The 57087-nt window shown below is 71.8% G+C and carries 51 protein-coding genes; 34 read left to right on the forward strand and 17 right to left on the reverse strand.

Annotated elements, in window-relative coordinates; all coding sequences use genetic code 11:
• The first annotated feature begins 250 nt into the window (after positions 1 to 250).
• From ABEA43_RS47515 to ABEA43_RS47545, 7 genes are all read left to right on the forward strand, one after another.
• Entirely contained in the window at positions 251 to 1450 is a 1200-nt protein-coding gene (locus ABEA43_RS47515; protein WP_345572691.1) for an ABC transporter substrate-binding protein, read from the forward strand.
• Positions 1450 to 2322, forward strand: coding sequence for a branched-chain amino acid ABC transporter permease (locus tag ABEA43_RS47520; protein ID WP_345572692.1), 873 nt, complete (start codon positions 1450 to 1452; stop codon positions 2320 to 2322). The genes ABEA43_RS47515 and ABEA43_RS47520 overlap by 1 nt, the downstream gene beginning before the upstream one ends.
• A 17-nt stretch (positions 2323 to 2339) precedes the next feature.
• Positions 2340 to 3329 carry a branched-chain amino acid ABC transporter permease gene (locus ABEA43_RS47525; RefSeq protein ID WP_345572693.1) on the forward strand — a complete coding sequence of 330 codons (990 nt, stop codon included), beginning with the start codon at positions 2340 to 2342 and terminating at the stop codon, positions 3327 to 3329.
• On the forward strand, positions 3326 to 4102 hold the full coding sequence (locus ABEA43_RS47530) for an ABC transporter ATP-binding protein (protein ID WP_345572694.1): 777 nt from the start codon (positions 3326 to 3328) through the stop codon (positions 4100 to 4102). The genes ABEA43_RS47525 and ABEA43_RS47530 overlap by 4 nt, the downstream gene beginning before the upstream one ends.
• Positions 4099 to 4809: an ABC transporter ATP-binding protein gene (locus ABEA43_RS47535; RefSeq protein WP_345572695.1), complete on the forward strand. Its 711-nt coding sequence runs from the start codon at positions 4099 to 4101 to the stop codon at positions 4807 to 4809. Before ABEA43_RS47530 ends, ABEA43_RS47535 begins: the two co-directional genes overlap by 4 nt.
• Before the next feature lie 32 nt (positions 4810 to 4841).
• Entirely contained in the window at positions 4842 to 5312 is a 471-nt protein-coding gene (locus tag ABEA43_RS47540; protein WP_345572696.1) for an NUDIX hydrolase, read from the forward strand.
• A 113-nt stretch (positions 5313 to 5425) separates the two neighbouring features.
• Positions 5426 to 6223: a peptidylprolyl isomerase gene (locus ABEA43_RS47545; RefSeq protein WP_345572697.1), complete on the forward strand. Its 798-nt coding sequence runs from the start codon at positions 5426 to 5428 to the stop codon at positions 6221 to 6223.
• 74 nt (positions 6224 to 6297) lie between these two features.
• On the opposite strand, the gene ABEA43_RS47550 is transcribed toward ABEA43_RS47545, so the two are convergent.
• Complete coding sequence (locus ABEA43_RS47550) at positions 6298 to 7497, reverse strand: PucR family transcriptional regulator (protein WP_345572698.1); 1200 nt, start codon at positions 7495 to 7497, stop codon at positions 6298 to 6300.
• 188 nt (positions 7498 to 7685) lie between these two features.
• Between ABEA43_RS47550 and ABEA43_RS47555 the strand changes: the two genes are divergently transcribed.
• From ABEA43_RS47555 to ABEA43_RS47600, 10 genes are read left to right on the forward strand one after another with little or no spacing between them, the layout of a single operon-like run.
• Positions 7686 to 8462: an ABC transporter ATP-binding protein gene (locus tag ABEA43_RS47555; RefSeq protein ID WP_345572699.1), complete on the forward strand. Its 777-nt coding sequence runs from the start codon at positions 7686 to 7688 to the stop codon at positions 8460 to 8462.
• Positions 8459 to 9256 (forward strand): ABC transporter ATP-binding protein, encoded by a 798-nt coding sequence (locus ABEA43_RS47560; protein ID WP_345572700.1) that lies wholly within the window; start codon positions 8459 to 8461, stop codon positions 9254 to 9256. Before ABEA43_RS47555 ends, ABEA43_RS47560 begins: the two co-directional genes overlap by 4 nt.
• Positions 9253 to 10143 carry a branched-chain amino acid ABC transporter permease gene (locus ABEA43_RS47565; RefSeq protein ID WP_345572701.1) on the forward strand — a complete coding sequence of 297 codons (891 nt, stop codon included), beginning with the start codon at positions 9253 to 9255 and terminating at the stop codon, positions 10141 to 10143. The genes ABEA43_RS47560 and ABEA43_RS47565 overlap by 4 nt, the downstream gene beginning before the upstream one ends.
• The gene (locus ABEA43_RS47570) at positions 10136 to 11245 is read left to right on the forward strand and encodes a branched-chain amino acid ABC transporter permease (protein WP_345572702.1); all 1110 of its coding nucleotides are present in this window, start codon (positions 10136 to 10138) and stop codon (positions 11243 to 11245) included. The genes ABEA43_RS47565 and ABEA43_RS47570 overlap by 8 nt, the downstream gene beginning before the upstream one ends.
• Positions 11235 to 12509: an ABC transporter substrate-binding protein gene (locus ABEA43_RS47575; protein ID WP_345572703.1), complete on the forward strand. Its 1275-nt coding sequence runs from the start codon at positions 11235 to 11237 to the stop codon at positions 12507 to 12509. Before ABEA43_RS47570 ends, ABEA43_RS47575 begins: the two co-directional genes overlap by 11 nt.
• Positions 12510 to 12511: 2 nt before the next feature.
• The gene (locus ABEA43_RS47580) at positions 12512 to 13273 is read left to right on the forward strand and encodes an ABC transporter ATP-binding protein (protein ID WP_345572704.1); all 762 of its coding nucleotides are present in this window, start codon (positions 12512 to 12514) and stop codon (positions 13271 to 13273) included.
• Positions 13270 to 13944 (forward strand): ABC transporter ATP-binding protein, encoded by a 675-nt coding sequence (locus tag ABEA43_RS47585; protein ID WP_345572705.1) that lies wholly within the window; start codon positions 13270 to 13272, stop codon positions 13942 to 13944. Before ABEA43_RS47580 ends, ABEA43_RS47585 begins: the two co-directional genes overlap by 4 nt.
• Positions 13945 to 13948: 4 nt before the next feature.
• A complete protein-coding gene (locus tag ABEA43_RS47590; RefSeq protein WP_345572706.1) occupies positions 13949 to 14806 on the forward strand; it encodes a branched-chain amino acid ABC transporter permease in 858 nt (285 codons plus the stop codon).
• Complete coding sequence (locus ABEA43_RS47595; RefSeq protein ID WP_345572707.1) at positions 14803 to 15816, forward strand: branched-chain amino acid ABC transporter permease; 1014 nt, start codon at positions 14803 to 14805, stop codon at positions 15814 to 15816. The genes ABEA43_RS47590 and ABEA43_RS47595 overlap by 4 nt, the downstream gene beginning before the upstream one ends.
• Positions 15813 to 17078, forward strand: coding sequence for an ABC transporter substrate-binding protein (locus ABEA43_RS47600; RefSeq protein ID WP_345572708.1), 1266 nt, complete (start codon positions 15813 to 15815; stop codon positions 17076 to 17078). The genes ABEA43_RS47595 and ABEA43_RS47600 overlap by 4 nt, the downstream gene beginning before the upstream one ends.
• A gap of 11 nt (positions 17079 to 17089) precedes the next feature.
• Here the strand turns inward: ABEA43_RS47600 and manD are convergent, their stop codons facing one another.
• From manD to ABEA43_RS47625, 5 genes are read right to left on the reverse strand one after another with little or no spacing between them, the layout of a single operon-like run.
• Entirely contained in the window at positions 17090 to 18319 is a 1230-nt protein-coding gene (gene manD, locus ABEA43_RS47605) for a D-mannonate dehydratase ManD (RefSeq protein ID WP_345572709.1), read from the reverse strand.
• A 43-nt stretch (positions 18320 to 18362) separates the two neighbouring features.
• Entirely contained in the window at positions 18363 to 19511 is a 1149-nt protein-coding gene (gene dgoD, locus ABEA43_RS47610) for a galactonate dehydratase (protein ID WP_345572710.1), read from the reverse strand.
• 5 nt (positions 19512 to 19516) lie between these two features.
• Positions 19517 to 20332, reverse strand: coding sequence for a carbohydrate ABC transporter permease (locus ABEA43_RS47615; RefSeq protein WP_345572711.1), 816 nt, complete (start codon positions 20330 to 20332; stop codon positions 19517 to 19519).
• Positions 20329 to 21273, reverse strand: coding sequence for a carbohydrate ABC transporter permease (locus tag ABEA43_RS47620; protein WP_345572712.1), 945 nt, complete (start codon positions 21271 to 21273; stop codon positions 20329 to 20331). The genes ABEA43_RS47615 and ABEA43_RS47620 overlap by 4 nt, the downstream gene beginning before the upstream one ends.
• 59 nt (positions 21274 to 21332) lie before the next feature.
• The gene (locus ABEA43_RS47625; protein WP_345572713.1) at positions 21333 to 22583 is read right to left on the reverse strand and encodes an ABC transporter substrate-binding protein; all 1251 of its coding nucleotides are present in this window, start codon (positions 22581 to 22583) and stop codon (positions 21333 to 21335) included.
• A gap of 173 nt (positions 22584 to 22756) precedes the next feature.
• On the opposite strand from ABEA43_RS47625, the gene ABEA43_RS47630 reads away from it, so the two are divergent.
• Both ABEA43_RS47630 and ABEA43_RS47635 read left to right on the forward strand, forming a co-directional pair.
• The gene (locus ABEA43_RS47630) at positions 22757 to 23518 is read left to right on the forward strand and encodes a FadR/GntR family transcriptional regulator (protein WP_345572714.1); all 762 of its coding nucleotides are present in this window, start codon (positions 22757 to 22759) and stop codon (positions 23516 to 23518) included.
• Positions 23519 to 23618: 100 nt separating this feature from the next.
• Positions 23619 to 23840 carry a hypothetical protein gene (locus ABEA43_RS47635; protein WP_345572715.1) on the forward strand — a complete coding sequence of 74 codons (222 nt, stop codon included), beginning with the start codon at positions 23619 to 23621 and terminating at the stop codon, positions 23838 to 23840.
• Here ABEA43_RS47635 and ABEA43_RS47640 read toward each other — a convergent pair.
• The gene (locus ABEA43_RS47640; RefSeq protein WP_345572716.1) at positions 23833 to 24453 is read right to left on the reverse strand and encodes a TetR/AcrR family transcriptional regulator; all 621 of its coding nucleotides are present in this window, start codon (positions 24451 to 24453) and stop codon (positions 23833 to 23835) included. The two genes, ABEA43_RS47635 and ABEA43_RS47640, sit on opposite strands and share 8 nt — an antisense overlap.
• Before the next feature lie 83 nt (positions 24454 to 24536).
• Between ABEA43_RS47640 and ABEA43_RS47645 the strand changes: the two genes are divergently transcribed.
• Entirely contained in the window at positions 24537 to 26069 is a 1533-nt protein-coding gene (locus tag ABEA43_RS47645) for an FAD-dependent monooxygenase (protein ID WP_345572717.1), read from the forward strand.
• Between the two features lies 1 nt (position 26070).
• On the opposite strand, the gene ABEA43_RS47650 is transcribed toward ABEA43_RS47645, so the two are convergent.
• Entirely contained in the window at positions 26071 to 26718 is a 648-nt protein-coding gene (locus tag ABEA43_RS47650; protein ID WP_345572718.1) for a response regulator transcription factor, read from the reverse strand.
• Positions 26703 to 27971: a sensor histidine kinase gene (locus ABEA43_RS47655; RefSeq protein ID WP_345572719.1), complete on the reverse strand. Its 1269-nt coding sequence runs from the start codon at positions 27969 to 27971 to the stop codon at positions 26703 to 26705. Before ABEA43_RS47655 ends, ABEA43_RS47650 begins: the two co-directional genes overlap by 16 nt.
• Before the next feature lie 205 nt (positions 27972 to 28176).
• On the opposite strand from ABEA43_RS47655, the gene ABEA43_RS47660 reads away from it, so the two are divergent.
• The 3 genes from ABEA43_RS47660 to ABEA43_RS47670 all read left to right on the forward strand — a co-directional run bounded on the left by ABEA43_RS47660 (position 28177) and on the right by ABEA43_RS47670 (position 29687).
• Positions 28177 to 28617 carry a hypothetical protein gene (locus ABEA43_RS47660; RefSeq protein ID WP_345572720.1) on the forward strand — a complete coding sequence of 147 codons (441 nt, stop codon included), beginning with the start codon at positions 28177 to 28179 and terminating at the stop codon, positions 28615 to 28617.
• Positions 28618 to 28691: 74 nt separating this feature from the next.
• Positions 28692 to 29204 carry a signal peptidase II gene (locus tag ABEA43_RS47665; protein ID WP_345572721.1) on the forward strand — a complete coding sequence of 171 codons (513 nt, stop codon included), beginning with the start codon at positions 28692 to 28694 and terminating at the stop codon, positions 29202 to 29204.
• Positions 29205 to 29366: 162 nt separating this feature from the next.
• Positions 29367 to 29687 (forward strand): hypothetical protein, encoded by a 321-nt coding sequence (locus tag ABEA43_RS47670; RefSeq protein ID WP_345572722.1) that lies wholly within the window; start codon positions 29367 to 29369, stop codon positions 29685 to 29687.
• Positions 29688 to 29871: 184 nt separating this feature from the next.
• Here the strand turns inward: ABEA43_RS47670 and ABEA43_RS47675 are convergent, their stop codons facing one another.
• Complete coding sequence (locus tag ABEA43_RS47675; protein WP_345572723.1) at positions 29872 to 31104, reverse strand: DUF418 domain-containing protein; 1233 nt, start codon at positions 31102 to 31104, stop codon at positions 29872 to 29874.
• Between the two features lie 139 nt (positions 31105 to 31243).
• Between ABEA43_RS47675 and ABEA43_RS47680 the strand changes: the two genes are divergently transcribed.
• The 5 genes from ABEA43_RS47680 to ABEA43_RS47700 all read left to right on the forward strand — a co-directional run bounded on the left by ABEA43_RS47680 (position 31244) and on the right by ABEA43_RS47700 (position 36118).
• Positions 31244 to 31900: a response regulator gene (locus ABEA43_RS47680; protein WP_345572724.1), complete on the forward strand. Its 657-nt coding sequence runs from the start codon at positions 31244 to 31246 to the stop codon at positions 31898 to 31900.
• Positions 31901 to 32078: 178 nt separating this feature from the next.
• Positions 32079 to 33245: an acyl-CoA dehydrogenase family protein gene (locus ABEA43_RS47685; RefSeq protein ID WP_345572725.1), complete on the forward strand. Its 1167-nt coding sequence runs from the start codon at positions 32079 to 32081 to the stop codon at positions 33243 to 33245.
• Positions 33246 to 33247: 2 nt separating this feature from the next.
• A complete protein-coding gene (locus tag ABEA43_RS47690) occupies positions 33248 to 34465 on the forward strand; it encodes a CoA transferase (protein WP_345572726.1) in 1218 nt (405 codons plus the stop codon).
• A 37-nt stretch (positions 34466 to 34502) separates the two neighbouring features.
• Positions 34503 to 35234: a 3-oxoacyl-ACP reductase FabG gene (gene fabG / locus ABEA43_RS47695; protein ID WP_345572727.1), complete on the forward strand. Its 732-nt coding sequence runs from the start codon at positions 34503 to 34505 to the stop codon at positions 35232 to 35234.
• Positions 35235 to 35239: 5 nt separating this feature from the next.
• Positions 35240 to 36118 carry an HTD2 family dehydratase gene (locus ABEA43_RS47700; protein WP_345572728.1) on the forward strand — a complete coding sequence of 293 codons (879 nt, stop codon included), beginning with the start codon at positions 35240 to 35242 and terminating at the stop codon, positions 36116 to 36118.
• 3 nt (positions 36119 to 36121) lie between these two features.
• On the opposite strand, the gene ABEA43_RS47705 is transcribed toward ABEA43_RS47700, so the two are convergent.
• Positions 36122 to 37012, reverse strand: a complete 891-nt coding sequence (locus tag ABEA43_RS47705) for a hypothetical protein (RefSeq protein ID WP_345572729.1) — start codon at positions 37010 to 37012, stop codon at positions 36122 to 36124.
• Between the two features lie 467 nt (positions 37013 to 37479).
• Between ABEA43_RS47705 and ABEA43_RS47710 the strand changes: the two genes are divergently transcribed.
• Complete coding sequence (locus ABEA43_RS47710) at positions 37480 to 43326, forward strand: VWD domain-containing protein (protein ID WP_345572730.1); 5847 nt, start codon at positions 37480 to 37482, stop codon at positions 43324 to 43326.
• A 36-nt stretch (positions 43327 to 43362) separates the two neighbouring features.
• On the opposite strand, the gene ABEA43_RS47715 is transcribed toward ABEA43_RS47710, so the two are convergent.
• Positions 43363 to 44310 (reverse strand): aldo/keto reductase, encoded by a 948-nt coding sequence (locus ABEA43_RS47715; RefSeq protein WP_345572731.1) that lies wholly within the window; start codon positions 44308 to 44310, stop codon positions 43363 to 43365.
• An 83-nt stretch (positions 44311 to 44393) separates the two neighbouring features.
• The gene (locus ABEA43_RS47720) at positions 44394 to 45785 is read right to left on the reverse strand and encodes a flavin monoamine oxidase family protein (protein WP_345572732.1); all 1392 of its coding nucleotides are present in this window, start codon (positions 45783 to 45785) and stop codon (positions 44394 to 44396) included.
• Positions 45786 to 46101: 316 nt separating this feature from the next.
• Between ABEA43_RS47720 and ABEA43_RS47725 the strand changes: the two genes are divergently transcribed.
• Positions 46102 to 46326 (forward strand): hypothetical protein, encoded by a 225-nt coding sequence (locus tag ABEA43_RS47725; protein WP_345572733.1) that lies wholly within the window; start codon positions 46102 to 46104, stop codon positions 46324 to 46326.
• A gap of 467 nt (positions 46327 to 46793) precedes the next feature.
• On the opposite strand, the gene ABEA43_RS47730 is transcribed toward ABEA43_RS47725, so the two are convergent.
• Complete coding sequence (locus tag ABEA43_RS47730) at positions 46794 to 47114, reverse strand: helix-turn-helix transcriptional regulator (RefSeq protein WP_345572734.1); 321 nt, start codon at positions 47112 to 47114, stop codon at positions 46794 to 46796.
• Between the two features lie 217 nt (positions 47115 to 47331).
• Between ABEA43_RS47730 and ABEA43_RS47735 the strand changes: the two genes are divergently transcribed.
• Complete coding sequence (locus ABEA43_RS47735; RefSeq protein ID WP_345572735.1) at positions 47332 to 47676, forward strand: STAS domain-containing protein; 345 nt, start codon at positions 47332 to 47334, stop codon at positions 47674 to 47676.
• 67 nt (positions 47677 to 47743) lie between these two features.
• Here ABEA43_RS47735 and ABEA43_RS47740 read toward each other — a convergent pair whose 3' ends face one another.
• Complete coding sequence (locus ABEA43_RS47740; RefSeq protein ID WP_345572736.1) at positions 47744 to 48691, reverse strand: nitroreductase/quinone reductase family protein; 948 nt, start codon at positions 48689 to 48691, stop codon at positions 47744 to 47746.
• A gap of 76 nt (positions 48692 to 48767) precedes the next feature.
• Here ABEA43_RS47740 and ABEA43_RS47745 point away from each other — a divergent pair, with 76 nt between their 5' ends.
• Positions 48768 to 49886 (forward strand): MFS transporter, encoded by a 1119-nt coding sequence (locus tag ABEA43_RS47745; RefSeq protein ID WP_345572737.1) that lies wholly within the window; start codon positions 48768 to 48770, stop codon positions 49884 to 49886.
• Here ABEA43_RS47745 and ABEA43_RS47750 read toward each other — a convergent pair.
• Positions 49822 to 50079 carry a hypothetical protein gene (locus ABEA43_RS47750; RefSeq protein WP_345572738.1) on the reverse strand — a complete coding sequence of 86 codons (258 nt, stop codon included), beginning with the start codon at positions 50077 to 50079 and terminating at the stop codon, positions 49822 to 49824. The genes ABEA43_RS47745 and ABEA43_RS47750 overlap by 65 nt on opposite strands.
• A gap of 179 nt (positions 50080 to 50258) precedes the next feature.
• Between ABEA43_RS47750 and ABEA43_RS47755 the strand changes: the two genes are divergently transcribed.
• Complete coding sequence (locus tag ABEA43_RS47755) at positions 50259 to 55028, forward strand: GH92 family glycosyl hydrolase (RefSeq protein ID WP_345572739.1); 4770 nt, start codon at positions 50259 to 50261, stop codon at positions 55026 to 55028.
• Between the two features lie 95 nt (positions 55029 to 55123).
• On the opposite strand, the gene ABEA43_RS47760 is transcribed toward ABEA43_RS47755, so the two are convergent.
• Entirely contained in the window at positions 55124 to 55789 is a 666-nt protein-coding gene (locus ABEA43_RS47760; RefSeq protein ID WP_345572740.1) for a TetR/AcrR family transcriptional regulator, read from the reverse strand.
• A 100-nt stretch (positions 55790 to 55889) separates the two neighbouring features.
• Here ABEA43_RS47760 and ABEA43_RS47765 point away from each other — a divergent pair, with 100 nt between their 5' ends.
• Positions 55890 to 56789 (forward strand): SDR family NAD(P)-dependent oxidoreductase, encoded by a 900-nt coding sequence (locus ABEA43_RS47765; RefSeq protein ID WP_345572741.1) that lies wholly within the window; start codon positions 55890 to 55892, stop codon positions 56787 to 56789.
• Positions 56790 to 57087: the final 298 nt, after the last annotated feature.

A 57087-nucleotide genomic window follows, 5' to 3' on the forward strand; every position in this document is an offset into this window, starting at 1 on the left:
GCGTTTCCTGGCCGCCCTGCGGGGCGGTGCGTCGCCTGTGGGCGTGGACCGCTCTCCTCATTCTCCAACTTGCCACATCCAAATGAAGATGCGAAAGGGATATGTAGCAGATCTCTGCAGAACTCCGGGCTCGCTGTTGACCTTGAAGGTCTCGATTGATTACACGCTATTGACGTCACAACATGCGTATGTAGATTCTGAGCCACCATGTTGGCGCGGGGCGCCGATGCTCATCCCCCATGGAGTAGCCATGATCGTTCCCTCCGCTGATCTCCGCGCACTACGCAGGAGCACCCCCGCCGCCGCCCTCATGGCGGCGGTTCTGGTGCTGTCGGGTTGCGCGGGTTCGAGCCTCGACCAGTCCGGCGGCACCCAGCCCAGCGCCACAGTGAAGATCGGTTTACTGGTGCCGTTGTCGGGCGTCTACGCGCCGCTCGGCGAGGACATGGGCAACGGCTTCAAGCTCTACCTCGACCAGCATGGCGGCAAGCTCGGCGGGCGCACGGCCGAGGTGGTCAGCGCCGACGAGGGCGAGGGCCCGCAGACGGGCGTGCCGGCCGCGCAGAAACTGGTGACCCAGGACCAGGCCGCCGTGGTGGTCGGCGTCGTCAACTCCGCGACCGCGCTGGGCCTGCGGGACTTCTTCCACGAGTCCAAGAAGCCGCTGCTGGTGGCCAACGCCGGCGCGAACGACATCACCGGCGCCCGCAAGTCCGAGTACGTGTGGCGCACCAGCTTCGCCAACGGCAAGGTCTCGGCGGCGCTCGGTTCCGCCGTGGCCAAGGAGGCCAAGGGCGGCGTCTACCTCATCGCCGCCGACTACGCCGCGGGCCGGGAGATGGTCGCGGGGTTCCGCAAGACGTTCGAGGCGGCGGGCGGCAAGGTCGCGGGGGAGAAGTACACCCCCTTCGGCAAGACCCAGGACTTCCAGCCCTTCCTGTCGGCGATCCGCGGCTCCGGCGCCAAGGCCGTCTACAGCTTCTACGCCGGCGCCGAGGCCGTGAGCTTCGTCAAGCAGTACCAGCAGTTCGGGCTGGCCGGCGGCACGCCTCTCTACGGCACCGGGTTCCTCACCGAGGGCGGCGTGCTGGACGCGCAGGGAGAGGCCGCGGTGGGCGTGAAGACGTCGCTCCACTACTCCACCGAGCTGGACACCCCGCGCAACAAGGAGTTCGTGGCCGCCTATCGCAAGGCGTACGACGAGGCGCCGACGGTGTACGCGGTGCAGGCGTACGACGCCGCGGCGGTGCTGGACAAGGCGATCGCCGGAGCCCCGGGCGGCGGCGGCGCGGAGCTGGTCAAGGCGCTGGGCGGGGTCGGCCCCGTCGACAGCCCCCGCGGCCAATGGAGCTTCGACGCCGATCACGACGCCCAGCAGAAGTACTACCTGCGCGAGGTCCGCTCCAGCGGCGGCACGGTCGTCAACGCCGTCCTCAGCGAGCTGAGCTGATGGCCGTCTACCTCGTGAGCGTGCTCAACGGCCTGGCCATGGGCTCGTTGCTGTTCGCCATCGCGCTGGGGCTGTCGCTGGTCTTCGGCATGATGGACGTGCTCAACCTCGCCCACGGAGCGGTCTACCTGGTCGGCGCCTACATCGCGGTGGCGCTCGGCGCCGACGGCGCGAGCCCGGCGGCCTTCGTCCTGGCGGTGCTGCTGGCCGCCGGGGCGGGAGCCCTGCTCGGCGGCCTGCTCGCGGGCCTGACCAGGGCCACGCCGCGCCACCTCGACCAGGCCCTGCTCACCCTCGGCGTCTCACTCGTCGTCGCCGAGACGCTGTCGGCGCTCTTCGGCAACGACGTGCACTCCATCGCCGCGCCCGCGCCGGTGGCCGGAAGCGTCACCGTCTTCGGCGAGACCTATCCGGTCTACCGGCTGCTGGTGATCGGCTTCGGGCTGGTGCTGGCCGCGGGCGTGTACGCGCTGGTCGAGCGGAGCCGGCTCGGTTCGCTGATCCGCGCCACCGTCGCCGATCGCGGCATGGTCGCGGCGCTGGGCGTCAACACCGGCAGAGTGCTCCTCGGCGTCTTCGCCGCGGGGGCCGGGCTCGCGGCCGTCGGCGGCGTGCTGGCCGGCCCCATCCTGGGCGCGCAGCCGGGCCTGGACGAGAAGGTGCTGCTGCTGGCGCTGGTCGTGGTGGTGATCGGCGGGCTGGGATCGGTCCGGGGCGCGCTGCTCGGCGCGGTGCTGATCGGGCAGGTCCAGGCGCTGGGCACCGCGCTGCTGCCGGAGTACGCGTCCTTCCTGATCTTCGGGGCGATGGGTCTGGTGCTCCTGCTCCGCCCGGCCGGCCTGCTGCCGGCGCGCGCGGCGGTACCCGCGTGAAGGCCGCGTACCGGACCATGACGTCAGACGCCGACCAGACGGGGACAGCGGAGGCCGGGCGGCCGGCCGCGCGCAAGGCGCTCGTGATCGTGCCGGTGCTGGTGCTGCTCACGGCCGCGCCGCTGGTGCTGGGCGCGTACCCGGTGTCGACCATGACGCGCATGCTCGCCTTCGCCGTCCTGGTGCTCAGCGTGGACCTGCTGACCGGCGTCACGGGGCTGCCCACGCTGGGGCAGGCGGCCTACTTCGGCGCCGGCGCCTACACCGCCGCGCTGGTCGGCATCCACCTCACCTCCGACGCGTTCGCGCAGGTGGTGGCGGGCCTGGCCGCGGGCCTGGTCACCGCCGCGCTCACCGGCTGGGTGACGGTACGCGCCAGAGGCATCGTCTTCCTCATGCTCACGCTCGCCATCGGCGAGTCGGTGCACCAGGTGGCCGAGACCTGGCCGGTCGTGGGCGCGAGCAACGGCCTGGCGGGCATGCCGCCGATCAGCCTGTTCGGCGGCCCGCCGCTGACCGCCGCCGGGTTCGTCTACTGGTGGGTGCTGGCGGTCGCGGTCATCGTGTTCGCCGGGGTCGCCCTGGTCGTGCGCTCCCCGTACGGGCGGACGCTGCGCGGCGTCCGTGACAACGAGCCGCGGCTGCGGGCGCTCGGCTACCGCCCGGCCCTGGCCAGGTACGGCGTGTTCTGCCTGGCCGGAGCGGTGGCGGGGACGGGCGGGGCACTGTGGGCGGCGCACGCCCGGTTCGTCTCGCCGGGCGACCTGGGGTTCGAGGTCGCGGCGCTGGCCCTGCTCAGCGTGGTCATCGGCGGGGCGGGCAGCCTGTGGGGCCCCTGTCTGGGCGCGGCCCTGGTGCTGCTCGTCCGGGACAACCTGTCCGCGTCCATCGGCGGGCACGGCCCGCTCGTGCTGGGCCTGGTCTTCGTGGCGGTCGTCTTCCTGCTGCCGCGTGGTATCGCGGGCCTGCGCGCCGGGATCCGCCGCAAGAAGGAGAAACTCTCGTGACGCCCCTGCTGGAGCTGCGCGGCCTCACGCACGCCTACGGCTCGCTGCGGGCGGTCGACGAGGTGGACCTGACGGTGCTGCCCGGCGAGCGGCACGCCCTCATCGGGCCGAACGGGGCCGGCAAGTCGACGCTGTTCGCCACCGTGGCCGGGACGCTGCGGGCCACCGCGGGAAGCGTGCTGTTCGACGGCCAGGACATCACCGCGCTGCCGGAGTCCGGGCGGGCCCGGCGTGGCCTGCTGCGCACGTACCAGCACGCCAGCCTGTTCCTGAACTGCTCGGTGCTGGACAACGTCGCCCTCGCCGTCCAGCGCGTCGATCGGGTGGCGCATCGCTTCGACCGGGCCGCGCGCCGCTTCGCCCGTACCGAGGCCAGGGCCCGCGAACACCTGGAAGCGGTCGGGCTGGCCGGGCGCGCGGCCGACCTCGCCACCGCGCTCTCGCACGGCGAGCGCAGGCAGCTGGAGGTGGCGATGGTGCTGGCCGCGCAGCCGGCGCTGGTGATGTTCGACGAGCCCACCGCCGGCATGTCCGCCGCCGAGACCGAACGCTTCGCCGGCCTCGTCGAACAACTGCCGGACAGCCTGACCCTGCTCATCGTCGAACACGACCTGGACGTGGTGTTCCGCCTGGCCGACCGGGTCACCGTCCTGCATCTCGGGAAGGTCCTGGCCTCCGGGCCGCCTGAGCAGATCAGGGCCGACGACGCGGTGCGGAGCGCCTACCTCGGCGCCGCCAGGACCGACGACCTCTTCACCGGAGACTCCCGATGACGGACGTGCTCACCGTACGCGACCTGCGCGCCGGCTACGACGGCGGCACCGTGCTCGACGGCGTCGACCTGACCGTGCCCGAAGGCGGCGTCGTGGCGCTGCTCGGCCGCAACGGCGCCGGCAAGACCACGCTCGTCCACACCGTCATGGGCCTGCTCAAGCCCTACTCGGGCAGCATCAGGGTAGGCGACCGCGACCTGGCCGGCGCCGCCCCGCACACCGTCGCCCGCAGCGGCGTGGCCATCGTGCCGCAGGGCCGCCGCGTGTTCGCTCCCCTCACCGTGGAGGAGAACCTGCGTCTCGCCGCGGGCCGGGACCGCGCCGGCCGGGCCTGGACGGTGCGGCGCGTCTACGAGCTGATGCCCCGGCTCGCCGAACGCCGCGGCCACCGCGGCGACCAGCTGTCCGGCGGCGAACAGCAGATGCTCGCCATCGGCCGGGCCCTGCTGCGCAATCCCCGCCTGCTCCTGCTGGACGAGCCGTCCGACGGTCTCGCGCCCGCCGTCGTGGACGACGTCGCCGTCCTGCTCGAAGGGCTGCGCGGGGAGGGCATCGCGGCCCTGCTCGTGGAGCAGGACCTCCACCTGGCCTTCCGGCTGGCCGGCGAGGTGGCGGTCATGCGGAAGGGACAGATCGTGCACCGCGCTCCGACCTCCGAGTTCCGCGCCGACCGCGCGCGGGCCCACGCGCTCCTCGGCGTCGGCTGACCCGGCTCGGGGCGTTGGGATAGCGTGCGGCGATGAGCTTCCGGCTGGCGGCGTACGCCGTGTGCATCGAGGACGGACGGGTGCTGCTCGCCCTTTACGCAGGACGGAAGGGCGAGCCGCAGTGGACTCTTCCCGGCGGGAAGGTCGAGCACGGGGAGGATCCGTTCGACGCGGTCATCAGGGAGGTCGCCGAGGAGACCGGCTGCGACGGGGTGGTCGAACGCCTGCTGGGCGTGGATTCGCGGCTGATCCCCGCGGCCGACCGCCTGCCCGGGCCGGCCGAGCACCAGAACGTCGGCATCTTCTACCAGGTCCGCATCACCGGCGGCGTCCTCCGGCCCGAGCCGAACGGCCAGACCGCCGAATCGGCCTGGACCCCGATCGCCGACGTCGCGGGCCTCCGCCGATCATCGCTGGTCGATGTCGGCCTCGATCTGGCGCGGACCCTTCCGGCGACCGGCCACGTGAACGGGGTCCCGGTCGGCGGCTTGATCCAGCACTGAGCGGCTTCGTCAGGGGCGGCGAGCGGACAGGCTCGCGCCGCACTCTTGACTGCGCTGGTCAGATCGACTAGACCACAGGGAGCCCCAGCGATCATCACGCAGCGGAGGACCTGATGTCCGGCAGAGCGTTGGTACGACTCGCGGCCCGCGCCGCGTTATCCGCAGTCACGGCCGGCTCACTGATCGCGATCGGTGCGATGCCGGCCGCGTCGTCCGCGTCGGTGGGCGGATCGGCGGGCGGATCGGCGGGCGGATCGGTGGGCGCGGACAAGCCGCCGCGAACGACCAAGGGGCCGTGCCAGTACACCGAGACCCCCGACGATCCGGCCGTGCGGAAGGTGCCGCTGCCGCCGGACCCGCGCCGCACCCCCTCGCGTCCGGTCTCCGCGGTGCTCAAGACCAACCACGGCGACATCGGGCTCACCCTCGACCCGGCCAAGGCGCCGTGCACGGTGCAGAGCTTCGTGCACCTGATCCGGCACCGGTTCTACGACGCCACGTCGTGCCACCGGCTCACCGCGTACGACCGGCTGAAGGTGCTGCAGTGCGGCGACCCGAGTTTCACCGGCGAGGGCGGGCCTGGCTACCGGTACAAGGACGAGCTGCCCGCTGATCTGCCGCCGTGGCCGGGCGATCCGACCGGGGTGCGTAAGACGTACCAGCGCGGGGTGCTGGCCATGGCCAACGCCGGCCCCGACACCAACGGCAGCCAGTTCTTCCTCGTCTACGGTGATTCCGGGCTGGCGCCCAACTACACGATCTTCGGCACGGTGGACGCCGCGGGGCTCGCCGCGCTCGACCGCATCGCCGCCGGCGGCATCCAGCCGGTTCCGGACGGTCCCACTCCTCCGGTGGACGGCAAGCCCGTCCTCCCGGCCGACATCCGGGACGCCGAGGTGTGCCGCAGGTAGGCCAGTGCAGGGAGGCCTGGCCGGCGCGGGAACGACGGCGCCGGCCGGGCGGCGCGGTGCGCCGAGGCCCGTGGCTAGCGTTCGCTTCGTAGCAGGCGTACCGCTTCGAGGGCCAGGGACAGGTCCACGATGTCACGCGGCCGCGCGAGCGAGCGTCCGGTGAGCTGCTCGATCCTGCGCACCCGGTTGATGATCGTGTTGCGGTGGCAGAAGAGCCGTCCCGCGGCCCTGGCGGCGGAGCCGTCGCAGGCGAGCCACGTCTCCAGCGTCGTCAGCAGGGTGTCCCGGTCGGCGGGGTCGAGCGCGAGCAGCCGCCCGAGCGCGCCGTCCACGAGGTGGCCGGTGACGTCCGGCTGGCTGATCATCAGCACGGCCGGGACCCGCTCGTCCAGCCGGGCGATCTCCGGCCCGCCGTCCATGCAGGTCCGCATGGCCAGGGAGGCGAGGTCGTGGGCGGTCCGCAGCTGGTCCAGGCCGTCCACGACCGGGCTCACGCCCGCCACGCCGCTGACGATGAGGCTGAGCTGCTGGCACAGCTCGTCCAGCGTGGCCCCGCCGAGCGCGACCACGGCGACCTCGTGTCCCGGGCGCATCCGCCACAGCAGCCGCATGGCACCCAGGGTCGCGGGCAGCCGCACGTCGTCGTGGTGGCGCAGGCGGGGGAAGCGCACGGTGACGACGGCGTAGCGGCCCCGTTCCGGCAGGTCGAGCGCCGCGGCGGCGGCCCGGACGATCCCGGTGTCGGCGGTGCCGTCGAGCAGCGCGTCGAGGAGGGCGTTGACCCGCTCCTGGCTGCGGCCGAGGATCTCCTGCTCGCGCCTGCTGTAGATGTCGCAGGCCACCATGGACTGCCGGTCGATCGCGTGCCACACGTGGCTGGCCGCGCGCACCAGGACGGCCAGCCGTTCCGGGCGCTCCCGCTCCATGTGGTCCACGATCGCCGACCAGGTGACCTGGCCGGCCAGGCGGTACATGCGTAACAGGGAATCCAGCGGCACCCCCTGCTCGCCCCGTCGCTGCGCCATGGCCGCGGTGAAGGCCAGGTCGCGCCGCTCCGAGGGCTTCTGCAGGATCGCGGTCAGGCCCAGGCGCACGCCTTCGAGGGTGCTCTTCCAGTGCTCGTCATAGGGCACGCAGGAGCAGTACACCATGTCGCCGCCACGCGTCCGGCTGACCAGTTCGTCCGTGAGCTCGGTCAGGCGTTCGAGCAGGGCACTGGCCGCGGTGCGCAGCGTCTGGCGGACGTCCTCGTCCACGACGGTAGGGGGACGCATCCCACGAGGCTGCCATCTTCGCTCGCTCTAGAACAAGGCTCTGTAGCGTTTTGTGATCTGTCGTTGTGCGGCTGCACAACAAGCCCCCGGCCGGGATGGGCAGCACGCCTGACTTCACCGCGGCATCTGGACGACAGTGCACGTCAGCGGTTTGGGTGAGCCGACATGGGGTCATGTGAGGACATCGAATGGCGGAGCTGACTGTCGGCGATCTCGTGGTGGACTACGGTCCCGTCCGGGCTCTGGACGGGGTCTCCATGCGCGTTCCGTCCGGCGCGGTCGTGGCCGTGCTCGGCGCGAACGGCGCGGGGAAGACGACACTGCTGCGCGCGGTGTCGGGAACGCTCCGATTCCAGCGTGGCCGGGTGGTCCGGGGCGAGATCGGCCTCGACGGCACGCGCGTCGACGGGATGCCCGCCGCGGCCGTGGTGCGGCGGGGCGTCACGCACGTGCCCGAGGGCCGCCGCGTGTTCGCCCGCATGACGGTGGAGGAGAACCTGCGCGCGGGCGGCCTCGGCACTCCCCGCAGGGCCGCGAGCCGGGCCAGGGGACGGGTGCGCGAGCTGTTCCCGGTCCTGGCCGAGCGCGCCCACCAGCGCGCGGGGCTGCTGTCGGGCGGCGAGCAGCAGATGCTGGCCATCGGCAGGGCGCTGATGGCCGAGCCGTCGGTCCTGCTGCTCGACGAGCCGACGCTCGGCCTGGCGCCGCAGATGGCGGCCAAAATTGCCGCGACGATCAGGGCGATCAACGAGGCGGGCACCTCGGTGCTGCTCGTCGAGCAGAACGTCGCCGCGGCGCTGTCGCTGGCGTCGTACGCGTACGTGCTGGAAGTCGGCTCCGTCGCGCTGGAGGGACCCGCGGCCACGCTCGCGGACAGCGACGAGGTCAGGCGCCGTTACCTGGGCGTCGGCGAGGAGTCGCCGGCGCCGGTGGCCAGGGCCGGATTGTCGAGGTGGTCGGCATGAGCACGACATACCAACTGGACGGTATGCCGGTACTCGAAGTCCGGGACGTGACGGTCCGGTTCGCGGGCCTGACGGCGCTCGACGGCGTCAGCTTCACGGTCGGGCCCGGCACCGTGCACGCGATCATCGGGCCCAACGGAGCCGGCAAGTCCACCTGCTTCAACGTGCTGTCCGGGGTCTACAAAGCCACCTCGGGCAGCGTCCGGTTCGGCCAGGACGAGCTCACCGCCCTGCGTCCGCACGAGGTGGCGGCGCTCGGCGTCGCGCGCACCTTCCAGAACATCGCGCTGTCGCCCCGCCTCCCGGTACGCGACAACCTGCTGCTGAGCCGCCACCGGCTCACCCGCGCCGGCTTCGTGTCGGCCGGGCTCGGCCTGCCCCGAGCCCGGCGCGAGGAGCGCGCCCACGCCGCCAGGGTGGCCGAGATCGCCGAGTTCGTGGGGATCGCCGGACTGCTGGCCACGCCGGTCGGCCTGCTCCCGTACGGCGTGCAGAAACGGGTGGAGCTGGCCAGGGCGCTGGCCATGGAGCCCCGGCTGCTCCTGCTGGACGAGCCGGTCGCCGGGATGAACAGCGGCGAGCGGGTGGAGCTGGCCGAGCTGATCCTGTCGGTCAAGGAAAGCCTGGGGATCTCCATCCTCCTGGTCGAGCACGACATGGGGATGGTCATGCGGCTGGCCGACCGGGTCACCGTCCTGGACTTCGGCCGCCGCATCGCCGACGGCTCGCCCGCCGAGGTGCAGAACGACCCCAAGGTCATCGGCGCGTACCTGGGCACAGAGGAGGTCGTGTGATCACGTTCTTGGAGCTTCTCGTCAACGGGATCTCCATCGGGGCCGTCTACGCGCTGATCGCGCTCGGCTTCGTCGTCATCTTCAAGGCGACGGAGGTGGTCAACTTCGCGCACGCCTCGCTGCTGCTGGCCGGCGGCTACGTGGTGGCACGGCTGCACGCCTACGTCGGTTTCTGGCTCGCCCTGCTGATCGGCATCGCCGCAGCGGCGCTCATCGGCGCGCTGGTGGAGTTCCTGGTGATCCGCCGGTCCAAGGCGGGCTCGCACAGCGTGCTGGCCATCGTGACCATCGGCGTGGACATCGTGCTGACCACCGAGCTCACCCGGCGGATCGGCACCGAGGTGCTGGCCATGGGCGACCCGTGGGAGTCGCGGGTGCTGCACATCGGGGGGATCACGATCGCCGAGACCAGGATCGTCGCGCTGGTCGCCGCCGGCGCGCTGATCGCGGCCTTCCTGCTGGCGTTCAAGTTCACCGGCTGGGGAGTGGCGATGCGGGCCACCGCCGAGGACCCCGAGACCGCCGCCCTCATGGGGGTGCGGCTGGGGCGCATCTCGCTCAGCGCCTGGGCGGTGGCCGGCGCCCTGGCGGCGGTGGCCGCGCTGTTCCTGTGCGTCTTCCCCACGCCGGGCCTGGATCGCAGCTCCTCGCTGGCGGCGCTCAAGGCCTTTCCCGCCGCCATCCTCGGCGGCCTCGACTCCACCACCGGCGCCCTGGTCGGCGGCCTCATCGTGGGCGTCACCGAGGCGCTCATGACCGGCTACCAGAACGACCTGTCCTTCCTGGGCAGAGGGATCGGCGACGTCGCGCCGTTCCTGATCATGATCGTCGTCCTGCTGCTGCGGCCCGCGGGCCTGTTCGGCACCAAGGAGCTGGCCCGTGTCTGAGCTCTCCTTGCCGAAGATCATCGGCCTGCTCGCCGTCCTGCTCGCCTTCGTGGCCGTCCCCTTCTACCTGGAGGGCTTCTGGCTGCAGGCCGGCCTGTTCGCCATGTCGGCCGCGATCGGCGCGATCGGCATCAACCTGCTGACCGGAGCCACCGGGCAGCTGTCGATGGGACACGCGTTCTTCCTGGCCGTGGGCGCCTACGCCTACGTCTACTTCGCCGCCGAGCCCACCCGCACGCTGGACGGCCTGGGCCTGCCCGCGCCGCTGGCCGCCGTGCTCGCCGTCGCGGTCGCCGGGGTGGCCGGCGGGCTGTTCAGCCCGATCGCCGGCCGGCTCAAGGGCGCCTACCTGGGCATCGCCACCCTGGCGCTGATCTTCGGCGGGCAGCACCTGCTGTTCAACGCCGAGCCGGTGACGGGCGGGTTCAACGGCAGGGCCGTGCCCGCCATGGAGATCTTCGGCTTCGCCTTCGCCGACACACCGGAACTGGTCATCGCGAACGTGCCGTTCGGGGCGCTGGAGCGGCTGTGGTTCCTGGGCGGGCTGGTGCTGCTCGCGGCGGCGCTCTTCGCCCGGGGGGTGCTGCGCGGTCGTCCGGGGCGGGCCATGAACACCATCCGCGACCACGAGATCGCGGCCGGGGTGATGGGCGTGCCCGTCACCCGCTACCGGGCCGGGGTGTTCGTGCTGTCGTCCATGTACGGCGGGCTCGCGGGCGTGCTGCTCGCCCTGGTCTTCCAGCGGACCGTGCCCGACTACTTCGGCATCCTGCTCTCCCTCGACTACCTCGCGATGATCGTGATCGGCGGGCTCGGGTCGGTGGGCGGCGCGGTCATCGGCGCCGTCTTCGTCTCGCTGCTGCCGCAGCTGCTCACCCGCTACAGCGACGCCATCCCGCTGGTGGCCGCGCCGGGCTCGGCCGGGGTCTCCCCTTCCGAGGCCGCCCGCCTCCTGTACGGCGCGGTCGTGGTCACCGTCGTCCTCTTCCTCCCGGGCGGCCTGCTCGGGCTGCTCCGTTCGCTCCGCCTGAGGCTCACCCGCCTCCGGTTCTCCTTATCACCCGCACCGTCCCCCGACACCAGGAGCTCACATGTCCCGTAACCGCACGGCCGCCCTGGCCGCGCTCGTGGCGCTGGGGCTGGCCGCCAGCGCCTGTGCCAGCGACAAGGCCACCGGCGGCGCGTCCGCGCCCGCCACCGCCGCCGGTGACGGCGTCAAGACCGGCCCAGGCGTGAGCGCCGGCACGATCGGCCTCAGCCTCCTCACCGACCTGACCGGCCCCTACGCCTCGCTCGGCAAGAGTCTCACCCAGGCGCAGCAGCTCTACTTCGAGCAGGTCAACCAGGCCGGCGGGATCTGCGGGCGCAAGATCGAGACCATCGTGCGCGACCACGGCTACGACGCGCAGAAGGCGATGGCCGCCTACGCCGAGGTCGCGCCGAAGACGGCCGCGATCCCGCAGTTCATCGGCTCGCCGATGGTGACCGCGCTGAAGGACAAGATCACCGCGGACAAGATCCTCACTCTTCCCATGGCGTGGGCGACCGGCCTGCTCGGCAGCGAGGCCATCCAGGTCACCGGCACCACGTACGACGTGGACATGGTCAACGGCGTCGACTTCCTGACGAAGGAGAAGGGCATCAAGGCCGGTGACAAGATCGGTCACCTGTACTTCGAGGGAGACTACGGCGAGAGCGCCCTCGCCGGGTCCAAGTACGCCTCCGGCAAGCTCGGGCTCTCCCTCGTCGAGCAGAAGATCAAGGCGACGGACCAGGACATGACCGCCCAGGTGGCGGCGTTCAAGAAGGCGGGGGTCAAGGCCGTGCTGGTCTCGGTCGGCCCGCGCCAGGCCGCCTCGCTGGTGGGCGTCGCCCTGGCGGGCGGGATGGACGTGCCCTTCGTGGGCAGCAACTCCGCCTACAGCCCGCAACTGCTGCAGACCCCGGCGGCGCCCGCGCTGCTGAAGGACTTCTACTACGTGACCGCTGGCGCCCCGATCAGCGCGCCGCTGCCCGCGTACCAGAAGCTCATCACCGACTACCAGGCCAAGTACAGCGGCCAGCCCCTCGACAGCGGCGTGGCGGCCGGATGGACCGCGGCCATCATCGTCGGCGACGCGCTGCGCAAGGCGTGTGAGGCCAAGGACCTCAGCCGGGAGGGCATCATCGCGGCCCACCGGGCGCAGAAGGCCTGGGAGGCCGGGCTGGGCGGGACCCCCATGGACTTCAGCGTCTACGACCAGCCCGCCTCGCGTTCCTCCTACATCGTCAAGCCGGACAAGAAGGCCGTCGGCGGCGCGACGATCTTCAAGGAAGCGGCCGTGTCCGACCTGGCCAAGGAGTACTCCGTGCCACCGGCCGGCTGATCGTGGCCGCCTTGCTGGAGGTCGGCGGGCTCACCGTGCGGTTCGGCGGGGTCGCCGCCCTGTCGGGCGTCGATCTCGCCGTCCGCGAGGGTGAGCTTCTCGGGGTCATCGGGCCGAACGGCGCGGGCAAGAGCACCTTGTTCGACTGCCTGACCCGGCGGTGCGGGCCGCAGGAAGGCTCGATACGCCTGGGCGGGGAGGATCTCACCCGGCTGCCCGCCCACCTCGTGGCCGATCGCGGCATCGCTCGCACGTTCCAGAACACGGCCCTGTTCCCCGGCCTGTCGGTGCGCGAGAACGTCATGACCGGCGCGCACCGGCACGGCCGGGCGGGGTTCTGGGCCGCGGCGCTGGGGCGGGCCTCGGGCGAGGAGCGGCGGCTGCGGGCCGTGGCCGACGCGTTGCTGGACAGGTTCGGCCTGGCGGAGCATGCCGACCATCCGGCCGGCGGCCTGCCGTACGGGCTGACGAAGCTGGTCGAGATCGCGCGGGCACTGGCGTCCGGCCCGCGGCTGCTGCTGCTCGACGAGCCCGCGAGCGGGCTGGCCCCCGGGGAGGTGCCGGCGCTCGCGGACCTGATCGGGCAGCTCCACCGCGAACGAGGCGTCACGATCATCGTCGTGGAGCACCACATGGAGTTCGTTCTCGCGCTGTGCCGCCGGATCGTCTGCCTTGAGCTGGGCCGCAAGATCGCCGACGGCCCGGCCGGCGCGGTGCGGCAGGATCCGGCCGTCATCGCCGCCCGCTTGGGGGTGGTCCGGTGAGCGGCCTCAACGTGCGGGGGCTGCGGGCCGGCTACGGCGCGGCCCGGGTGCTGCACGGCGTCGACCTGGCCGCGGGGGACAACGAGATCGTCGTGCTGCTCGGGCCGAACGGCGCGGGCAAGACCACGCTGCTGCGGGCGCTGTCCGGGCTGGTCGGCGGGCGTGGGACGGCCACACTCGACGGGGTCGCGCTGCTCGGGCGCGCGCCCGACGAGATCGCCAGGCTCGGCGTCGCCCATGTCACCCAGGAGGGCGGCACGTTCGGGCCGCTCACCGTGGAGGAGAACCTGCGGGTCGGCGCGCATGCCCGCCCCTGGCCGCGCCGCGGCGTCGGCGAGGACATGGCGCGGGTGTTCACCTACTTCCCCGTGCTCCAGGCGCACCTGGGCCGGCCCGCCGGCACCCTGAGCGGGGGAGAGCAGCGGATGCTGGCCATCGGCCGGGCGCTGGTGGCCAGGCCGCGGCTGCTGCTCCTGGACGAGCCGACCCGCGGCCTGGCGCCGCAGGCCAGGAGCCGGCTGTTCGGCACCATCCACGCCATCAACAGGCACGAGGGAACCATCATGATCATCGTCGAGCACAACGTGGCGGCGGCGCTGGAGGTGGCGCACCGGGCCTACCTCGTCGAGTCGGGCCGGATCGCCGACCTGCGGGCCCGCCGGGGGTGGTGACCGGATGTTCGTGCAGCAGCTGCTGGAAGGGCTGGGAGCGGGCGCGGGATACGCCGCCCTCGCGCTGGCCCTGGTGCTGACCTACCGGTTCACCGGGATCGTGAACTTCGCGCAGGGCGAGCTGGCCATGCTCGCCACCTACGTGGCCTGGCAGCTGGTCGACTCCGGCATGCCCTACTGGGTGGCGCTGCCCGTCACCGTCGCCATCGCGTTCCTGGCCGGAGTCGTGACCGAGCGGGCCGTCATCCGGCAGGCGGAGAAGGGCGCGGGCGAGGCCGCGCTCGTGGTGACGACGATCGGCCTGTACGTCATGGTGAACGCGATCGCCGCGCTCGTGTGGACCTCGGCCCTGCGCGCCTTTCCCAGCCCCTTCCCCGACGGCCCGGCCGGGACCTCCGCGCTCCTGGCCGCGGGCGTCGCCGGGCTGGTGCTCGGCGCGGTCGCCCTGACGGTCCGCCACACCGGACTCGGCCTGGTGATGCGGGCCGTCGCCGCGGACCCGCGCTCGGCCCGGCTGTCGGGGGTCCGGGTCGGGCGCGTCCTGGCCCTGGGCTGGGGCGCGGCCTCCGCCATCGGCGCGGTCTCCGGCGTCCTGCTCGCCCCGATCCTCTTCCTGGAGCCCACCATGATGACCGGTGTCCTGGTCTACTCCTTCGCCGCCGCCACGCTCGGCGGCTTCGACAGCGCTCTGGGCGCGGTCGCCGGCGGGCTGATCGTCGGCGTCACCGAGACCCTGACGGGCACGTACCTCGGCTTCGTCGGGGCGGACCTGAAGATCGCGGTGCCGCTGGTGCTCATCGTCGCCGTGCTGCTCCTGCGGCCGCAGGGCCTGTTCGGCTCGGCGCCCGTGGAGCGGGCGTGAACACGATCGCGGCCGGTCACCGCCGGCTGCCGGTCGGGCAGGTGGCCGGCGACCGCCGGCAGATGTGGCCGGCGGGCGGCCTGCGGCGCGCCGGGCTGGGCGCTCTGACGGCGGCCGCCGTGGCGCTGCCGTTCGTGCTGCCGCCGTACCTGCTGTTCCAGGCCACTCTCGTGCTGGTCTACGCCATCGCGCTGCTCGGCCTGGACCTGGTGGTCGGGCACAGCGGGCAGATCTCCCTGGGCCACGGCGCGTTCTTCGGCGTCGGCGCCTACACGGCGGCCGTCCTGATCGCCCGGCTCGGCCTGCCGTACCCGCTGACCCTGCCGGTCGTGGCGCTGCTCACCTTCGCGCTCGGCTGGGCGGCGGGGCTGCCCGCGCTCCGGCTGCGCGGCCTCTACCTGGCCATGGTGACCTTCGCGGTCGCCGTCGTGCTGCCGCCGCTGCTCAAGCGCTTCCCGTCGATCACCGGCGGGGCGATGGGGCTGTCCGTGCCGGCTCCGCGGGCGCCCGTGCTGGACGACGACCAGTGGCTCTACCTCCTCGTGCTCGCGGTGGCCGTCGTCGCGTTCGCCGGGATCCGCAACCTGACGGCCTCGCGCGGCGGGCGGGCGCTCACCGCGATCAGGGAGCACCGGGCGGCGGCCGAGGTGCTCGGCATGCGCCCCGCCACCCACATGACGCACGCCTTCGCCTGGAGCGCCATGTACGCGGGCACGGCGGGCGCCCTCTACACCTGGACGACCGGCTTCGTCTCCCCGGACTCCTTCACCCTCAGCCTGTCCATCACGCTGCTCGCCGGGGTGGTCATCGGCGGCCCGGCCACGCTGGCCGGGCCGCTGCTCGGCGCGTTCGTCGTGATGGGCGTGCCCGTCGTGGCCCAGGAGCTCAACCCCGCGGCCCCCGGCATCGTCTCCGGCCTGCTGATCGTCCTGGTCATCCGGGCCGCGCCGACCGGGCTCACCGGCCTGCTGCGCAAGGCCGCCTGGGGCGTGGCCGGGAGGCGATCATGAGAGGCGCGGCCTGGCCGGTCGCCAGATGTCTCGCCGCGCTGCTCGTTCTTCTGGTGCCGGGCTGCCGCCTTTCCGCCGGCGAGGTCGTGCTCTCCGGCGGCTGCGCGGGGCAGGTGGCCACCGGGATCACCTCCGGCGCCGTCAAGGTCGGCGGCATCTATCCGCTGTCCGGGCCCGCTTCCGCCTACGCGGCGGTCGCTCAGGGCGTCCGCGCCCACTTCGACCACGTCAACGCGCGCGGCGGCGTGCACGGGCGGCGCATCGAGTTCCTCGTCCGCGACGACGCCTACCAGCCCGCCCGCGCGGTCGAGGAGGCCCGCAGGCTGGTGCTGCACGACCGGGCGTTCGCGCTGTTCCAGACGCTCGGCACCCCCTCGACGGCCGCGGTGCGCGAGTACGCCGACCGCTGGGGGGTGCCGCAGGCGTTCGTCGCCACCGGCGCCACCCAGTGGGGCAGCGACGCCACGCGCCCCTGGACGATCGGCTTCCAGCCCAGCTACGTCGCCGAGGCCCGCGTCTACGCCCGCTACCTGGCCGAGGCCAGGCCCGATGCCAGGGTCGCGGTGCTGTACCAGAACGACGACTTCGGCCACGACCTGCTCGACGGGTTCCGCCGGGCGATCGCCGGCACGTCGGTGCGGATCGTGGCCGCGCTGAGCTACGAGGTGACCGACCCGAGCGTGCAGGGCCAGCTGGCCAACCTCGCCGCCTCCGAGGCCGACGTCCTGCTCGACGTCAGCACGCCGAAGTTCGCCGCCCAGGCGCTGGCCGCCGACGCGGCCATGACCGGCTGGAACCCGCTGCACATCGTCAACGGCGTGGCCGCCTCGCCCGCCGTCCTGAAGCCCGTCGGCTACGCGAAGGTCCAGGGCGTCGTGACGGCCGGGTTCCAGAAGGAGCCCGGGTCGCCGGACTGGGCCGACGACCCGGGCATGCACACCTACCTGGCGGCGATGGCCCGGTACGCGCCCGAGGCCGACCCGGCCGGCCAGCAGGTCGTCTTCGGCTGGACGGCGGCGCAGGCCTTCGTCAAGGTGCTCGAACGCATGCGGTGCCCGTCCAGGGAGGGGCTGCGCGACGCGATGCGCAGCCTGTCCGGCGTCGAGCTCGACCTGCTCCTGCCCGGCATCACGCTCTCCACCGGGCCCGGCGACGGATTCCCGATCGAGTCGATGCAGCTCACGCGGTTCGAGGGCGACCGCTGGGTCCGCTTCGGCCGGGTGATCGACACCCGCGCCGAGTTCGGCCCGGTCCGTCCCTGAGCCGCGGCGGCTCACCAGTCGTGGACGGTCCCGTCCTTGAGCCGGTTGAACGGCAGGTACGCCGGCACGTACGGGAAGCGCGCGGCGGCCTCCTCGTCGAGCTCCACGCCGAGCCCCGGCCGCTCACCGGGATGCAGGTAGCCCTCCGCGAAGCTGAACGACTGCCGGAACACCTCGTCGGTCGCCGCGCCGTGCTGCATGTACTCCTGGATGCCGAAGTTGTGGATCGCCAGGTCCAGGTGCAGCGCGGCGGCCATGCCGACCGGCGAGATGTCCGTCGGGCCGTGGATGCCGGACTTGATCTGGTACTGGGCGGCGAAGTCGAGCAGCTTCCGCATGGCCGTGATCCCCCCGGTGTGGGTGACGGCGGAGCGGACGTAGTCGATGAGCTGCTCGCGGATCAGGGTCTGGTAGTCCCACACGGTGTTGAAGACCTCGCCGATGGCCAGCGGGGTGGTGGTGTGCCGGCGGACCAGGCGCAGCGACTCCTGGTTCTCCGCCGGCGTGCAGTCCTCCAGCCAGAACAGGTCGTACGGCTCAAGGGCCTTGCCGAGCTTGGCGGCCTGGATGGGGGTCATCCGATGGTGGCCGTCGTGCAGCAGCGGCAGCTCGGGGCCGAACTCGTTGCGCACCGCCTCGAAGACGCCGGGCAGGTGGCGCAGGTAGGCGCGGGTGTCCCAGTCCTCCTCGGCGGGCAGCGCGGTGCGCTGGGCCGGCTCGTAGTCGTAGCGTTTGCCGTCGAGGCTGGGCTGGGCGGCCACGCCGTACACCGCGTTGATGCCCGGCACGGAGGTCTGCACCCGGATCGAGCGGTAGCCCAGCTCCAGGTGCCGGCGGATCGAGTCGAACAGCTCGGGCAGGTCCCGGCCCGAGGCGTGCCCGTACGCCATGATCCCGTTCCGGGAGGCGCCGCCGAGCAGCTGGTAGAGCGGCATCCCGGCGGCCTTGGCCTTGATGTCCCACAGCGCCACGTCCACGGCCGCGATGGCGGCCATGGTGACGGGCCCCCGCCGCCAGTACGCCGAGCGGTAGAGGAACTGCCAGGTGTCCTCGATGCGCTGCGGATCCCGCCCGATCAGCAAGGGGACGACATGGTCGGCCAGGTACGAGGCGACCGACAGCTCCCGCCCGTTGAGGGTGCCGTCGCCCAGCCCGGTGATCCCGTCATCCGTCGTGATCTTGAGGGTGACGAAGTTGCGGTCGGGGCTGGTGACGATGACGTCCGCCGCGATGATCTTCACAGAATGCCTTTCTCACGGGTGGAGGCGAGGTCGGGGGTCGTGGTCACCATTCCGCGTAGGAGCCGTCCCGATGCCGCCAGACGGGGCTGCGCCAGGCGTGTCCGCGTTTCGCGGCGGAGCGGACGGCCTGCTCGTCGACCTCGATGCCCAGGCCGGGCGCGGTGAGCCGCTCGATGTGCCCGTCCACGAAGGTCAACGGGGTCTTGTCGACGCAATAGTCCAGCACCTCGGCGCCGCGGTTGTAGTGGATGCCGATGCTCTGTTCCTGGATCAGGTAGTTCGGGGTGACGAAGCCGACCTGCAGGCAGGCCGCGAGGGCGATCGGGCCGAGCGGGCAGTGCGGGGCGAGCTGCACGTCGTACACCTCGGCGAGCGCCGCGATCTTGCGTACCTCGGTGATGCCGCCGGCGTGCGAGAGGTCCGGCTGGGCGACCGCGATGCCGGCCTGGAAGACGGGCAGGAACTCCTGGCGGCTGTAGAGCCGCTCCCCGGTCGACACCGGGATGGTGGTCGAGCGGACGAACTCGCCGATGAGGTGCGAGTTCTCCGGGACGACCGGCTCCTCCAGGAACAACGGCCGGTACGGCTCCAGCAGCGGCGCCAGGCGGCGGGCACTGGCCAGGGTGAACCGCCCGTGCAGATCGACGGCGACGTCGCGGGTGTCGCCGAGCACCTCGCGGGCGGCGGCCACCCGGGCGACCACGCCGTCCAGCTCGGCGACCGAGGCGGCCGGGCTCATCCTGCCGGAGGCGTTCATCTTCACCGCGGTGAGCCCGGCCTCGACCTGGGCGGAGATGTGGTCGCGGACCTCGCTGGGCTCGTCGCCGCCGACCCAGCCGTACACCCGGATCCGGTCACGGACCGGGCCGCCGAGCAGCTGGTGCACCGGGGCGCCGAAGTGCTTGCCGGCGATGTCCCAGAGGGCCTGGTCGAGGCCGGCCACGGCACTCGCCAGGATCGGGCCGCCCCGGTAGAACGAGCCCTTGGTCAGCAGCTGCCAGTGGTCCTCGACGCGCAGCGCGTCCCGGCCGATCAGCAGCTCCGCGAGCTGGCCGACGGCGGCCTGGACGGTCTCGGAGCGTCCCTCGCAGGTGGCCTCGCCCCACCCGGCGATCCCGGAGTCGGTCTCCACCCGGACGAAGAGCCAGCGGGGGGCGACGAGAAAGGTCTCAATGCGCGCGATGGTCGTCATGCCGGTCATCCCTTGGTCGCGCCGGCGGTGAGGCCGGAGACCACGTATTTCTGCACGAACAGGGCGATCAGCATGATTGGCAGCGTGACCACGGTGGTCGCGGCCATCAGGCCGCCCCAGTCGATGCTGGCGTAGCCGACGAAGTCGAAGATCGCCACGGGCAGGGTCTTGGTGTCCGCGTCGGAGAGCACGAGCGCGAACATGAAGTTGTTCCAGGAGAAGATGAAGGACAGGATCCCCGCGGTGGCGATCCCCGGCACGGACAACGGCAGGGTGATGCGCCGGAACGCGCCGACGTGGGTCAGCCCGTCGACCAGCGCCGCCTCCTCCAGCTCCGCCGGCAGGCTGTCGAAGTACCCCATCATGATGTAGACCACCAGCGGCAGCGAGACGAACATGTGGCTGATGATCAGCACGCCGAAGCCCCCGACCATCTTCAGGTTGGAGAAGACGTAGTACCAGGGCACCAGCAGCGAGACGCCGGGGATGACCCGGGCCATCAGCACCACCAGCGCCGACTTCTTCATGTTGAACCGGCTCATCGAGTACGCGGCCGGCAGGCCGAGGATCAGCGAGGCCACGGTGGCGGCGAACGCCACCCAGAGGCTGTTGACGATGAACTCGACGTAGTTCGCCTGCTGGAGCACCTTGGCGTAGTTGTCCATGGTGGGGGAGAAGGTCAGCGCCTTGCCCGGGTCGTAGATGTCGACGTTGGTCTTGAACGACGCGGCGACCATCCAGACCAGCGGCGCGACCAGCGAGAGCACCACGAAGACGAGCGCTGCCACCCGGAACACCCGGTACGCGGGCCGGGGCTTCATCGCTGCGCCTCCTTGCGCCGGGCGGTCAGGGCCCACATCGCCCCGATGATGATCAGGAAGAACAGGATGAGCACGGTGGAGGAGACGCCGTACTCGTTGTAGTCGAAGCTGAGGCCGTAGGCGTACACGTTGAGGGTCTCCACCTCGTGGAACGAGCCGCCGCCGCGGCCCTTGGTGGCGTAGAGGATGTCGAAGGTCTTCAGCGCGTCGATGCCGCGCAGCAGGATCGCCACGGTCAGCGTGGGCATCAGCAGCGGCAGGGTGACGTGCCGGAAGCGCTGCCAGGTGCTGGCCCCGTCGATGCGCGCCGCCTCCTGCGGCTCCTCCGACAGCGAGGTGAGCCCGGCGAGCAGGATCAGCACCACCATCGGCGTCCACTGCCACACGTCGATGAAGATCGTCGTGGGCAGGGCCGAGTGCTGGCCGGCGAGCCACGGCCACGGCCCGGCGCCGAACCAGCCGAGAAGCTGGTTGGCCAGGCCGATGTTCGGGTCGAAGATGAGCCGCCACATCATGCCGACCGCGACCGGGGTGGCGACGAGCGGCATCAGGATGGCGACCCGGACCCATCTCTGCCCCTTGAACGGCCGCCAGAGCAGCAGCGCGATCGCCATCCCGAGGACCACCTCGAACAGCAGCGCGACGACGGTGAACGTGGCGGTCCGCCCGACGGCGGGCCAGAACCGCTCGGTGTCCGTGAAGACGTCGAAATAGTTCTGGAGGCCCACGAACTCGCTCTCCGCGCGGACGGATCCCTCGGCGTCGGTCAGGCTGAGGTAGCCGGTCCAGGCCAGCGGGAACACGATCAGCGCGGCCACGAAGGTCATCGCGGGCGCGGCGAAGAGCCATTTGCGGTGGTCGTCGACCCAGCGCAGCCAGCCGGGCGTCTCGGGGGCGGTGGGGGCGCCGCGCGGCGCCTTGGTGGCGGTCATCGTTGCCATGAGGTCTCCAGAAGATGGGCGGGCCTGCGGGGTACGCGGGCCCTCGGCCCGCCTACCGCCTACTTGGCCTCGTCGTCCAGGAACTTCTGGAACATGGCGTTGGCCGTGTCCGCGGCCGCCGCGGCGTCCTTGCCGGTGATCGCGTCGACGATCGGCTGGCCGACGATCTCGCGCGCCTCGGCGACCTTCACGACCAGCGGCCGGTCATGGCCCACCCCGGCCTTGGTGCTGGCCGCGATGGCCTCCACGAGGTCCTGCGGGAAGGTCGAGGTGCTCTCGGGGTCGGCCCAGACGGAGGTCCTGGCGCCCGGCACGCCGGACTTCTGCTGGGCCAGCGTCTGCGCCTTGCCGGTGGCCCACGCGATGAACTTCCAGGCGTTGCCCGCGTTCTCCGAGCTGGTGTTGACGCCCAGCGCCCACGACGGGATGTTGTACGGCTTCGACCCGGCAGGACCGGCCGGGAACGGCGCGAAGCCGACGTTGTCCGAGACCTTGGACTTGGCCGGGTCGGTGGCGTTCTTGTACAGCGAGTTCGCCTCGGTGTAGAACGCGGCCTTGCCCTGGGTGAAGATGGCCATCGCCTCGGGCCAGCCCATGTCGGTGCTGACGTTCGCCGGTCCGGAGTCCTTGATCAGCGCGCCGTAGAAGGCGTACGCCTGCTTGGCCGCCTCGCTGCTCACCGCGGCCTTGCCGCCGCCGTCGACGAAGTCGCCGCCGAAGCTGTAGAGGAAGCTGGAGTACTGGGTGACCGCCGCCGACTTGCCGGTGCGGGCGACGAAGCCGGCGACGCCCGGCTCGGCCGTCTTGACCTTGGCGGCGGCGGCCTTCAGCTCGTCGAGGGTCTTCGGCGGGGCGCTCAGCCCGGCCTTGGCCAGCAGGTCCTTGCGGTAGTAGAGGACCTCCTGCTCGGTGATGATCGGGATGCCGACCGGCTTGCCCTCGTACGTGGTGGCCTCCACCGGGCCGGCCTGGAAGTCGCTGAAGTCCCAGGTCTTGTCGGCCTTCACCTGCTCCGACAGGTCGGCCAGGTACTTGTTCTTGGCGAAGAGCCTGCCCTCCTGCAGCGGGCGGTACATCATCACGTCGATGTCGGACGAGCCGGCGTTCAGCTTGACGTTGTACTGGTCGGAGAGCTGGTCCTCGCCGAGCTGAGTGATCTCGACCTTGAGCCCGGTCTGCTTCTCGAACTCGGGCAAAGCCTTCTTGATGTTGTCGGTCCACACGTGGTTGGCCAGGGTGACCCGGACCGTCGTGGACGCGCCGCCGTCGTCGCCACCGCCACAGGCGGACAGGCCCATGGCTACCACCACGGCTAGAGATGTACCGAGTATCGATCGACGTCGCACGTCATCTCGCCTTTCTGTCATGGCCGCCGCCCTCCGGAAGAGCGCCACACTGTCGTAACATCTGCTTAATGCCGGGATGCTAGGACAAAAAAGCTGATTTATTCAAGTGTCGACCCTCAACTGATATGCTTTATTGCGTGACTCAGTCCCCTCCAGGGAGCGCTCCCCTTCAGCACGCCCCTGTCGAGACCGGGCTGCACGCACGGGTCCTCGACCACCTCGGCACCGACATCTGCAGCGGCGAAGTGACCGCCGGTTCCGTCCTGAGCATCGAAGACCTGGTCGACCGCTATCAGGTCTCCCGTTCGGTGATCCGCGAGGTGCTGCGGGTGCTCGCGTCCATGGGGCTCATCGAGACCAGGCGCCGGGTCGGGATCATGATCCAGTCCGCCGAGGCGTGGAAGGTCTTCGATCCGCAGGTGATCCGCTGGCGGCTCGCCTCGGACGGGCGGATGGCGCAGATGCGCTCGATCACCGAGCTGCGGACCGCCGTCGAGCCGCACGCCGCCTGGCTGGCCGCCGAGCGGATCGGCAACGACGAGGCGAGCGAGCTGGTCGGGCTCGCGGGCAAGATGTGGGCCGCCGGCAAGGCCGGCGACGAGGCACGCTTCCTCGACCTGGACATCGACTTCCACCGGCGGGTGCTGGCCGCCTCCGGCAACGAGATGTTCGCGAAACTGCAGCTGATCGTCGCCGAGGTGCTGGCCGGCCGGCACCACTACCACCTGATGCCTCACTACCCGGACGAGCAGGCGTTGCAGCTGCACGCCGACGTGGCCCAGGCGATCCAGCGGCGCGACGGCGAGCGGGCCAGGAAGGCCATGGTGGGGATCATGGAGCAGGGGTTCGCCGAGATGAAGTCGATGTGGGAGCGGATCGCCGAGCCGGGGGAGGCCTGACGTGCCAAGGGTGAGAAGACCCGCTCACTGATCGAACTGGAGGAGCGATGCCGGAGACAGGTCAGGTGCGCGTGCTTCCGCTGCCGCCGGAGGAGCGGCCGTGGACGACCGGGACCCGCTCCGGGCGGCGCTGCTGCGCGCGGCCGACGAGCTGGTCGCCGGCCACCGGCTGAGCGACCGCACGTGGCGCGACCTGACCGCCCGGTATCCGACCGGGCAGATCATCGAGATCTGCCTGCTGGCCGGGGTGCTGAACTCGCTCGGCGTCCAGATCGAGGACGGATTCGCGGCGCCGGACCGGGCCGGGGGAGCGGTCACGTGATGGCGCCCGCCATCCCGTGCAGGAGCAGCGTGGTGAGGGTGTCGATGGCCTGGTCGTCGGGCAGCCGGGTGCCGGGCGGGTCGCCACCGGCCGCCTGCCAGATGTAGCAGAAGAACTCCAGCGTCGACAGCGCCGCCGAGGCCATGACGCGCGGGTCGGCGGTGCCGGTGGAGCGGCGTTCGAGGATGGCGGTGAACTCGCGCAGCTCGTCGAACTCGACGTCGCGCAACTGCCGCCAGCGCGCGAAGAACACCTGGTCGGCCATCGACGCCTGGAAGATGGCCACCATCTCGGGCAGGTGCTCGCGGTAGGAGTGCCAGTATTGGGCCACGTGCGCGCGCAGGTGGTCGTACGACAGCTCCTGGGCGTGCTCGGGGGTGCGTTGCTGCCGGGTCTCCAGGTCTTCGAGAAAGTCTCTGGCCAGCGCCTCCAGCAGGGCTTCCTTGCTGGGGAAGTAGGTGTAGAACGAGCCGGCGGAGCGGCCCGCCTCCGACGTGATGTCGGTGATCTTCGTGTTGAAGTAGCCCTTGGCGGCGAAGACGCTCCGGGCGGCGGCCTTGAGCGCGGCCTCGGTGGCGAGGGAGCGGGACTGCCGCTGGCGTGGATTGATCATCTCCATCTTGACACGACCGTACCTAATGCTGAAACTGGATTCAACTTTAGTGAATCTGAATTCAAGTTCAGAAAGGGCCTCCTATGTGGGATGTCATCGTCGCCGGCGGTGGGCCTGTCGGCCTGTTCCTGGCCGCCGAGCTGCGACTGGCCGGGGCGTCGGTCGTCGTGCTGGAGCGGCTCGAACGGCCGGATCCGGACAAGGACGAGGGAGATCGGGGCGTACAGGCCCGTACCCTGCAGACGCTGCGGCTGCGCGGGCTGCTGGACGCGGTGCTGCGGCGGGCCGGCGCGGCGGAGGGGCCGGTGTTCGCCGACTTCGCCGGGCCGCCGGGAGACGACGCGCCCGGCGATCTCCGTACGCTGGCCGAGCAGTGGACCGCCCAGCGGCTCAAGGGACATCTGGCGTTCCTGCCGCTGCTCGACGAGGACGGCGGGCTCGCCGACGTCCCCGCTCAGGCCGCGGTCTGGCAGGGGCGGCTGGAACGGGTCCTGGAGGAACGGGCGCTCGCGCTCGGCGCGGAGGTGCGCAGAGGACGGCAGGTCACGGACGTGCGCGACGACGGCGGCGGGGTCGTGGCCACTCTGGCCGGCGGGGAACAGGTGCGGGCGGCGTACCTGGTCGGCTGCGACGGCGGGCACAGCCAGGTCCGGCGCGTGTGCGGATTCGACTTCCCCGGCGCCGACGCCGCCATGCTCGCCCTGCTGGGCACCGCCGAGCTCGCCGATCCGGACGCGCTCACGCCGGGGATCCACCGGACCGGGGGCGGGCTGCTGTTCGTCGAGCCGCCTCCGGGGCAGATCGTGACGGTCGAGTTCGGGGTGCCGCAGCCCGATCGCCGTACGCCCGTGACGAGGGAGGAGTTCGAGGCCAGCCTGCGGCGGGTCAGCGGGGCCGACGTCGAGGTGATCCGCCTGTCGAAGGCCACCAGGGTGACCGACCACGCCCGGCAGGTCAGCGCGTACCGGCGGGGGCGGGTGCTGCTGGCGGGCGATGCGGCCCACGTGCACTCTCCCATGGGCGGTCAGGGCCTCAACCTCGGGCTGCAGGACGCTGCCAACCTCGGCTGGAAGCTCGGGCTCGTCGCCGCCGGGCTGGTCCCCGAGACGCTGCTCGACAGCTACACGGCCGAACGCCATCCGATCGGCGCGACGGTGCTCCGCAACACCAAGGCGCAGACGGCGTTGCTGCGTCCCGACCCGCATTCCAGCGCCCTGCGCGAGCTCGTCGCCGAGATCATCGAGCACCCTCAGACCAAGCGGCACCTCGTCGAGATGCTCAGCGGGATCGGCCTGCGCGTGCCGCACACCGGCTCGCACCCGCTGGCCGGCCGCTTCGTCCCGGTGGCGCTGGACGGCACGGACGGCCTCGGCGACCTCCTGGCCCAAGGCCGCGGCCTGCTGCTGGACCTGACCCGCGACGGCGCGGCCGGGGCCGAGGCCGCCGGCTGGCGGGACCGCGTAAACGTCTCCCGCCTCCGTCCGGACGGGCTGGACGACCACCCCCAGGCTCTGCTCGTCCGCCCCGACGGCTACGTCGCCTGGGGAGCGGACGGCGCGGACCCGGCGGGGTTGCGCGCGGCGCTCACCCGGTGGTTCGGGCCCGCCCTGACGTAGGTCAGGGGTTGTTCAGGTAGGCGAGGACGGCGAGGACGCGGCGGTTGCCGTCGTCGTCATCGGTGATGCCGAGCTTGCCGAACAACGAGGTGGTGTACTTGCTGATGGCGCTCTCACTGAGGAAGAGCCGCCGGCCGATGGCCTGGTTGGACAGCCCCTCCGCCATGAGGGCGAGCACGGAGTGTTCGCGCTCGGAGAGCTGCCCGAGCCGCCGATGGGACGATCCGCTGGACAGCAACGCGGCGATGACGGCCGGGTCCATGGCGGTGCCGCCGGCGGCGACGCGTTCCAGCGCGTCGATGAACTGGTCGGCGTCGAACACGCTGTCCTTGAGGAAGTAGCCGATGCCGCCGGAGCCGTCGGCCAGCAGTTCGCGGGCGTAGAGCTGCTCGACGTGCTGAGAAAGGATCAGGATCGGCAGGCCGGGGACCTCGCCGCGGGCGGCGAGCGCCGCCCGCAGGCCCTCGTCCGACTGGGCCGGCGGCATCCGGACGTCCACGACGGAGACGTCCGGGCGCCACTTCAGCAGCGCGGCGAGCGTCTCCGGCCCGGTGGCCGCCGTCGCGACCACCTGGTGCCCGTACGCCTCGATGAGGCGGACCATCCCGTCGCGCAGGAGGTAGAGGTCTTCGGCTACGACGACGCGCATGGCACGACCATCCTCACCCGGGTCGGACCACCGGCCGGACTGGTGATCTCCAGGGTGCCGTCGAAGACCGCGAGACGCCGCCGCAGCCCCGCGAGCCCACCGCCGGCTCGTTCGCCGGCCGCGCCCCGGCCGTCGTCCTCGACCTCGACGACGATGCCGGTGTCGTCCCGGGCGATGGAGACGCGTGCCCGGGTCGCGTGGGCGTGCTTGGCCGCGTTCGTCAGCAGCTCGGCGACGCCGAAGTACAGGGCGGACTCGATCGGCGGGTCCAGGCGCAGCCGGACGCCGGCGCTGACGGCCGTTTCGAGCGGGCTGTCCAGGGCGAGCGCGCGAACGGCGTCGATCAGCCCTCGCTCGGTCAGCACCGGCGGGCTGATGCCCTTGACCAGCTCGCGCAGCTCGGTCAGCGACGTGGCGGCGCCGGCCCGCGCCTCCCGCATGAGCGCCCTGGCCTGGTCGGGGTCGGTCGCCATCAGCTTTTCCGCGGTCGCCAGCGACAGCCCGAGCGCGACCAGGCGGGCCTGGGCTCCGTCGTGCAGGTCCCGTTCGATGCGGCGGATCTCGGCGGCCTGCGCGACCGTGGCATCCGCGCGCTGGGCCGTCAGCTCATCGACCCGGCCGGCCGCGGTCATCGCGGCCATCGCGGGCGACGCGCGCAGGAAGCGGACGGCCACCGGCTCGGCGGCCCGCCACGCGTAGGGGGCGGTGGCGACGGCCACGACCAGGCCGAGCACCCCGGCGAGGCGCGCGGGGAGCGCCGGCTGGGCCAGCCCGAGGACCGCCGCCGCGACGGCGGCCGGCGGGACGGCCGCGATCACGCCCATGGTGAACGGTGCGATCGCCGTGAACCGCAGGTCACGCCAGGTGGCGGGATCGCGCCACCGGGTCCGCCAGTGCTGGTCCATGCGGGCGTCCCTGCTGGTGCGCTCGTAGGAGTGGCCGTTCCACCAGTAGCCGGTCGCCATCTGCGTCACCGGCCCGGCCTCCCGGTATCCGGCGGGGATGACGGTGCCCGTCCATCTCGCGACGAGGGAGCGGACCATCCGGCACACCGGGCGGGACAGGGCGAGCGTGCCGACGCACGCCCATAGAAGCGGCGCTATCCCCGACCACGGGTCTCCGCCCCACCACCAGAGCCACAGCGCCACAGCGGCGGCCCACACGGCGGGGACCAGCATGGCGACGACCAGCACGACGCACGATCGCACGAACCCCACGCAGGCGCTGACCACCCACGACACCGGCTGACTCATAGTTCTCCTTCTTACTTCATGGTCCGGCCGCACTCATGCGCGGCTCCCGCATCCACCGTGCACCGCACATCACCCGAAGCCGGTCGATATGGCGCTGAAGTGGGTCTAGCCCCACCCAACCGTGCGTCCAGCCACATATCGCCCGGACCTGTGCACTCCATAACGTCGGCTCCAGTCCCGGCACATCACTATGGAAGGAAAGAACATGAAGACCTCCGATCGCACCACCGCCGAGGCCCGCCACGTCGGCCACCCGCACCTCCGGCAGGCCTTCGGCAGGACGAAGGCCTCCGTCGCGGCTTATGGCGCGTTCAGCGTCGCCGTCCTCGTCGTGGTCGTCCTCCTCTCGGTCACGGGCTCTGAAGTGACGTCGTTCATGTGGGGCCGTACCGGCGGAATGGTCGCGAGCGCCGTGGTGACCTACTGGCTGACCGTCCGCGCCGCACGGGGAGCGCGATGGGCTTACGTGCGCGTGCGCGTCATCTCCGTCGTCGTGCCGATCGCGATCGTCGCCATCGACGCCATCCCGGGCGCGCTCCCGGCGTGGTTCGTCGCGATGCAGCTCGCCGGCGCCCTGGCCCTCGTACCGGCCGCGTTCGTCGTCAACGGAGCCCGGCTGCGTGCCGCCTTCTCCACAGCGCGCTGACTTCTCGGCGGGAAGCGGCCGCCTTATGACCGGCATGGAACAATGCGAGGCGTTTCTACGGCATGGAGGTCGTGATGCGGTTCGTGCGGAATTCGACTGGGCGGTTGTACGGCATGATGCTCGTGCTGGCCGTGGTGGTCCTGCTGGCGGACCAGCTCACCAAGCGCTGGGCGGTCACCGCGCTGTCCGACGGCGAGCGCATCACCGTGATCCCGGATCTGATCCAGTTCCGGCTGCTGTACAACGCCGGCGCCGCGTTCTCCATCGGCACCGGCGCCACGTGGGTGTTCGCCCTCGCGGCGGCGGTCGCGGTCGGCGGCATCCTCTACATCGCGCGCCGGCTGACCTCCCCGGGCTGGGCGCTGGTGCTGGGCGTGCTGCTCGGCGGCGCGGTGTCCCACCTGGGCGACCGGCTCTTCCGCGAGCCCGGCTTCGCCCACGGGCACGTCGTGGACTTCATCGACTACGGCGGCCTGTTCGTGGGCAACGTCGCCGACATCGCGCTCACCTGCGGGGGCGTCGTGACGGTGCTGCTCAGCCTGCGCGGGGTGCCGCTGGCCAAGGCGCCGGGCGAAGAGCCCGCCTGACTTCATGCGGGTTCTTTTGTGACATATGCCATCACGAACCGCTGAAATGGATCAGCGCCACGCTGGTCATCGCGGGCGCGGATTTCGCCGGCGACCGCTGCCTGGTCGCTCGGCGGATTCAACGGAATTCACGGCGTCCGCCGCGCGCCTAGGGTTCCGGGCATGACAAAAACTCTGCACACTCTCGCGGTGAGCGTGGTCGCGGCCGGGGTCCTCGCCTTGACGCCGGGCGTCGCCAGCGCCGAGCCGGGCCCGAGCGGCTGCTCCAGCGGCATCGGCTACCGCTCCGCGTACACATGGGCGCACTGCACGGGCGGCGCCGGTTACGTCCGGGCGATCGCCACCTGTTCCAGCGGTTCGGCGACGAAGAAGGTGAACGGCCCCTGGGTGTGGGTCGTCGGCGCCGGCGCGCAGTCGGAGGCGCACTGCCCGAGCGGCTACCCCAAGGCGGTCGGCCACACCTACAGCACCAAGAAGTACTGAGACCGGTGCGCCGGCGGCCCGCGTGGGCCGCCGCGCCCGGCCGGTCTTGGCTCAGCGCCTTCTGGCGCTGACGCCGTCACGGACGGGCACGAGTGGCACAGCCGCCGGGCTTGTGGGTGGAACGCAGCGGGCGGTCGGCGACGGGTCCTGGCAGCTCATCCGGCAACCTCGACCGCGGTTGAGATCAAGCCGGCGTCCTGGGGGTGCGGCGCATGGGCGGGCGGGTGAGCCAGGTGGCCCAGCGCCAGAGCCATTCGAGGGGGCCTTGGCGGTAGCGGCGCAGCCAGAGCGTGGACAGCAGCCACTGGGGGACGAGGATGGCGGCGGCGATCAGGAGCACCGTCGCCGAGGACCAGTCGTCCGGCGAGCCGCCGACGAGCGGGGTGGCCACCAGGACGAGGACCGTGGCGGACAGGTAGTTGGTCAGCGCCATCCGGCCCAGCGGGGCGAGGACGCCCTGGAGCACCGGCCGGAGGGGCGTGTTGAGCAGGAGCAGCAGAGCGCACACGTACGTGCCGGCCATCAGCAGTCCGGCGACGGCGAACCAGGTGCTGAAACCGCCCGAGCCCGCGGCCCCGGACTCGATCTGCAGCCACACGGCGGGCACCGCGCCGGCGGCGAAGAGCAGGCCCAGCGCGGCCGGGACGCGGACGGAACGCTCGATCCGGTCGATCACGCCGTACCGCGTCAGTGCCGAGCCCAGCAGGAACAGGCCCGGCACCAGCGTCACGCCGTTGCTGCCGAGGAGCGCCGGCGTCGCGATGAGGACGGCGGCGAGCACCGCCACGGCCCAGCGCGGCAGCCAGGTCGAGGGCAGCAGCACCACCAGGCCGACGACGGCGTAGATGGTCAGGATGTCGCCCCGCCACAGCAGGAACATGTGAGCCAGGCCCAGGACCAGCAGCGCCAGAAGCCGGCGCAGCAGGAGCACCCGCGGGTGGGCGGTGCGGCGTCCCGCGGACTCCAGCAGCAGCGAGAAGCCGATGCCGAACAGCAGGGAGAAGATGGGGAAGAAGCGCTGGTCGACGAACAGCCCCAGGTCCAGCCAGGAGCCGTCCTGCTCCGTCGTCACCACGGGCTGTGTGGCGGACACGGACCCGACCATGTGGGCGATCGGTTTGACGTTGGCCAGCAGGATTCCGCACAGGGCGAACCCGCGGACGACGTCGAGCGCGGCGATGCGCGGCCGCCCGGCAGAGCGCGGCTCCCCAGGCACGGCGATGCGCGGGGGTCCGGCCGGGTGCTGCTCCCCGGAGGCGGCGACGTGGCGTCCTGCGGGTGCAGGAGAAACGGGGCCGGGCGGCTCCGGTGCGGGAGCGGCGAAGCCGTAGGGTGCGGGAGCGGCGAAGCCGTAAGGCTCGGGCTGGCCGGGTCGGCGCCGGGCCTGCTGCGACGGCGGGAACTCATCACGTGACATGGGGACACATCCTGCCGACCTGCGATCTTGCCCGGTACGGGTCGGAAGCAGGGTTCACGCTCGGCGAGACCGTACTTTCGGCCGATTAAGGGGGAGAGGGCCGATGGCCTACCCTGAAGCGCGTGAACGAGGGACGCCCATGACGATCAGCGTCCTGCTGGCCGACGACCAGGCGATGGTGCGCGCCAGCCTGCGCGTCATCCTTGAGGACCAGCCCGGCATCGAGGTCGTCGCCGAGGCCGCCGACGGCGAGGAGGCGGTCGCCCTGGCCCGGCGGCTGCGCCCGGACGTGTGCCTGGTCGACATCCAGATGCCCCGCCTCGACGGCGTCGAGGTCACCCGCGCCCTGGCCGGGCCGGGCGTCGCCGCCCCGCTGCGGGTCGTGGTGGTCACCACGTTCGACCTCGACGAGTACGTCCACGGCGCGCTGCGCGGCGGCGCGGTCGGCTTCCTGCTCAAGGACGCGGGACCTGACCTGCTGGTGGAGGCCGTGCGGGCGGCGCACGCCGGGGACGCGCTGATCTCCCCGTCGATCACCCTGCGGTTGTTGCGCCACATGACGTCCGTCGGCGCCCCGGCCGTCCGCCGGCCTTCGCCGCCGCTGTCGGAGCGGGAGAGCGAGATCGTCCGGGCGATCGCCAGAGGCCGCACCAACCAGGAGATCGCCGCCGAGCTGTTCATCTCGCTCAGCACGGTCAAGGGGCACGTCTCCGCCGTGCTGACCAAGCTCGGCGTCCGCAACCGGGCCGGGATCGTCGCCTGGGCCTGGGAAAGCGGCCTGATGGGAGCTCCCTGAGAGCCCGGCGCCGCCCAATGGCCGCGCCGCCCGCCGCCCACCGCCTGAGACGCCCGCCTGAGACGCCCGCCCGCGACGCCCGCCCGAGACACCCGCCCGAGACACCCGCAGCCCGTGCCGACCGCCGCCGATACAGTCCGAGCAGACCGCGTGAATCGACCAGGACGGAGACGGGCCAGTGGACACCGAAGCCTTCCAGGAGGTGCTCGCCGCCGTGCGGACCTTCGTGCGCAAGGAGGTCGTGCCGGCAGAAGACGTCATCGAGCAGACCGACGAGATCCCCGGCACCATCCGCGCCAAGGCGGCCGCCATGGGGCTGTTCGGGTTCGCGCTGCCCGAGGAGTACGGCGGTCTCGGCTTCTCCATGACCGAGGACGTCCAGCTCGCGATCGAGCTCGGCTACACCACCCCGGCCTTCCGCTCGATGCTCGGGACCAACAACGGCATCGCCGGCCAGGTGCTGGTGAACTTCGGCACCGACGAGCAGAAGCGGCGGCACCTGCCGGACCTGGCCGCCGGGAGCAAGATCGCCGTGTTCGCCCTGACCGAGCCGGAGGCGGGCTCGGACCCCAGCGGGCTGCGGACCCGGGCGGTCAGGGCCGAGGGCGGTTACCGGCTCACCGGCCAGAAGCGGTTCATCACGAACGCGGACCGCGCCGACCTGTTCATGGTCTTCGCCAGGACGAACGCCGACACCGAGGGCACCAAGGGCATCTCCGTCTTCGCGGTCGAGTCAGGGGCCGCGGGGCTCAGCGTCGGCCCCAAGGACGAGAAGATGGGGCAGCGCGGCGCGCACACCGCGGAGGTGTTCATCGACGACGTCTTCGTGCCGGAGTCCGCGCTGATCGGCGAGGTCGAGGGCGAGGGCTTCGCCGCCGCCATGCGCTCGCTGGCACGCGGCCGGCTGCACATCGCGGCGATCTGCGTCGGGCTCGCCCAGCGGCTCGTCGAGGAGAGCGTCGCCCACGCCGCCGCCAGCCGGCAGGGCGGCCGTCCCATCGCGGAGTTCCAGCAGGTGCAGGCGATGCTCGCGGACTCGCAGACCGAGCTGTACGCGGGACGGGCGATGGTGCTGGAGGCGGCGCGGGCCTACGACGACGGCGGCGACCGCCGCATGGCGCCGTCGTGCGCGAAACTCTTCTGCTCCGAGATGGTCGGCCGGGTGGCCGACCGCGCCGTGCAGATCCATGGCGGAATGGGATACATGCGGACGGTCCCGGTCGAGCGGTTCTACCGCGACGCGCGGCTGTTCCGGCTGTACGAGGGCACCAGCGAAGTGCAGAAGGTCATCATCGCCAAGCAACTGCTCAAAGGGGCGACGACGCTCCCGCACGGGAAAGCGTGACCGTGCGGCGGGCACAGCCGCTGGACGGCATGCGGATCATCGAGCTGTCGAGCTATGTGGCGGCGCCGTTGTGCGGGATGACGCTGGCCCAGCTCGGCGCCGACGTGATCAGGGTCGAGCCGGTCGGCGGCGCGGTCGACCGTACGCGCTGGCCGTTGGCGGAGAGCGGGACGAGCCTGTACTGGTCGGGGCTGAACAAGGGCAAGCGCGCCATCGAGGTGGATTTGTCCGCCGAGCGGGGACGCCGGCTCGTGGCCGATCTGATCGTCGCCGGCGGCGACCGCGGCGGGATCGTGGTCAGCAATGCCGATCGGCATCTGGAGCTGGCCTTCGAGGCGTTGCGCGCGCGCCGCCCCGACCTGATCCACGTGCTGCTCACCGGGCGCAGGGACGGCGGGGCCGCGGTGGACTACACCGTCCAGGCGGCGACCGGGTTCCCCCTGCTGACCGGGCCGGAGGACCTGGCGCGGCCGGTGAACAACCCGATGCCCGCCTGGGACGTGGCCGCCGGCCTCTACCTGGCGGTCGGGCTGCTGGCCGCAGAACGCCACCGCCTGCTGACCGGCGAGGGCCGGCAGGTGCGGGTCGCCCTGGAGGACGTCGCGCTGGCGACCGCGGGCAATCTCGGCTACCTCGCGGAAGCGCAACTGAACGGCACTCCGCGCGAACGCGACGGCAACCACGTCTACGGCACCTTCGGCCGCGACTTCGGCACCGCCGACGGCGGGCACCTGATGGTCGTGGCGCTCACGCCCCGGCACTGGCGGGACCTCGTGGCCGCGACCGGCCTCACCGGGGTGGTCTCCGCGCTGGGCTCGGCGCTCGGGGCGGACTTCGAGGACGAGTCGGCCCGCTACCGGCACCGCGACGTGCTCGGCGACCTGCTCGCGGGCTGGTTCGCGGCGCACACCCGCGCCGAGGCCGAGTCGGTCCTGCGCGGCACCCGCGTCCTGTGGTCGGCGTACCGGAGCTTCACCGACCTGGTGGCCGGGCTGCCCGAGAACCCGCTGATGGCGGAGGTGGCGCAGCCCGGCGTCGCCCGGCACCTGGCGCCCGGATCGCCTGTCGTGATGGACGGGGAGCAGCCGCCGCCCGAGCCGTCGCCGTCGGTGGGGCAGCACACGGGCGAGGTGCTGCGGGCCGAGCTCGGGCTGTCCGCGCCGGACCTCGCGAAGCTGCGGGACGACGGCGTCCTCCCCGGCGCCTCCGGCGTAATGTGATCGCGGCGCAGCTGATCCGATCAAGTGAGGGAGAATCATGACGTTGCTCGACGGTAAGACCGCGGTCATCACCGGCGGCGCCCAGGGCATCGGGCTCGCCATCGCCGGGCTCTTCGTCAAGGAGGGCGCCAGGGTCGTCCTGGGCGACCTGAACCTGGCCGCAGCCGAGACCGCGGCCAAGGAGCTCGGCGCCGCACGGGCCGCCCGCTGCGACGTCTCCGACGCCGACGACGTGGACGCCTTGATCCAGACGGCGCTGGACGCGTTCGGCTCGCTGGACGTCATGGTGAACAACGCCGGAATCACCCGCGACGCCACCATGCGGACGATGACCGAGGAGCAGTTCGACCAGGTCATCGACGTGCACCTCAAAGGCACCTGGAACGGCACGCGCAAGGCGGCCGCGATCATGCGCGAGCAGAAGAGCGGCACGATCGTGAACATCTCCTCGGTGTCGGGCAAGGTCGGCATGGTCGGCCAGACGAACTACTCGGCCGCCAAGGCCGGCATCGTCGGCCTGTCCAAGGCCGCGGCCAAGGAGCTGGCCCACCACGGGGTCCGGGTCAACGTCATCCAGCCGGGCCTGATCCGGTCGGCCATGACCGAGGCGATGCCGCAGAAGGCATGGGACCAGAAGCTGGCCGAGATCCCGATGCAGCGCGCCGGCGAGCCAGGCGAGGTCGCCACCGTGGCGCTGTTCCTGGCCTCGGACCTGTCCTCGTACATGACCGGCACGGTGCTGGAAGTGACCGGCGGAAGGTACATGTAGCCGCGATGAGCTGGGCACCGCACACCGTCACCACCACCGAGACGGTGGATCCGCATCCCGTGGCGGCGCTGTCCGCCCTGTTCGACGACGGCACGCCCGCGATCGGCCAGGGAGACGTCCTGCCGCCGCTGTGGCACTGGCTCGCCCTGGCCCGCTGGCCCGCCTCCTCCGCCCTCGGGCCGGACGGCCATCCGGCGCGCGGCACGTTCCTGCCCCCGGTCGAGCTGCCGCGGCGCATGTTCGCCGGCGGCGAGGTCGTCTTCCACGTCCCGCTCACGGTGGGGAGCACCGTCCGCCGCGAGGCGTCCGTGGAGTCGGTCACCGGGAAGACCGGCCGCACCGGCGAGCTGGTCGTCGTGGTCGTGGCCACCAGGCTGTACGACGAGCACGACCGGCTCGCGATCGAGGAGCGGCAGGACCTCATCTACCGCGGCTCCCCGGCCGTCCCGCCCTCGCAGACCCCGGCCGAGCCGGTCGCCGCCCTGGCCGGGCCGCCGCTCGCGCGGACGGGGAAGTGGAGCTGGGATCTCGCCACGGACCCGGCCCTGCTGATGCGCTTCAGCGCCGCCACGTCGAACGCCCACCGGATCCACTACGACTGGCCGTACGCCACCCGCGTCGAGGGCTATCCCGGCCTGGTGGTGCACGGGCCGCTGATGACGCTGGCCCTGGCCGAGGTGCTCCGCCTCGAAGGGCACCGTGGCCGCGTCGCCCGCATGCGGCACCGGAACCGCAGCCCGCTGTTCTGCGGTCAGCCCGCCCGGCTCAGGAAGATCGAGGACCCGGACGCGCTCAGCCTGGGCGTGTACGGCCAGGGCGAGACGGCCTGCACCACCCTGACGATCGACTTCGAGGAGGAAAGCACCGGCCATCCGCTGGGCTGACGGTCAGGGGACGATGTCGAGGGCGTCGATCGCGACCGCCGGGCTGACGGTCAGGAAGGGCCGCTCGTCTCCGTCGTTCAGGTCGGTCGTGACGAACCGCCCTGGCGACGAGCTGGGGCGGACCACCCGGCCGCCGCTGACGGCGAGGTAGGCCTCGAAGCCCTGCCTGGTGAAGCGGCGTTCGCCACCGGTCGGCACGTCGATCGCGATCAGCGGGCCCTCGTCGTCGGGCTCCGGGTAGACGATCAGCTCCCGGCCGGAGGCCCAGACGGAGTGCGGGCCGGGCAGGGCGACGCGTTCCGCGTAGGAGCCGAGCTCCTTGCCGGACAGGTCGAGGACCACCGTGGTCAGGACGTCGTCCGTCGTCAGATACGTCGCGGCGAGCAGCCGGCCGTCGGGGGACCAGCTGATCGAGGACTCCTCCCAGTAGCCTTCGGCCGACCAGAGCGTCCTGCGGGCGCCGGTGGCGGTCTCGATCAGCGCCACACCGGCGCTCTCGTCGCCCACGCCGGGGATGCCGGGCCCGTTCGAGAGGTCGGCCAGGACCGCCAGCAGGGCGCCGTCCGGCGCGAGCGCCGCGCGCATGAAGTCGTCGGAGGCGAACTCCCGGCGGGCGCCGGTGGCCAGCGTGTGCAGCACCACCCGCATGGGCCCGGCGCCGTCGTCCTGCGGTGTCAGGAACACCAGCACGGTCCCGTCGGTCGACAGCGACACCGTCTCCCGCGAGAGGTGCGCCGGCAGGCCCGGGACGGTCACGAACGCGTCGCTGTCGGCGTCCAGCACGATCACGGCGTTCCGGTCGAGCCCCTGGGCCGCGAGGACCATCCGGGCCGCCCGCACCGGCCGCGAAGCCAGTGCGTCGAAAGCGATCTCCCACGACCGGTCGACGACCACGACACCTCCTCTTACTGATCCGGAGCGCAGCCTAGTCAAAGATCGCGAAATTGGGGAGATCACGCCATCTATCGCGAAACGATCTTCTTGGTGTACCGTCCGGCTGCCAGTCTTATGTCCTCTTTATTCGGGGTGAACGCGTGCGGCGTCTTAGCATGATCATGGTGGCCGTGCTCATGGCCGGCTTCCTGGTTCCGGTCCATGACACGTTATTAGCCAGATGGGCCGAGGCGGCCGCCGGATGCCAGCCGAACAGCGACGACTGGGCCAACGGCCGCAGCGGCCAGAAGCGCTGCATCTTCAAGGGCACCTACTCCACCCGCCGCCGCATCAACGAGGCCTGCCTGCGGGCCCGCCCCGCGCTCGGCACCCACATCTACCAGCAGCCCAGCGAGTGCAGCCCGTCCGGCGGCGTCGAGGCCATCGGGCAGGCCAGGGCCATCAAATACCTCAACGACCAGCTCGGCGTGCCGATCCCGGCGACCGCCGGCGCGGTCATCAACCCCGAGCTCCAATGGGAGCCGACCCTCAGCGCCGGCCGGCCCGACATCGTCTACTACGATCGCGCCGGCAACAGCTTCGCCGAGGTGATCGAGGCCAAGGTCAAGGACAACCCGGACTACTCCGGCTGGGGCGGCCAGGTCGCCCGGTACGCCGCCGTGATCGCCGCCAACGGCGTCAGCAACGTCCGCGCCGGCACGGTGCTCAACCGCTGGGGCGCCTACCAGGACTGGTTCCAGGTCTACAACAAGAACGCCACGTGCAAGGTGGACGGCAAGGACGGGTTCCAGCTGTCCACGTACAAGGCCATCTCGCCGACTCCCGGCCTCCTGCACATCGAGGAGGTGAAGAAGCAGCGCAAGTGCGAGGAGCGCAAGCGGCAGCCCCCGCCCGGCAGCCCGCCCGCCGAGGCCCCGGCCGAGGACGAGGACGAGAACGATGACGACAACAGATGGCCCGTCCCGCCGATCCTGCTCCCGCTGATCCAGCGCATCACGACCGTCGGCACGACCACGCTCGCCGGGGACGTCGCCGCGTACGGCAGTGTCGAGGCCGCGGCAGCGGCGCTGACCGCCGAGGTCGAGCTGTTCCTCGCCAGCCAGCGGGGCGCGCTGTTCCTGCGCGCGGCCGGCTTCATCACCATCGAGGCGGCGCTGGCGCTCGGCGTGGCCGCGTTGATCATCCTCATCCTGTGGTGGTACTTCTCCGAGCACGGCGGCCTGGTCAAGGGCGAACCGCACTTCACCACCCTGGACGGCCTGGGCTACGACCTGCAGTCCGTCGGCGAGTTCGTCCTCGCCGGCTCCGACAAGTGGGGCCTGGAGATCCACGGCCGGCTCAGCCCCGCCAGCGGCGGCCGGGACGTGTCGGTGATGTTCGACGCCGCGATGCAGGCCGGTGACCACAAGGTCGAGTTCCACGAGAACGACCTGTACATCGACGGCGAGAAGCGCACGCTCGAAGCCGGCAAGATCCTCTACCTGGGCAAGAACGCGTTCATCGTCCAGAAGGACGGCAAGTGGGTCGTCATGTTCGACGGCCTGGAGGGACCGGCCCTGTCCTGGCGCCGCGGCGCCGCCGGCCTCTACCTGCCGCCGGCCGCCGACAGCGACCTCGAAGGCCTGCTCGGCAACGCCGACGGCGACCCGAAGAACGACCTGAAGCTGCGGAACGGCACCCAGCTGCCCGCCAACGCCACCCCGGCCCAGCTGCACACCGACTACGCCAACTCCTGGCGGCTGGACGACACCGAGTCGCTGTTCACCTACGGCCCGGGCGAGAGCACCGCGACCTTCACGAACCTGCAGTTCCCCTCCCGCATCATCACGATCCACGACCTGACGCCCGAGCAGATGCAGCTCGCGACCGCGCAGTGCGAGGCGAGCGGCGTCCAGCCGGGCGTGCCGTTCAACGACTGCGTCCTGGACATCGCGCTGACTGCGGACACCTCGTTCGCGACGGCCGCCGCCGAGCAGAAGAAGGTCAGCCTCGACCCGGCGGCGCAGGCCGTCGACGTCAACGGGGACCTGACGATCGACTTCGAAGGGACGCTCGGCAAGAACGTGCTGCCCTCGCGGGTGTCGGCCGATCCGGCGGTGAGCTCGTTCGCCGGGCCGTTCAGCGGAAAGGACTCCTACCGGTTCTTCGTGCAGTCGCTGCCGCCGCACCAGCGCGGCAACCTCAGCTTCGACCTGCTGACCGTCGGCGACTGGGCGTCCGACTCCGACACCGAGACCGTCACGGTCGAGACCGACCGCGACGACCCGCACACGATCACACCGAGCGAGCTGACGCCCGTCGCGTCCGGGACGCTGGCCAACGGCCTGCCGTGGGCCAGATACCGCAGCACGCTGCCGGTCACCCACAAGAAGAGCCAGATCGAGGTCAAGGTCTCGGTCACCGGGGCGGCGGGCATCTCGAACCAGGCATTCGGGCTCGACAACATCGGCCTCGACCTCGACGTCGTCCCGCCGCAGACGTTCGCGGTGCCGCTGCCGTTCACGGCCTCGGACGGAGTCCCCGGCGAGGGGGCGGGCAACCTGGAGGGCGAGGTCGCGGTCGACGAGTACCGGTTCACGCTGGACCAGCCGGGCTCGATCTTCGTCAACGCGCAGGAGTGCCCCGGGTTCGGGCTCAGCTGGCAGCTGCTGAACGCCGCGGGCACGAGTGCGGCCACCTCCTTCCTGTGCGGCGCCAAGCGCGTGGACGGCCTGGCGGCCGGCGCCTACCGGCTGCGCGTCTCGCCGTGGAACGACGTGTTCGGCCCTTACAAGCTCAGCGTGAACACGCTGGGGGCCGACGTCGTCACGACCGCGGCGATCGGCGGGCCGAAGGTGCCGCTCACGATCACCGACCCGGGCCAGCTCGGCACCTGGACGTTCGCGGGAACGGCCGGCCAGAAGATCTCCGCCGAGGCCACAGACGGCACCCTGACCTCGCTCGGCGACGCCTACCTGCGGCTGCGCAGGCCCGACGGCAGCATCCTGGCCCAGGACTCCTGCGGCAAGGCCTGCTTCGTCGACACCGAGACCCTGCCGGTCACCGGCACGTACTCGGTGGTGTGGGATCCGAAGGACGCGAAGACGGGCTCGATCTCGCTGCGGCTGTTCGAGGTGCCCGCGGCGGTCACCGGCACGGTCGCGATCGGGTCGCCGTCCACGCTGACGACCACCGTCCCCGGGCAGAACGCGTCCTGGTCGTTCGCCGGCACGGCGGGCCAGCGGGTCGCGTTCGGGGTCAGCGGGCTGGCCGGCTCCGCCTACGCCTCGATCAGCAAGCCGGACGGGACGCGGTTGTTCGGCTCCACCTACTGCCCGACGGCCTGCGCCTTCGACTCCACCACGCTGCCCGCGACCGGCACGTACACGCTGCTCGTCGATCCCGCCGACGTGCGGACGGGCTCCGTCACGGTGAGCGCGATCGCGGGCGACGTCACCGGCTCCCTGACCGTCGGCGGCGGGGCGGTGAAGCTGACCACGACCGGTCCCGGGCAGCGGGCGTACTGGACGTTCGCCGGGACGGCGGGGCAGCGGATCGCGTTCGCCCTGACGGACGGCACGTTCAGCGGCGCGTACGCGTCGGTGCGCAAGCCGGACGGCACGGACCTGTTCAGGTCCACCTGGTGCAAGGCGTCGTGCGCGTTCGACACGGTCTCGCTCCCGGCGGACGGCACGTACACGGTCGCCGTGGACCCCTCCAACACGGCGGTGGGCTCCATCTCCGCCCTGGTCACCGAGGGCGACGCCACAGGCACGCTGACCCCGGGAGCCGACCCGGTGAAGCTGACCACGACCGGCCCTGGGCAGGTCGCCACCTGGTCGTTCGCCGGCACGACGGGGCAGCGGATCGCGTTCGCCCTCACGGGCGGGACGTTCAGCAGCGCGTACGCACTGGTGCGCAAGCCGGACGGCACGGAGCTGTTCGACTCGACCTTCTGCAAGGCGTCGTGCGCGTTCGACACGCTCACGCTCCCGGCGGACGGCACCTACACGGTCGTGCTCGACCCGTCCGGCACGACGGTGGGCTCCATCTCCGCGCAGGTCACCGAGGGTGACGTGACGGGGACGCTCACCCCGGGCGGCGACGCGGTCAAGCTGACCACGAAGGGCCCGGGGCAGAACCCGATCTGGTCCTACGCCGGCACCGCCGGGCAGCGGATCTCGGTCACGCTCTCCGGCGGGACGTTCACCAGCGCGAACGCCTACATCCGCAAACCCGACGGCTCGGTCCTCGTGCCGTCGGCGTTCTGCGCGAGCTCCTGCTACTTCGACACGACCGTGCTGCCGGTTAACGGCACCTACCAGGTGGTGGCCGACCCGGCCGCCGTCCAGACCGGCTCGATCTCGGCCCAGCTCAACATCGTGCCGCCGGACGTGACCGCGCAGATCACCGCCGGGGGAGAGGCGTCCACACTGACGACCACCATCCCCGGGCAGCGCGGCCTGTGGACGTTCAGCGGGACGACGGGCCAGCGGGTCTCGTTCGACCTCACCGGCTCGACGTTCACCCTCTCCTCGGACGCCGTCGTCAAGGTCAGGAAGCCGGACGGCACCGACCTGGTCGCCGACACCAACTGCGGCACCGGCTGCCTGCTCGAACCGGTCACCCTGCCCGCGGCCGGCACGTACTCGGTGGACCTGCGGCCCAAGGGGGCGAAGACCGGCGCGCTGACGCTGCGGACGTACCTGGTGGCCGACGTCGCCGCCACGGTCGCGATCGACGGCGTCACCTCCCGCCTGACCACGACGGTCCCCGGCCAGAACGGCGCCTGGACCTTCACCGGGACCGCGGGCCAGTACGTCAACATCGCGTTCATGAGCGGGACGTTCTCCGCCGCCTCCGACGCCGCCGTCTCGGTGAAGGGGCCCGACGGGACCCTCCTGCGGGAGGACACGTCCTGCGGCAAGCTCTGCATGTTCGCCCCGATCACCCTGCCGGAGACGGGGACGTACACGATCCTGTTCGACCCGCGCAAGGCCCTCGCCGGCTCGCTGACCGCGCAGCTCACCGAGGGCGACGTCACCGCCACGACCTCGGTCGGCGGCCCGGCGTCCACGCTGACCACGGTCGGCGCCGGCCAGAGCGCCGTCTGGTCGTTCGCCGGGACCGAGGGCCGGCGGGTGTCGTTCAACTTCACCGGGACGACGCTCACCAGCCTGTACGACGCGTACGTGGCGGTGAAGAAGCCGGACGGGACCGTCCTGGTCGCCGACACCGCGTGCGGGCGCAACTGCCTGCTGGAGCCGGTCGTCCTGCCGTCGGGCGGCACCTACACCGTCGAGTTCAGGCCGCAGAACGCCAAGACGGGTTCGATGACCCTGCAGCTCTACGAGGTCACCCACCTGACAGGCGCGGTCACGCTCGGCGGGGCCGCGTCGGCCTTCACCACGACGACGCCGGGGCAGAACGGCTCCTGGTCCTTCTCCGGCGGCGCGGGGCAGCTCGTGTCGTTCAACTTCACCGACGCGAGCTTCGCCGGCTCCCTGGACGCCCAGGTGTCGGTGAAGAAGCCGGACGGCACCGTGCTGGTGGCGGCGACGTACTGCGGGAAGAACTGTTTCCTGGAGCCGGTGGCGCTTCCCGTGGCCGGCACGTACGTCGTGGAGTTCAACCCGAAGGACGACAAGGCCGGCAAGCTGGCTCTGGCGGCGTCCGCGGTCACCCACCTGACCGGCGCCGTCACCGTCGGCGGGGCCGCCTCGACCCTGACCACGACGACGCCGGGGCAGAACGGCTCCTGGGCGTTGCCGGGCAGCGCGGGGCAGGTCGTGTCGTTCAACCTCACGGACGCGAACTTCACCGCCTCCACCGGTGCGCGGGTGTCGGTGAGGAAGCCGGACGGCACCGTGCTGGTGGCGGCGACGTACTGCGGGAAGAACTGTTTCCTGGAGCCGGTGGCGCTTCCCGTCGCCGGCACGTACACCGTGGAGTTCGACCCGCAGGACGAGAAGACCGGCAAGCTGACCCTCAGGGCCCACCCGGTCACCGACCTCCCGCCGGCCGCCGTCACCATCGGCGGCCCGGCCTCGGCCCTGACCACCACGACCCCCGGCCAGAACGGGAGCTGGACCTTCAGCGGCACCGCCGGCCAGCAGGTCACCGTCACCTTCACCGGCACCAGTTTCACCGCCTCCACCGACGCCCAGGTCGCGCTGAGGAAGCCCGACGGCACGGCGCTCGGCAGCACCGCCTACTGCGGCCGCAACTGCACCATCGCGGCGACGACCCTGCCCGTCACGGGCACCTACACGATCGTCTTCAACCCCCAAGCCGACAAGGTCGGATCCCTGACGACGAAGGTGGCGGCGCCATGACGAGGTCGTAGACGCGAAGGGGCCCGCCGGGCCCCTTCAGGCGGCCGCGTCCAGCCGCCCGCGCAGCTCCGCGGGGAGCACGAGAGCGACGCCGCTCAGCGCCTCCTCCAGCTGGGCGGCGCTGCTGACGCCGACGATCGGCGTCACCGCCGGTTCGCCGCCGGCCAGCCAGGCGAGCACGACCTGGTTGCGGGTGACGCCGAGCTCGCCGGCCACCTCGGTCAGCACGGCCAGCCGCCGGGCCGTCCCCGGATGGTCGTACGCCTCGGCGAGCGGCCGGTCGTCGCGGGTGTAGGAGCCGTTGAGCAGCGGGGTGTAAGCCCACAGGGCGAGGTCGCGCTCCGCGTCGGCGTAGTCGAGGATCTCGTCCGTCACCCAGCCGAAGCGATGGCTTTGGCCGGGGACGGGCGCGCCGGGGCGCGGGCTGAGATACGAGTGGCTCAGCTGCAACGCGGTGTAGCCGGGCCATCCGTTCGCCTGGGCGATGCCGCGGGCGCGCTCGACGCGCCAGAGCGGGTGGTTGGACGCGCCGAGGCGGCCCACCGCTCCGGACTCGACGAGCAGCGCCAGCGCGTGCCCCGTCTCCTCCAGCGGCACCGATCGATCCTCCATGTGCGTCCAGAACAGGTCGACGTGATCGGTGCCCAGCCGGTGCAGGCTCTCCTCGGCCGCCGTCTTGATCGCCGGGGCCGAGAGCCCCTCCCGGCTGGCCGGCCACGCGCCGCCGCCGACCGGCTGCGCGCCCGCCTTCGTGCTGAGGCGTACCCGGTCGCGGGCACCGGGGCGGGCGGCCAGCCAGGCGCCGATCACCCGCTCGCTGTGCCCGCCGACGCCGGCCGGGTCGTTCCAGAACGCGTAGCAGTTCGCCGTGTCGATCAGCGTGCCGCCCGCCCCGGCGAACCGGTCGAGCAGGTCGAACGAGGTCCGCTCGTCCACCTGGGTGCCGAAGCGCATCGCGCCGAGGGCGAGGTTCACCTGTGCCATGTCGTACCCCTCTTGTCAGGAATGAGAGGGAGTCTGGCGGCTGGAGTGGACTCAAGGTCAACCCCCGGCATCCGGTACGTCGTTCAGGAGCGCCGGCCGGCCTCCGGCTCGGCGTCGATGGCCCTCGTCACCGCGTCCGCGGCGGCCTGCCCGGACCGCACGGCCCCGTCGATGTAGCCGTACCAGCGGGGCGAGGTCTCCGATCCGGCCCAGTGGATCCGGCCGACGGGCACGCGCCACGCGGAGCCGAGCTGGGTCCACGCGCCCGGCGGGAACACCGCCGAGTAGGCGCCGCGGGTGAACGCCTCCTCGTTCCAGTTCCGCTCGGCGAAGCTCACCGGCGTGGTGGCCTGCGGACCGAACAGGCGGCCGAGCGCGTCGAGGAAGGTCGCGCGGCGGTCCTCGGGCGAACGGGTGGCGAGGTCGCGGGCGGGCGCGCCGTTGACGAAGGCGATCAGCACGCCGCGCCGCCCGGACCGCGGGCTGCTGTCGACGGTCATCGTGATCGGGTCGTACAGGCTGAGGGCGGTGCCGCTCAGACCGGCCTGCCGCCAGAACGGCGCCGGGTAGCCGGCCACGTACTTGATGACGCTGCCCATCTGCAGCCGCCCCAAGAGGGTGTCGTGCGCGGCCGGCAGCGGCGGGTCGAAGACGATCCGGGCCACGAGCGGCGGCGGAACGGCGACCACCACGTGCCGGGCGCGCCACGTGGTCCCGTCCTCGACGGAGACGGCGACACCGGCATCGTGCCGCTCGATCCGCCGGACCGGCGCGTTCAGCCGGATCGCGGCGCCCAGCCGCTCGGCGAGCCTGGCGGCCACGCCGTACGCCCCGCCGTCCAGCCGGTCCTGCTGCGCGCCGCCCTCGACGTCGGTCACCGCCGCCAGACTGCCCGCGGCCTTCACGTAGAACAGCGCGTGCAACAGCGACAGCTCGCTCGGCTCACAGGCCCAGATCGCCCGGCAGGCGAGGGCCAGGAACCGGCGCCCGCCGCGGGTCCTGAGCGTACGGTCGATCCAGGTCTGCAGGGTCTGCCCGTCGTGCGCGGCCGCGGCCGGGCCGCGCCACGGGGCTTCGGCGTCGACGGTACGGGCGAGCCGGTCGAGGCGGAGCTGCGCGTGCGCCACGTCGAGCAGCGTCAGCGGCCCGAGCTTCGGCACCATGCCGCGGAACCGGCTCAACCGCCCGGTCTCGGTCACCAGCAGGTTCGCGCCCGCGGTGTGGGTCGGGAAGACGGTCACGCCGAGCTCGGCGGCCAGCGCGTACATGCGATCCTGGCCCGGGCCGATGAACTGGCCGCCGAGATCGACGGACTCGCCGTCGACCTCGATGCCGGCCGTACGGCCGCCGACCTGGTCACGGGCCTCGAGCACCACGACCTGGCGCCCGCGGCGGCGGAGGTGCTCCGCGCACACGAGGCCGGCCATGCCTGCGCCGACCACGATGACGTCCACGTCGGGATGATGGTGGGACATGCGATCTCCTGGGTGTCGGGCGTGTTCGCGACATGTGCGAACACGCCAGCGCACCCACCTGCCACCACGGCGCTGACTTCGTTCTATGGACTTGTGCTCAGATCATTTCCGGCTGCCCGCCGCGGTGTCAAACCGCGCGGCCCGGCCCCGATCGTCTCGCTCGGGGCTGAGCGCCGTGATCGACGCCCGCCAGGTGGGGGTCAGGCCTCGACGGTGATGGCCAGGGCGGGGCACACCGCGGCGGCCTGTTCGACGTCCGCCAGCCGCCCGGGCGACGAGTCGTCGTTCAGCTCTGAGCGTCGCCCCGATCCTGCGGTTGTTCCATGACGGCCTGGTGCGGTCCCTGCCCGGCCTGCCCGCCGAGATCCACCGCGAACGCGGCAGCATGGCCCGGCACCTGGTCGTGCAGATGTGCGTGGAGCGCGAACGCGCCCTCGCCGAACACAGTCCCACCCTGCGGCCGACCTGGGAGGCCACCGCCGACGGCCTGATCGACGCGATCGTCGCGATGTGGCAGGCGCCCATCCACGACACGGCGTGATGGGACAGGCGGCCCTCTGATCCTCAACTCCTGCGACGTCCCGGTGCCCGCGGTCGCGGAGTGCCCCGGGCTGCGACGTGGCATCGGACGGGATGTGACGTCGGGCGCGACGTGACACCGGGCGCGACGTGACATCGGGTGGGACATGACCTCGGCGCGACGTGGCATCGGGCCTTCGTGCCCAAGAACCGGCCTGCCGATGGCATTGCCGTGACAGGGGCGCGGGTAGTTTCTCGCGCAGGTCGGGCAGTTCCCGCGGCCGGGACGCCTGGCCATGGACCGGCGCGATCTCCGCTGCCGACTTCGGGGGGAATCGGCAACGGTGGTGCCGCGCCAGGCAGGGGCCGGACAGGGCGAGAGTCCCTGTCCGGCCCAGGTGCGTTCTGCCTCGCGACGCCCGCGGAAGCCCCTGCCCCGCAACCTGCCGCCACGACGCGGCCCTGACCTGCCGGGCTGCGCCGTTGGGCTCAGTCGGTCGTGCGCATGGGCAGGTCGTGCCCGGTGAACATGTCGATCAGCGGGCGGATCGGCAGCCCGGCCTCGGTCGGGTAGCGGAAGTGCTGATCCAGGTTGAGGTTGTAGCGGTTGCGCCGCCCGACGCGCTCGCGGGTCAGGAAATCGGCCTCGTACAGGTCGCGCACGATGCTCTGCACGGATCGTTCGGTGATGCCGATGCTGGCGGCGATGTCGCGCAGCCGTACTTCAGGGTCGCGGGCGATCTCGATCAGCACGCGGGCATGATGGGTGAGGAATGTCCAGGTGGACGGGCGGTCGTCGGAAACGCTCACGGTTCTGTTCGCCTTCTCCGCCCAGGCGCGTACGGTCCTGCGGGGTGGACGGAACCCCCTTGCCGGAAGATCTTATGACGAACAGTCTTTCCGGTAGATAACTTCGGGTCTAGTCTTTACTTGTGACGGCCGCCGATGTCGTCGATGCCGTCACCCGGTCCCAGCAGGCCCTACCGCACGGGGAACGATGTCTCCGCTGAAGCTGTGCTGCCGGCCGATGAGTGTCGGCGTGCTGATCGCCGTAACCGGCGAACTCGACGCCACCAACACCGGCCAGTTCGAGTCCTACCTCGACTCCGCCCGCCTTCCGGGCGAGCCCGTGCTCCTCGACCTGGGCGGGCTCACCTTCATGGACAGCAGCGGCCTGCACGTGCTGCTGCGCCTCAACGCCGCCGCCGGCGAAGAGGGCGGCGCCGTGCACCTGGCCGCGATCCGTGACGTGCCCGCCCGGATGCTGGAGATCACCGGCGTGTGGGACGCCCTGAACATCCATCCCGGCGTGGACGAGGCCGCCGCCGCGGCGCAGGCCGGGCACGCGGACCGCCACCGGGAGACCTCGTGAACCCGGCCTGACCACCCGCACCCGTACCGGACGCCTTACGGCTGCCACACCGGAGACGGCCCTGGCTCTATCGCCCGCTGATCGGTTCGAGCACGAGGACCGGGATCAGGCGGTCGGTCTTGCGCTGGTAGTCGGCATAGTCCGGGTACGCCGCCACCGCCCGGTCCCACCAGAGCGCCCGCTCGTCCCCGGACACCTCGCGCGCCCGGTACGCCCCCGTCGCCGTGCCGTCCTGAAGCTCGATGACCGGCTCGGCGACCAGGCCGGCGTACCACTGCGGGTTCGCCGGCGCGCCACCCCTGGACGCCACGGCCGCGTAGTGTCCCTCGTGCTCGACCCGCATCACCGGCGTCTTGCGAAGCTTGCCGGACCTGGCGCCCCGGTAGGTCATCAGCACGGTGGGCAGGCCCTTGATCGTGACGCCGTCGGTCGTGCCGGTGCGCACGATCTGCTCGACGTGCTCGCGGACCCATCCCAGAGCGCTCGGTTCGTAGTCGCCGGTCAACGCCGTGCCCTGATCGGCGTGCCCGGTCCGCCGCGATTCCGCGACCGGACCGTGCCGGCGGCCGAGCGGGTGGCGGGGGTGCCTGGTGTCCACGTTGCCGGTCAAGGTGTTGAGGATGCCGGGGAGCTCGGCCACCGTTTTGGCGGGCAGGCCGGTCACGGTCTCCTCCGCCAGCGCACACCAGAGCTGTTTGACCTGGTCGGCCAGGGCCCTGCCGCTGTCGGTGAGCTCGACGACGGTGGCGCGCCTGTCGGAGGGTGCGGGTGTGCGGCGGATGTGGCCGCTGGCTTCGAGCTTGCGGGTCATGAGCGTGACGCTGGGCGGCTCACAGCCGAGCGCCTCGCTGAGCTGGGCCTGGATCGTCGGGCCTGATCGGGCGAGTTCGAGCAGCAGCGCCTCCTGCCCGGGGTGCAGCCCGAGCGGGGCCAGCAGCGCCGCGGCCCTGGCCCGGTGGCGCAGGCTCAGGAGGCGGATGGCCTGGTTGAGTGCGTCAGCTTGCTCGAAGTCCACGGGGCTCTCCTTGACAGATTAGTTATGCGCATAATAGTTATCCGCATAACTAATCCTACGTCATCGAGGAGCCGGCATGACCGTGAAGGTCGCCGTCATCTACTACAGCGCGACGGGCAGCGTGCACGCACTCGCGCAGGCCGTCGCAGAGGGCGCCGCCTCGGCAGGGGCGGGCGTGCGGTTGCGGCGGGTCGCCGAGCTGGCGCCCGACAGCGCGATCGACCAGAACCCGCTGTGGCGGCGGCACGCCGACGCCGCCACGTCGATCACCCAGGCCTCGGTCGAGGACCTGGCGTGGGCCGACGCGTACGCGTTCGGGACGCCGACCCGGTTCGGCACGCCGGCCGCGCAGCTCAAGCAGTTCATCGACCAGGCCGGATTCATGCTGCTGGGCGGACGCGCCGCCGACCTGTTCGGCCCGCGGCGGATGCTGGTCGGCGGGCTGCTGCTGTTCTCCGTGTCGAGTCTGGCCGGCGGACCGGCCACCGCTCCGGAGATCTTGGTGGCGGCCCGTGTCGCCCAGGGAGCGGCCATGATGGCCCCGGCGACCTTGGCCGTGATCAACACCTCCTTCACCGAGCCGAAGGCGCGCGCCAAGGCGTTCGGCGCGTGGTCCGCCTCGGGCGGCGTGGGCGGGATGGCCGGCGCGGTCGCGGGCGGGGCCACCACCACCGGCCTGTCGTGGCGATGGGTCTTCCTCATCAACGTGCCGATCGGCGTGGTGCTGATCACCGTGGCCGTGATGTCGCCGGCCGGCACGCGAGCCGGCCGGCGGGAGCCGCTCGACCTCGCCGGCGCGGTCACGGGGACGGCGGGGCTGGCCGCGCTGGTCTACGGCGTCATGCGGGGCGCCGATCACGGCTGGTCGTCCTGGCCGGTCGCCGGGCCGGTGGCGGCGGGCCTGCTCCTGCTCGTCGTCTTCATCGTGGTGGAGGCGCGGTTCGCCACCCGGCCGATGGTGCCCCTGCGGCTGTTCGCCATCCGGGCGGTGGCCGTCGGCAACGGCCTGCTGCTGCTGTTCGGCGGGATCACCGGCCGGCCTCGGCCTGGCCATCGCGGTGGTCAGCGTGCTCCTGCCACGGCACCGACGCCGCTGACCGCGCTCCGGCTTCGCGTTCGCGACAGGGTCCCTATCGCGATCCGTCGGCCGGTGACCCGAAGAAGAGCGCGTGCGTCAACTCCCTGCCCCCGATGATCGCCACGGCGAGCAGGATCCCGACGCACGTGAGCAGCAGTGTGAGGGTGAGCCAGCCGGTCGCCCCGAAAATCGCGCAGCCGGCGGTCAGGCCGGCGAAGGCGAAGAACTTGATCCGGATCCTGGACAGCGAGATCGGGATCTCTATCTCGGGCGATGGCCGGTCGGCGCCGGACCCGGTGTGATCGCGCATCAGAAGACCTTCCTGCGTCGATGATGCCACAACCCCGAACCCGCGGCCGATCCCCGTCTTGACAGGGCACCTCTGATTTGAAAACTTCCTTAACAGATGGGGGCTGACAGCGTTGTCATAACGGCCCTGGGAGATCGCTGTGAGCGCCCTCTGGCCATGACGCACGGAAGGTTCCCCCCATGAAGCACCGATCCCTGCCGATGGCGCTCTTATGCGCTGTTCTCGCGCTCGCCCTCGCCGCGCCCGCGGCCGCCGCGCTGACCGTTCAGGCCGGCCCCGGCGGCGTGGATCCCATCCCGAATCCGGGCCCTTCGGGCACTCCGGCCCCGAACCCGTCCCACAGCCCGCCGCCCGACCCGGAGGCGGCCGCGCCGGAGCCGCCTGCGGAAGAGGTACGGCGGGCCGCGCGCGACGGGCAGGCCCTCGCCCAGGCGGAGGGCGCGGCCTTCGCCTCCTCCTTCGAGCCGGGCGATCCGCAGCCGGCCTGGGTCAACACCACCGAGACCGACGCCAGGGGCGTCAAGAAGGCCGCGAACGTCACAGGCACCCTGCCCGGCGGCATCGAGGGCGGCATCTCCGACCAGATCGCCCAGATCACCGCCAGCGGCGAGTACGCGGCCTCCGGCGAGGTGAAGGAGAACCTGGCCGACGGTGACGCGAGCACCAAGTGGCTGGTCTTCACCGGCACGGGCTGGGCGCAGTACGGACTGTCCGCCCCGGTCACGGTCGTGCACTACGGGCTGACCTCCGCCGGCGACGCGCCCGAGCGCGACCCGCGCGACTGGCAGCTGCAGGGCTCGCAGGACGGGCAGAGCTGGATCACCCTGGACGCCCGGACCGGCGAGACGTTCACGGCGCGCCTGCAGCGCAAGGAGTACCGCTTCACCAACACGACCGCCTACGCCCGCTACCGGCTGAACATCACCCGCGTCGGCAGCGGCTCGACCCTGCAACTGGCCGAGTGGGAGCTGTCGGACGGCCGGACCGGCCCCAAGCCGCCCAGCGACATGCGCAGCCAGGTGGGCACCGGCCCGACCGGCGGTCACGTGTCCAAGCCGCGGGCCGGCTTCTCCGGATCGCGGGCCTTCCAGTACGCGGGCGGCACCACCGCGCAGGGCGGCGGCCACTCCACGAACAAGGTGTTCGAGGTGGACCTCCCGGTCACGTCCACGACGGAGCTGTCCTACCTGGTCTTCCCCGAGTTCACCGCGGCCGACCTGCGCTATCCCAGCACGTACGTCGCCGTGGACCTGGCCTTCAGCGACGGCACGTACCTCAGCGACCTGAAGGCGGCCGACCAGCACGGGGTCGTGCTCGCGCCGCGCGATCAGGGCGAGTCCAAGACCCTGTACGCCGACCAGTGGAACTACAAGAGCGCCCGGATCGGCGAGGTGGCCAGGGGCAAGCGGATCAGCCGCATCCTGGTGGCCTACGACGGGCCCGCCGGGATGGCCGGGTTCCGCGGCTGGGTGGACGACATCAGGATCGTGCCGGAGCGGCGGCGGCAGCCGTACGAGGGCCGGGGCGATCGGGCGGCGGGGCCCGCGCAGTACGTGGTGACCACCCGGGGCACCCACTCCACCGGCGGTTTCTCGCGCGGGAACAACTTCCCGGCCACCGCGGTGCCGCACGGGTTCAACTTCTGGACGCCGATGACCAACGCCGGCTCGACGAGCTGGCTGTACGAGTACCACCGGGCGAACAACGCGGCCAACCTGCCCGAGATCCAGGCGTTCACCGCCAGCCACGAGCCCAGCCCGTGGATGGGCGACCGGCAGACGTTCCAGTTCATGCCCTCGGCCGCCGAGGGGACGCCGAACCCGTCCCGCACCGCCCGCGCGCTGGCCTTCCACCACGAACGGGAGGTCGCGCAGCCGCATCTGTACGCGGTCACGTTCGACAACGGGCTCAAGACCGAGATCGCCCCGTCCGACCACGCGGCGCTGGCCCGCTTCACCTTCCCCGGTTCGTCGGCGAGCCTGATCTTCGACAACGCCGGCAACGGCGGCGGGCTGACCCTGGACGTGTCCGGCGGCGTGGTGACCGGCTATTCGGACGTGCGCAGCAACCTGTCCACCGGCGCCACCCGGATGTTCTACTACGCCGTCTTCGACCGCCCGGTCACCGGCGGCGGCAAACTGACCGGCCAGGGCCGTGACAACGTGCTCGGCCACCTGACCTTCGACGCCGGCGGGACGCGCACGGTGACCATGCGCATCGCGTCGTCGCTGATCAGCGTGGACCAGGCCAGGCGGAACCTGGAGCTGGAGATCGCCGCCGCGGACACGCTGGAGACGGTCAGCGAGCGGGCGCGGCGGGCGTGGGACGCCAAGCTGGGCGTCATCGAGGTCGAGGGCGCGAGCCGGGACCAGCTGGTCACGCTGTACTCGAACCTGTACCGGCTGTTCCTGTATCCGAACTCCGGCTTCGAGAACACCGGCACCGCGGCCGCGCCGGTCTACCGGCACGCCGTGCAGTCGGGGACCAGCACCCCGCCCACCACGCGGGTGGCGGACGGGAAGGTGTACGTCAACAACGGCTTCTGGGACACCTACCGCACCACCTGGCCCGCGTACGCGCTGCTCACGCCGCGGATGGCCGGCGAGATGATCGACGGGTTCGTGCGGCAGTACGAGGACGGCGGGTGGATCGCCCGGTGGTCCGCGCCGGGCTACGCCGATCTGATGGTCGGCACCAGCTCCGACGTCGCCTTCGCGGACGCGTACCTGAAGGGGGTGACCGGGTTCGACGCCGCGACCGCCTACCAGGCCGCCGTCAAGAACGCCACGGTCGCCCCGCCCACCCGCCACGTGGGCCGCAAGGGCCTGCCGACCTCCGTCTTCCTCGGCTACACGAGCGTCCAGGCGACGGACGAGGCGATGTCGTGGGCGATGGACGGGTACATCAACGACTTCGGGATCGCGAACATGGCCAAGGCGCTGGCCGGGCGGTCCACCGGGCCGCAGCGTGCCCGCTACCTGGAGGAGCACGAATACTTCCGTAACCGGGCCCTGAACTACGTGCAGATGTTCGACCCGGCGGTGCGCTTCTTCCAGGGCCGCAACGCCGACGGGTCCTTCCGCCGCAAGCCGGGCGCGTACGACCCGCGTACCTGGGGCTTCGACTACACCGAGACCGACGGCTGGAACATGGCCTTCCACGTCCCGCAGGACGGCCGCGGCCTGGCCAACCTGTACGGCGGCGCGGACCGGCTGGCGGCCAAGCTCGACACGTTCTTCGCCACCCCGGAGACGGCGACGTTCCCCGGCTCGTACGGCGGGATCATCCACGAGATGCGGGAGGCCCGCGACGTGCGCATGGGACAGTACGGGCACAGCAACCAGCCCTCGCACCACATCGCCTACATGTACGACTACGCGGGGCAGCCGTGGAAGACCCAGGCCAAGGTACGCGAGGCGCTCTCGCGGCTGTACCTGGGCAGCGAGATCGGCCAGGGCTACCCCGGCGACGAGGACAACGGGGAGATGTCGGCCTGGCAGATCTTCGGCGCGCTCGGCTTCTACCCGCTCCAGATGGGCAGCCCCGCCTACGCGATCGGCTCGCCGCTGTTCAAGAAGGCGACGGTGCACCTGGAGGGCGGCAGGAAGCTGGTGATCAAGGCGCACGGCAACAGCGCCCGCAACGTCTACGTGCAGGGGCTGAAGGTCAACGGCAAGGCCTACGACAAGACGTACCTGCCGCACGACCTGATCGCCAAGGGCGGCGAGCTGGCGTTCGAGATGGGGCCGAAGCCGTCGCGCTGGGGGACCGGCAAGAACGCCGCCCCGCCCTCGATCACCACCGACGACCGCATCCCGGCGCCGCTGCACGACGCCACCGGGCCCGGCCGCGGCACGGCGTCGGGGGCCGGGGGCGCCGACGTGAGCGCGCTGTTCGACGACGACTCGGGCACCCGGGCGACGCTGCCCGAATGGGTCCGGTACAGCTTCACCGGCGCCCGGCAGGTCCGCTTCTACACGCTCACCTCCGGCGCCGGCCAGCCGGGGGAGGACCCGGCCGGGTGGGTCCTGGAGGGGTCCGTGGACGGCGGCTCGTGGACGGTGCTGGACGAGCGGGCCGGTGAGAGCTTCCCGTGGCGCCTGCAGACCCGGCCGTTCAAGATCGCCCACCCCGGCTCGTACACGCACTACCGGATCCGGCTCACCAGCGGCACGCCGTCCTCACTCGCTGAGATCGAACTGCTCGCCGACGAGGCTCCCGCCACCTCACCACTGGGCGTGGAGGCCGCCGGCGTCTTCGCCGCACCGGGAGAGACCGTGACACTCCCGGTGAACGTGTCCAACTACGCCGACCGGCCCGCCACCGGACGGCTGACCGCGACCGGGCCTTCCGGCTGGACCGTCCAGCCCGGCTCCGCCGCTTTCGGCCCCATCGCACCGGGCGCGTCGGAGAGCCTGCCGTTCCAGGTGACGGTACCGGCGTCGGCGGGGCCCGGCAGCCACCCGATAACGCTCGCCGCGACCTCCGGCCAGGGACCGGCCGGCACGCAGGTGACGGTCACGGTGGTGGGCGACACCGTGGAGTTCACGCCCGGCACGCCTGCCGAGGCGCCCTGGCTGCTGGAGGCGGACGGGTCGCAGCTCGACGGCGAGGTGTACGACGGGCGCGCCCGCTTCACCGACGGAGACAGCCACGCGACCTACCGGTTCGAGCTGCCCGCCCAGGTGACCGGCGGTTCGCTGACCCTGGAGCTGGGCAACCAGTTCCTGGTCCAGGTCTCGCCCGACAACCAGACCTGGCGGACGGTGCTGCAGGAGAGCGCCAACGTGCGCGACCTGTCGAACCGCGCGCCGCGCACGCTCGACCTCAACGAGCTGCGCGGCGCGGGCCGGACGTTCTACCTGCGCATCGCCGACAGCCAGCCGCAGGACGGCTGGGGCGCCTGGCTGGCCAAGGCCCGGCTGGACCTGCACCGCACAACCGGCTGACCCAAGGCGACCCGCGCCCGGCACCCTCTTCGCCGGGCGCGGGCCGCCCCTGCTGACGGAAACGCTCGCGATCACCTCCCGGCGAACGGAAAGGTTCAGGCGCGCGGCAGCACACCCACGAGCGCCGAGGTGAAGGCGACCCGTAGCGCGTCACGCAGGTCCAGGTGGAGCACGCCGAGGGCGGGCTCGTCCGCATAGGCGGCGAGGACGCTGGGCGGCGGCGGGACGTAGGACGACAGGGCGCCCGCCGAGACGAGGCTCAACAGGCAGAACAGTTGCGTGCCGTCGCCGAGCTCGGGCAGGTGGCGGCGCACGAGCTCGGTCATGGTCGCCAGCCTGGTGAGGGAGGAACGTTTGTGCCGCTTGACCACCTCGACCGAGACGTTGTGCTCAAGGACACCGCCCTGTGCGCCGAAGAGGTCGCACAGCACCACCCGGCCCGCCAGCGACCGGCTGAGGATCTCGGCCAGCCGGCCCGCCCGCACTTCCGGCGCCGCGTCCGCCTCGATGCCCGCGGCCAGCTCCTCCGCCAGCTCGGCGAGCCAGCTTTCCAGGAAGTCGTCCAGCAGTTCGAGCAGCACCGCCTCGCGCGACTCGAAATATCGCAGGACGTTCGACTTGGCCAGGCCCACGCGCCGGCTGAGCTCGTTGAGGCTCACCTCGGCCACGGGCATCTCGTCGAGCATCGCCGCCGCCGTGTCCAGGATCGCCTGGCGGCGGATCTCCCGCTGCTCCTCGCTTCGCGCCCGCTGAAAAGTCACGCCCTCAGCCTAGCTTAAAGACCATCGGTCTCTTGACAGAAGACCAGCGGTCTTTTACGTTGGTCCTCGTAACAGACCGATGGTTTTTTAGGAGAGCGCCATGAGCGGCAACTGGACCGAGCAGCACATCCCCGATCAGCGCGGCCGGGTGGCGATCGTGACCGGCGCCAACACCGGGCTGGGCTTCGAGACCGCCCGGATGCTCGCCGCGCACGGAGCGGCGGTGGTCCTGGCCGTCCGCGACGTCGAGAAGGGCAAGCAGGCAGCCGCCCGCATCACCGGCGACGTCACCGTCCAGGCCCTCGACCTGACCTCCCTGGACTCGATCCGGTCCGCGGCGGCCGACCTGCGCGCCACCCACCCGCGCATCGACCTTCTGATCAACAACGCGGGCGTGATGTACACCCAGAAGCAGACCACCGCCGACGGCTTCGAGCTGCAGTTCGGCACCAACCACCTCGGCCACTTCGCCCTCACCGGCCTGCTGCTGGACCGGCTCCTGCCCGTCCCCGGCTCCCGCGTCGTCACGGTCAGCAGCACCGGCCACCGCATCCGGGCCGCCATCCACTTCGACGACCTGCAGTGGGAGCGCTCGTACAGCCGCGTCGGCGCCTACGGCCAATCCAAACTCGCCAACCTGATGTTCACGTACGAACTGCAGCGCCGGCTCGCACCGCACGGCACCACGGTCGCGGTGGCCGCCCATCCCGGCATGTCCAACACCGAACTCGCCCGCAACGCGCCCGCCGCGCTTCGGGTGCCCCTCACCTGGCTCGCGCCGCTGCTCACCCAGAAGGCCGAGATGGGCGCCCTGCCCACCCTGCGCGCCGCCACCGATCCGGCCGTCGTCGGCGGCCAGTACTACGGTCCCGGCAACCGGGGTGAGATCCGGGGATATCCGAAGCTGGTCAGCTCCAGCGCCGACTCCCGCGACCAGGCCGCCCAGCAGCGCCTGTGGACCGTCTCCGAAGAGCTCACCGGGGTGACATTTCAGCGGTGACTCCACAGCGGAGGGATTCCTGCGGCCGCAACCCGGACTCGAACCGGTACATGGACGCTTGACAGCCGTCTGCCCTGCCGATTGGGGCAGTTCGGAGTCAATCGCCACACGGAAACCAAGCAACGTCAACCCGCCTGAACCTGCACCGCACAACCAGCTGACCCACCGCGGCCCGCTCCCGGGACCCCCACCCCGGGCGCGGGCCGCCCCTGCTGACGGAACATCCGCGCCCCGCCCGCGACGCCCGCTCGGCCCCACGGTGGCGGCTCGGCGGCCTCGCTCCAGCCGGCTCCCGCCG

This window comes from Nonomuraea rosea (genome assembly GCF_039539705.1).
Taxonomy (GTDB): Bacteria; Actinomycetota; Actinomycetes; order Streptosporangiales; family Streptosporangiaceae; genus Nonomuraea; species Nonomuraea rosea.

Coding starts and splice junctions, on each gene's coding strand:
- ABEA43_RS47515 (WP_345572691.1), top strand. CDS start 251: ATGATCGTTCCCTCCGCTGATCTCCGCGCACTACGCAGGAGCACCCCC.
- ABEA43_RS47520 (WP_345572692.1), top strand. CDS start 1,450: ATGGCCGTCTACCTCGTGAGCGTGCTCAACGGCCTGGCCATGGGCTCG.
- ABEA43_RS47525 (WP_345572693.1), top strand. CDS start 2,340: ATGACGTCAGACGCCGACCAGACGGGGACAGCGGAGGCCGGGCGGCCG.
- ABEA43_RS47535 (WP_345572695.1), top strand. CDS start 4,099: ATGACGGACGTGCTCACCGTACGCGACCTGCGCGCCGGCTACGACGGC.
- ABEA43_RS47540 (WP_345572696.1), top strand. CDS start 4,842: ATGAGCTTCCGGCTGGCGGCGTACGCCGTGTGCATCGAGGACGGACGG.
- ABEA43_RS47545 (WP_345572697.1), top strand. CDS start 5,426: ATGTCCGGCAGAGCGTTGGTACGACTCGCGGCCCGCGCCGCGTTATCC.
- ABEA43_RS47550 (WP_345572698.1), bottom strand. CDS start 7,497: ATGCGTCCCCCTACCGTCGTGGACGAGGACGTCCGCCAGACGCTGCGC.
- ABEA43_RS47555 (WP_345572699.1), top strand. CDS start 7,686: ATGGCGGAGCTGACTGTCGGCGATCTCGTGGTGGACTACGGTCCCGTC.
- ABEA43_RS47560 (WP_345572700.1), top strand. CDS start 8,459: ATGAGCACGACATACCAACTGGACGGTATGCCGGTACTCGAAGTCCGG.
- ABEA43_RS47575 (WP_345572703.1), top strand. CDS start 11,235: ATGTCCCGTAACCGCACGGCCGCCCTGGCCGCGCTCGTGGCGCTGGGG.
- ABEA43_RS47590 (WP_345572706.1), top strand. CDS start 13,949: ATGTTCGTGCAGCAGCTGCTGGAAGGGCTGGGAGCGGGCGCGGGATAC.
- ABEA43_RS47600 (WP_345572708.1), top strand. CDS start 15,813: ATGAGAGGCGCGGCCTGGCCGGTCGCCAGATGTCTCGCCGCGCTGCTC.
- dgoD (WP_345572710.1), bottom strand. CDS start 19,511: ATGACGACCATCGCGCGCATTGAGACCTTTCTCGTCGCCCCCCGCTGG.
- ABEA43_RS47615 (WP_345572711.1), bottom strand. CDS start 20,332: ATGAAGCCCCGGCCCGCGTACCGGGTGTTCCGGGTGGCAGCGCTCGTC.
- ABEA43_RS47620 (WP_345572712.1), bottom strand. CDS start 21,273: ATGGCAACGATGACCGCCACCAAGGCGCCGCGCGGCGCCCCCACCGCC.
- ABEA43_RS47640 (WP_345572716.1), bottom strand. CDS start 24,453: ATGATCAATCCACGCCAGCGGCAGTCCCGCTCCCTCGCCACCGAGGCC.
- ABEA43_RS47645 (WP_345572717.1), top strand. CDS start 24,537: ATGTGGGATGTCATCGTCGCCGGCGGTGGGCCTGTCGGCCTGTTCCTG.
- ABEA43_RS47650 (WP_345572718.1), bottom strand. CDS start 26,718: ATGCGCGTCGTCGTAGCCGAAGACCTCTACCTCCTGCGCGACGGGATG.
- ABEA43_RS47655 (WP_345572719.1), bottom strand. CDS start 27,971: ATGAGTCAGCCGGTGTCGTGGGTGGTCAGCGCCTGCGTGGGGTTCGTG.
- ABEA43_RS47660 (WP_345572720.1), top strand. CDS start 28,177: ATGAAGACCTCCGATCGCACCACCGCCGAGGCCCGCCACGTCGGCCAC.
- ABEA43_RS47665 (WP_345572721.1), top strand. CDS start 28,692: ATGCGGTTCGTGCGGAATTCGACTGGGCGGTTGTACGGCATGATGCTC.
- ABEA43_RS47670 (WP_345572722.1), top strand. CDS start 29,367: ATGACAAAAACTCTGCACACTCTCGCGGTGAGCGTGGTCGCGGCCGGG.
- ABEA43_RS47675 (WP_345572723.1), bottom strand. CDS start 31,104: ATGTCACGTGATGAGTTCCCGCCGTCGCAGCAGGCCCGGCGCCGACCC.
- ABEA43_RS47680 (WP_345572724.1), top strand. CDS start 31,244: ATGACGATCAGCGTCCTGCTGGCCGACGACCAGGCGATGGTGCGCGCC.
- fabG (WP_345572727.1), top strand. CDS start 34,503: ATGACGTTGCTCGACGGTAAGACCGCGGTCATCACCGGCGGCGCCCAG.
- ABEA43_RS47700 (WP_345572728.1), top strand. CDS start 35,240: ATGAGCTGGGCACCGCACACCGTCACCACCACCGAGACGGTGGATCCG.
- ABEA43_RS47715 (WP_345572731.1), bottom strand. CDS start 44,310: ATGGCACAGGTGAACCTCGCCCTCGGCGCGATGCGCTTCGGCACCCAG.
- ABEA43_RS47720 (WP_345572732.1), bottom strand. CDS start 45,785: ATGTCCCACCATCATCCCGACGTGGACGTCATCGTGGTCGGCGCAGGC.
- ABEA43_RS47735 (WP_345572735.1), top strand. CDS start 47,332: ATGAGTGTCGGCGTGCTGATCGCCGTAACCGGCGAACTCGACGCCACC.
- ABEA43_RS47745 (WP_345572737.1), top strand. CDS start 48,768: ATGACCGTGAAGGTCGCCGTCATCTACTACAGCGCGACGGGCAGCGTG.
- ABEA43_RS47750 (WP_345572738.1), bottom strand. CDS start 50,079: ATGCGCGATCACACCGGGTCCGGCGCCGACCGGCCATCGCCCGAGATA.
- ABEA43_RS47755 (WP_345572739.1), top strand. CDS start 50,259: ATGAAGCACCGATCCCTGCCGATGGCGCTCTTATGCGCTGTTCTCGCG.
- ABEA43_RS47765 (WP_345572741.1), top strand. CDS start 55,890: ATGAGCGGCAACTGGACCGAGCAGCACATCCCCGATCAGCGCGGCCGG.